This is a genomic window from Phyllobacterium trifolii (genome assembly GCF_014192095.1).
Taxonomy (GTDB): Bacteria; Pseudomonadota; Alphaproteobacteria; order Rhizobiales; family Rhizobiaceae; genus Phyllobacterium; species Phyllobacterium trifolii.
In genome coordinates this window covers 169,173-226,843 of sequence record NZ_JACHXN010000003.1, presented here as the reverse complement: position 1 = coordinate 226,843, position 57,671 = coordinate 169,173, and the positions used below count along the sequence as shown (strand labels likewise).

General features: G+C 56.0%; 49 protein-coding genes, 1 tRNA gene and 1 pseudogene (2 of these 51 cut by a window edge). 17 read left to right on the top strand and 34 right to left on the bottom strand.

Annotated features, from left to right (window positions below; translation table 11 throughout):
* From nodQ to FHS21_RS06045, 5 genes are all read right to left on the bottom strand, one after another.
* Positions 1 to 201, bottom strand: the 5' end (the start) of a protein-coding gene (gene nodQ, locus FHS21_RS06065; RefSeq protein WP_112527414.1) for a bifunctional sulfate adenylyltransferase/adenylyl-sulfate kinase NodQ. The gene continues 1,749 nt to the left of window position 1, outside the view; 201 of the gene's 1,950 nt are visible here — the first part of the coding sequence; it begins with the start codon at positions 199 to 201; its stop codon lies beyond the left edge, outside the window.
* Complete coding sequence (cysD, locus tag FHS21_RS06060) at positions 201 to 1,106, bottom strand: sulfate adenylyltransferase subunit CysD (RefSeq protein WP_112527412.1); 906 nt, start codon at positions 1,104 to 1,106, stop codon at positions 201 to 203. Before cysD ends, nodQ begins: the two co-directional genes overlap by 1 nt.
* A 467-nt stretch (positions 1,107 to 1,573) precedes the next feature.
* Positions 1,574 to 2,032: an RbsD/FucU family protein gene (locus FHS21_RS06055; protein WP_112527410.1), complete on the bottom strand. Its 459-nt coding sequence runs from the start codon at positions 2,030 to 2,032 to the stop codon at positions 1,574 to 1,576.
* 21 nt (positions 2,033 to 2,053) lie between these two features.
* A complete protein-coding gene (gene rbsK / locus FHS21_RS06050) occupies positions 2,054 to 2,983 on the bottom strand; it encodes a ribokinase (RefSeq protein ID WP_112551581.1) in 930 nt (309 codons plus the stop codon).
* Positions 2,984 to 3,070: 87 nt separating this feature from the next.
* Positions 3,071 to 3,145: transfer RNA gene (locus FHS21_RS06045), tRNA-Gln, on the bottom strand.
* A 793-nt stretch (positions 3,146 to 3,938) separates the two neighbouring features.
* On the opposite strand from FHS21_RS06045, the gene FHS21_RS06040 reads away from it, so the two are divergent.
* The gene (locus tag FHS21_RS06040; protein ID WP_246410851.1) at positions 3,939 to 4,934 is read left to right on the top strand and encodes an MraY family glycosyltransferase; all 996 of its coding nucleotides are present in this window, start codon (positions 3,939 to 3,941) and stop codon (positions 4,932 to 4,934) included.
* Here the strand turns inward: FHS21_RS06040 and FHS21_RS06035 are convergent.
* On the bottom strand, positions 4,931 to 6,799 hold the full coding sequence (locus FHS21_RS06035) for a polysaccharide biosynthesis protein (RefSeq protein ID WP_112527406.1): 1,869 nt from the start codon (positions 6,797 to 6,799) through the stop codon (positions 4,931 to 4,933). The two genes, FHS21_RS06040 and FHS21_RS06035, sit on opposite strands and share 4 nt — an antisense overlap.
* A 531-nt stretch (positions 6,800 to 7,330) precedes the next feature.
* On the opposite strand from FHS21_RS06035, the gene FHS21_RS06030 reads away from it, so the two are divergent.
* Both FHS21_RS06030 and FHS21_RS06025 read left to right on the top strand, forming a co-directional pair.
* On the top strand, positions 7,331 to 7,570 hold the full coding sequence (locus FHS21_RS06030) for a hypothetical protein (RefSeq protein ID WP_183661233.1): 240 nt from the start codon (positions 7,331 to 7,333) through the stop codon (positions 7,568 to 7,570).
* Positions 7,461 to 8,531, top strand: a complete 1,071-nt coding sequence (locus tag FHS21_RS06025) for a DUF2793 domain-containing protein (protein ID WP_112527404.1) — start codon at positions 7,461 to 7,463, stop codon at positions 8,529 to 8,531. Before FHS21_RS06030 ends, FHS21_RS06025 begins: the two co-directional genes overlap by 110 nt.
* A gap of 157 nt (positions 8,532 to 8,688) precedes the next feature.
* Here FHS21_RS06025 and uraH read toward each other — a convergent pair whose 3' ends face one another.
* The 4 genes from uraH to xdhA form a co-directional block, all read right to left on the bottom strand.
* Positions 8,689 to 9,042, bottom strand: a complete 354-nt coding sequence (gene uraH, locus FHS21_RS06020) for a hydroxyisourate hydrolase (protein WP_112527402.1) — start codon at positions 9,040 to 9,042, stop codon at positions 8,689 to 8,691.
* Between the two features lie 10 nt (positions 9,043 to 9,052).
* Complete coding sequence (gene uraD, locus FHS21_RS06015) at positions 9,053 to 9,556, bottom strand: 2-oxo-4-hydroxy-4-carboxy-5-ureidoimidazoline decarboxylase (RefSeq protein WP_112528056.1); 504 nt, start codon at positions 9,554 to 9,556, stop codon at positions 9,053 to 9,055.
* A gap of 183 nt (positions 9,557 to 9,739) precedes the next feature.
* Complete coding sequence (gene xdhB, locus FHS21_RS06010; protein ID WP_112527400.1) at positions 9,740 to 12,058, bottom strand: xanthine dehydrogenase molybdopterin binding subunit; 2,319 nt, start codon at positions 12,056 to 12,058, stop codon at positions 9,740 to 9,742.
* Positions 12,055 to 13,545, bottom strand: coding sequence for a xanthine dehydrogenase small subunit (gene xdhA / locus FHS21_RS06005; RefSeq protein ID WP_112528054.1), 1,491 nt, complete (start codon positions 13,543 to 13,545; stop codon positions 12,055 to 12,057). Before xdhA ends, xdhB begins: the two co-directional genes overlap by 4 nt.
* A 172-nt stretch (positions 13,546 to 13,717) precedes the next feature.
* On the opposite strand from xdhA, the gene FHS21_RS06000 reads away from it, so the two are divergent.
* Complete coding sequence (locus FHS21_RS06000; RefSeq protein WP_112527398.1) at positions 13,718 to 14,251, top strand: anthrone oxygenase family protein; 534 nt, start codon at positions 13,718 to 13,720, stop codon at positions 14,249 to 14,251.
* Positions 14,252 to 14,253: 2 nt separating this feature from the next.
* Here the strand turns inward: FHS21_RS06000 and FHS21_RS05995 are convergent, their stop codons facing one another.
* The 3 genes from FHS21_RS05995 to FHS21_RS05985 all read right to left on the bottom strand — a co-directional run bounded on the left by FHS21_RS05995 (position 14,254) and on the right by FHS21_RS05985 (position 16,796).
* Complete coding sequence (locus FHS21_RS05995) at positions 14,254 to 14,754, bottom strand: ureidoglycolate lyase (RefSeq protein ID WP_112527396.1); 501 nt, start codon at positions 14,752 to 14,754, stop codon at positions 14,254 to 14,256.
* A gap of 137 nt (positions 14,755 to 14,891) precedes the next feature.
* Positions 14,892 to 15,800, bottom strand: coding sequence for an allantoinase PuuE (gene puuE / locus FHS21_RS05990; protein ID WP_112527394.1), 909 nt, complete (start codon positions 15,798 to 15,800; stop codon positions 14,892 to 14,894).
* Positions 15,801 to 16,208: 408 nt separating this feature from the next.
* On the bottom strand, positions 16,209 to 16,796 hold the full coding sequence (locus tag FHS21_RS05985) for a biotin transporter BioY (protein ID WP_112527390.1): 588 nt from the start codon (positions 16,794 to 16,796) through the stop codon (positions 16,209 to 16,211).
* Between the two features lie 134 nt (positions 16,797 to 16,930).
* On the opposite strand from FHS21_RS05985, the gene FHS21_RS05980 reads away from it, so the two are divergent.
* Positions 16,931 to 17,830 (top strand): MBL fold metallo-hydrolase, encoded by a 900-nt coding sequence (locus FHS21_RS05980; protein WP_112528052.1) that lies wholly within the window; start codon positions 16,931 to 16,933, stop codon positions 17,828 to 17,830.
* A gap of 23 nt (positions 17,831 to 17,853) precedes the next feature.
* Here the strand turns inward: FHS21_RS05980 and FHS21_RS05975 are convergent, their stop codons facing one another.
* From FHS21_RS05975 to FHS21_RS30560, 6 genes and pseudogenes are all read right to left on the bottom strand, one after another.
* Positions 17,854 to 18,651: a DUF1499 domain-containing protein gene (locus FHS21_RS05975; RefSeq protein ID WP_112527388.1), complete on the bottom strand. Its 798-nt coding sequence runs from the start codon at positions 18,649 to 18,651 to the stop codon at positions 17,854 to 17,856.
* A 128-nt stretch (positions 18,652 to 18,779) separates the two neighbouring features.
* Entirely contained in the window at positions 18,780 to 21,056 is a 2,277-nt protein-coding gene (locus FHS21_RS05970) for a phosphocholine-specific phospholipase C (RefSeq protein ID WP_183661231.1), read from the bottom strand.
* A 283-nt stretch (positions 21,057 to 21,339) separates the two neighbouring features.
* On the bottom strand, positions 21,340 to 21,663 hold the full coding sequence (locus tag FHS21_RS05965; RefSeq protein ID WP_210283373.1) for a hypothetical protein: 324 nt from the start codon (positions 21,661 to 21,663) through the stop codon (positions 21,340 to 21,342).
* A gap of 78 nt (positions 21,664 to 21,741) precedes the next feature.
* Entirely contained in the window at positions 21,742 to 22,638 is an 897-nt protein-coding gene (locus FHS21_RS30570; protein WP_246410883.1) for a phospholipase domain-containing protein, read from the bottom strand.
* 144 nt (positions 22,639 to 22,782) lie between these two features.
* A pseudogene (locus FHS21_RS30565) lies at positions 22,783 to 23,697 on the bottom strand (alkaline phosphatase family protein); the annotation flags it as partial.
* Positions 23,625 to 24,734 carry an alkaline phosphatase family protein gene (locus FHS21_RS30560; RefSeq protein ID WP_281386000.1) on the bottom strand — a complete coding sequence of 370 codons (1,110 nt, stop codon included), beginning with the start codon at positions 24,732 to 24,734 and terminating at the stop codon, positions 23,625 to 23,627. The gene FHS21_RS30560 and the pseudogene FHS21_RS30565, both read right to left, overlap by 73 nt.
* Positions 24,735 to 25,078: 344 nt before the next feature.
* On the opposite strand from FHS21_RS30560, the gene FHS21_RS05950 reads away from it, so the two are divergent.
* Together FHS21_RS05950 and FHS21_RS05945 are read left to right on the top strand one after the other, a co-directional pair.
* Positions 25,079 to 25,441 (top strand): hypothetical protein, encoded by a 363-nt coding sequence (locus FHS21_RS05950; RefSeq protein ID WP_112527380.1) that lies wholly within the window; start codon positions 25,079 to 25,081, stop codon positions 25,439 to 25,441.
* A 223-nt stretch (positions 25,442 to 25,664) separates the two neighbouring features.
* Positions 25,665 to 27,059 (top strand): aminotransferase, encoded by a 1,395-nt coding sequence (locus FHS21_RS05945; RefSeq protein ID WP_112551572.1) that lies wholly within the window; start codon positions 25,665 to 25,667, stop codon positions 27,057 to 27,059.
* 57 nt (positions 27,060 to 27,116) lie between these two features.
* Here the strand turns inward: FHS21_RS05945 and FHS21_RS05940 are convergent, their stop codons facing one another.
* The 8 genes from FHS21_RS05940 to FHS21_RS05905 all read right to left on the bottom strand — a co-directional run bounded on the left by FHS21_RS05940 (position 27,117) and on the right by FHS21_RS05905 (position 40,974).
* A complete protein-coding gene (locus FHS21_RS05940; protein ID WP_112527376.1) occupies positions 27,117 to 29,726 on the bottom strand; it encodes a TIM-barrel domain-containing protein in 2,610 nt (869 codons plus the stop codon).
* A gap of 357 nt (positions 29,727 to 30,083) precedes the next feature.
* Entirely contained in the window at positions 30,084 to 30,845 is a 762-nt protein-coding gene (locus FHS21_RS05935; RefSeq protein WP_112551570.1) for a polysaccharide deacetylase family protein, read from the bottom strand.
* A 62-nt stretch (positions 30,846 to 30,907) separates the two neighbouring features.
* Positions 30,908 to 33,577, bottom strand: a complete 2,670-nt coding sequence (ppdK, locus tag FHS21_RS05930; RefSeq protein WP_183661225.1) for a pyruvate, phosphate dikinase — start codon at positions 33,575 to 33,577, stop codon at positions 30,908 to 30,910.
* A gap of 147 nt (positions 33,578 to 33,724) precedes the next feature.
* Positions 33,725 to 37,180, bottom strand: coding sequence for a chromosome segregation protein SMC (smc, locus tag FHS21_RS05925; RefSeq protein ID WP_183661223.1), 3,456 nt, complete (start codon positions 37,178 to 37,180; stop codon positions 33,725 to 33,727).
* Positions 37,181 to 37,264: 84 nt separating this feature from the next.
* On the bottom strand, positions 37,265 to 37,963 hold the full coding sequence (locus FHS21_RS05920) for a DsbA family protein (protein ID WP_112527368.1): 699 nt from the start codon (positions 37,961 to 37,963) through the stop codon (positions 37,265 to 37,267).
* A 144-nt stretch (positions 37,964 to 38,107) separates the two neighbouring features.
* The gene (locus FHS21_RS05915; RefSeq protein ID WP_112527366.1) at positions 38,108 to 38,608 is read right to left on the bottom strand and encodes a DUF721 domain-containing protein; all 501 of its coding nucleotides are present in this window, start codon (positions 38,606 to 38,608) and stop codon (positions 38,108 to 38,110) included.
* Positions 38,609 to 38,637: 29 nt separating this feature from the next.
* Positions 38,638 to 39,612, bottom strand: a complete 975-nt coding sequence (locus tag FHS21_RS05910) for an NAD-dependent epimerase/dehydratase family protein (RefSeq protein ID WP_112527364.1) — start codon at positions 39,610 to 39,612, stop codon at positions 38,638 to 38,640.
* Between the two features lie 18 nt (positions 39,613 to 39,630).
* Positions 39,631 to 40,974, bottom strand: coding sequence for an O-antigen ligase family protein (locus FHS21_RS05905; protein ID WP_112527362.1), 1,344 nt, complete (start codon positions 40,972 to 40,974; stop codon positions 39,631 to 39,633).
* An 86-nt stretch (positions 40,975 to 41,060) separates the two neighbouring features.
* Between FHS21_RS05905 and mutY the strand changes: the two genes are divergently transcribed.
* Positions 41,061 to 42,131 carry an A/G-specific adenine glycosylase gene (gene mutY, locus FHS21_RS05900; protein WP_112527359.1) on the top strand — a complete coding sequence of 357 codons (1,071 nt, stop codon included), beginning with the start codon at positions 41,061 to 41,063 and terminating at the stop codon, positions 42,129 to 42,131.
* 1 nt (position 42,132) lies between these two features.
* Positions 42,133 to 42,744 carry an HAD family hydrolase gene (locus FHS21_RS05895; RefSeq protein ID WP_112527357.1) on the top strand — a complete coding sequence of 204 codons (612 nt, stop codon included), beginning with the start codon at positions 42,133 to 42,135 and terminating at the stop codon, positions 42,742 to 42,744.
* Between the two features lie 21 nt (positions 42,745 to 42,765).
* Here the strand turns inward: FHS21_RS05895 and FHS21_RS05890 are convergent, their stop codons facing one another.
* Positions 42,766 to 43,899 carry a site-specific DNA-methyltransferase gene (locus FHS21_RS05890; RefSeq protein WP_112527355.1) on the bottom strand — a complete coding sequence of 378 codons (1,134 nt, stop codon included), beginning with the start codon at positions 43,897 to 43,899 and terminating at the stop codon, positions 42,766 to 42,768.
* A gap of 207 nt (positions 43,900 to 44,106) precedes the next feature.
* On the opposite strand from FHS21_RS05890, the gene FHS21_RS05885 reads away from it, so the two are divergent.
* Positions 44,107 to 44,793, top strand: a complete 687-nt coding sequence (locus FHS21_RS05885) for an HAD family hydrolase (protein ID WP_112527353.1) — start codon at positions 44,107 to 44,109, stop codon at positions 44,791 to 44,793.
* Positions 44,794 to 44,836: 43 nt separating this feature from the next.
* Here the strand turns inward: FHS21_RS05885 and FHS21_RS05880 are convergent, their stop codons facing one another.
* Entirely contained in the window at positions 44,837 to 45,451 is a 615-nt protein-coding gene (locus FHS21_RS05880; RefSeq protein WP_246410848.1) for a hypothetical protein, read from the bottom strand.
* Between the two features lie 145 nt (positions 45,452 to 45,596).
* On the opposite strand from FHS21_RS05880, the gene thrC reads away from it, so the two are divergent.
* From thrC to FHS21_RS05860, 4 genes are read left to right on the top strand one after another with little or no spacing between them, the layout of a single operon-like run.
* Entirely contained in the window at positions 45,597 to 47,003 is a 1,407-nt protein-coding gene (thrC, locus tag FHS21_RS05875; RefSeq protein ID WP_183661497.1) for a threonine synthase, read from the top strand.
* Positions 47,004 to 48,299 (top strand): M16 family metallopeptidase, encoded by a 1,296-nt coding sequence (locus tag FHS21_RS05870; protein ID WP_112527349.1) that lies wholly within the window; start codon positions 47,004 to 47,006, stop codon positions 48,297 to 48,299.
* A gap of 15 nt (positions 48,300 to 48,314) precedes the next feature.
* On the top strand, positions 48,315 to 48,896 hold the full coding sequence (locus FHS21_RS05865; RefSeq protein ID WP_112527347.1) for a GNAT family N-acetyltransferase: 582 nt from the start codon (positions 48,315 to 48,317) through the stop codon (positions 48,894 to 48,896).
* A gap of 40 nt (positions 48,897 to 48,936) precedes the next feature.
* The gene (locus FHS21_RS05860) at positions 48,937 to 51,816 is read left to right on the top strand and encodes an EAL domain-containing protein (protein ID WP_183661495.1); all 2,880 of its coding nucleotides are present in this window, start codon (positions 48,937 to 48,939) and stop codon (positions 51,814 to 51,816) included.
* Positions 51,817 to 51,960: 144 nt separating this feature from the next.
* On the opposite strand, the gene FHS21_RS05855 is transcribed toward FHS21_RS05860, so the two are convergent.
* The gene (locus FHS21_RS05855) at positions 51,961 to 52,563 is read right to left on the bottom strand and encodes a YqgE/AlgH family protein (RefSeq protein ID WP_112528048.1); all 603 of its coding nucleotides are present in this window, start codon (positions 52,561 to 52,563) and stop codon (positions 51,961 to 51,963) included.
* A gap of 174 nt (positions 52,564 to 52,737) precedes the next feature.
* Here FHS21_RS05855 and FHS21_RS05850 point away from each other — a divergent pair, with 174 nt between their 5' ends.
* The 3 genes from FHS21_RS05850 to FHS21_RS05840 all read left to right on the top strand — a co-directional run bounded on the left by FHS21_RS05850 (position 52,738) and on the right by FHS21_RS05840 (position 55,007).
* Positions 52,738 to 53,535 carry a protein-disulfide reductase DsbD domain-containing protein gene (locus FHS21_RS05850; protein ID WP_183661212.1) on the top strand — a complete coding sequence of 266 codons (798 nt, stop codon included), beginning with the start codon at positions 52,738 to 52,740 and terminating at the stop codon, positions 53,533 to 53,535.
* Positions 53,536 to 53,614: 79 nt separating this feature from the next.
* Positions 53,615 to 54,100 carry a peroxiredoxin gene (locus FHS21_RS05845; protein ID WP_112527341.1) on the top strand — a complete coding sequence of 162 codons (486 nt, stop codon included), beginning with the start codon at positions 53,615 to 53,617 and terminating at the stop codon, positions 54,098 to 54,100.
* Positions 54,101 to 54,704: 604 nt separating this feature from the next.
* A complete protein-coding gene (locus FHS21_RS05840; RefSeq protein ID WP_112527337.1) occupies positions 54,705 to 55,007 on the top strand; it encodes a YajG family lipoprotein in 303 nt (100 codons plus the stop codon).
* A gap of 130 nt (positions 55,008 to 55,137) precedes the next feature.
* Here the strand turns inward: FHS21_RS05840 and rnhA are convergent, their stop codons facing one another.
* The 4 genes in view from rnhA to FHS21_RS05820 are tightly spaced (at most 50 nt apart) and all read right to left on the bottom strand, a layout consistent with a single transcriptional unit that may run on beyond the window.
* On the bottom strand, positions 55,138 to 55,593 hold the full coding sequence (gene rnhA, locus FHS21_RS05835; protein ID WP_112527335.1) for a ribonuclease HI: 456 nt from the start codon (positions 55,591 to 55,593) through the stop codon (positions 55,138 to 55,140).
* A complete protein-coding gene (locus FHS21_RS05830; RefSeq protein WP_183661209.1) occupies positions 55,590 to 56,570 on the bottom strand; it encodes a homoserine kinase in 981 nt (326 codons plus the stop codon). The genes rnhA and FHS21_RS05830 overlap by 4 nt, the downstream gene beginning before the upstream one ends.
* Positions 56,571 to 56,580: 10 nt before the next feature.
* Positions 56,581 to 57,582 carry a 4-hydroxy-3-methylbut-2-enyl diphosphate reductase gene (gene ispH / locus FHS21_RS05825; protein WP_112527331.1) on the bottom strand — a complete coding sequence of 334 codons (1,002 nt, stop codon included), beginning with the start codon at positions 57,580 to 57,582 and terminating at the stop codon, positions 56,581 to 56,583.
* 50 nt (positions 57,583 to 57,632) lie between these two features.
* A protein-coding gene (locus tag FHS21_RS05820) for an SURF1 family protein (RefSeq protein ID WP_112527329.1) crosses the window boundary here: on the bottom strand, positions 57,633 to 57,671 show its 3' portion. It continues 762 nt past the right edge of the window; 39 of the gene's 801 nt are visible here — the last part of the coding sequence; its start codon lies off the right edge, out of view; it ends in the stop codon at positions 57,633 to 57,635.

Genomic DNA, 57,671 nt, shown 5'->3' with positions numbered 1-57,671 from the left:
GGTCAGTGCTGCCAGCTGATCCTCGAAGATCAGCTTGGTATCGTAAAGCAGACGTCCGATGAGCGTGGATTTGCCGTCATCGACCGAGCCGCAAGTAAGAAACCGCAGCAGCGATTTCTTCTCCTGTTCGGCCATATAGGCGTTGATTTCTTCGGCGGCTGAAGCTGCAGGCAAAATCTTGATCTGTCCTAGCTTAGACATCAGAAATAGCCCTCGCGCTTCTTCTTCTCCATGGAGCCCGCCTCGTCCTTGTCGATCATACGCCCCTGCCGCTCGGAGGTACGCGAGACGAGCATTTCGCTGACGATTTCCGGCAGGGTTGCCGCGCCGGACTCAACAGCCCCTGTCAGAGGATAGCAGCCCAGCGTGCGGAACCGCACCATTTTCTGCTGCAGCACTTCGCCGGGAAGCAGTTGCATCCGTTCGTCATCGCGCATGATCAGCATGCCGTCACGCTCGACAACCGGACGCCTTGCCGCAAAGTACAAAGGAACGATCGGAATTTCCTCCTGCATGATATATTGCCAGATATCGAGCTCGGTCCAGTTGGAGATCGGAAACACGCGGATGGATTCACCCTTGGCGACGCGGGTATTATAGATCTTCCACATTTCCGGCCGCTGGTTCTTCGGGTCCCAGGAATGCTGCGCACTGCGGAACGAGAAAATCCGTTCCTTGGCACGAGACTTTTCCTCGTCACGGCGCGCGCCACCAAAGGCCGCATCGAACCCGTATTTGTCGAGCGCCTGCCGCAGTGCCACGGTTTTCATGATGTGCGTATGCGTGTTGGAGCCATGCGTGAAGGGACCGATGCCTTGCTCGATGCCCTCCTGATTACTGTGAACGAGAAGATCGAAGCCAAGTCGCTGAGCTTCTGAATCACGAAATGCGATCATCTCCTTGAATTTCCACGTGCTATCGACGTGGAGGAATGGAAATGGCGGCTTGGCCGGATAGAAGGCCTTCATCGCCAGATGCAGCATGACGGACGAATCCTTGCCGATCGAATAAAGCATCACGGGATTGGAGAACGTCGCCGCGACCTCACGAAAAATATGGATTGCTTCGGCTTCAAGACGCTGGAGATGCGTCAGGTTCTTGGTCATGAAAATTACTATCCACTCTCGCTGCCAGCATCAGGCGCAACGAATATCAACTGAATCACGCGGCGTATCAATATCGCCATTGCTCGCGGCAACATAGTGGAAGGGCGATATTTAAGGAAAGGATGGTTTCACAAGGGACACGAAATCCGCGCCAATTTATTGCCGTGAACGACATTTTATCAGAAAGCGATTCCATCGCAGCGTAACGCCGGAGTCCAGCTTTTTTAAAACGTCCAATCCGTGGAAAATTGATCCGGGGTCGTGCCACCTTGAGCACAGTTCTCTCGCCGACGTCCTTGAGCGCCCATTTCTGCGTCATTGTTAAGCGCCTCTCTCTCTCCGTCATCCTCGGGCTTGACCCGAGGACCCACGGCAAAGGAGAGCGGACCGTTTAATCCGACGGGTTCCATCTACTGGCAGCGGCACACCGGAAGCACAGGAAACCATCATATGCCCGTCAGGGTGGATTATCGAAGGTCTTCCGGTGGGATCACGCCCTTCGTCAATATAAAACACCCATAAAACCGCCGCTCGCCGGTGGCGATGACGCAATAGGCATTCTTGGCATGTTCATAGAAATCCATCCGGTCGATCGAGACCATTGGCCAATGCTTACCTTCGGCGGCGTCGATCTCCACCTGCATTTCTACCTGCACATCAGGCATCTCGTCGGGGCTGCCGACGATTTCCATGCGCGCGGCGGCGTCATCGATGAACGTGTCGAGCGGCATGACCGAGAGAATGGCACGCGCGGCTCGCGGCGCGGTCACAGCGTCAATGCGCAACAGCCGGCCGAGCCGTGTCTGGCGCGCAATGGAATCCCCCGGAAAATTGGTATCGCATATGACCAGACGGTCGCCGTGGCCCATAGCTCTCAGAGCGTAGAGTACATCCGCATTCAGTAATGGATCCAGATTCTTGAGCATGTTTCCTCCCGATATGTCTGATTATTTCGCGCGATTTTGCAGAAACTGATTGAATTCTTCGGCCGTCGCATAGGACTTCTGTGTGCCTTCGCGGGTAATCGAGTCAGCGGCATAGAGCGCCGCTTTCCTGAGCGAGGCTTCGAGCTCCCGGCCCTCTACGTAATAGCGAGCGAAGCTGCCGATGAATGCATCACCGGCGCCTGTCGTGTCTTTCGGCTTGACTTTGAAAGGCTCGATCAATGTCGAGGTGTCCGCAGTGATCAGCCGAGCTCCGCGGGAACCGAGGGTGACGATGACCGTGCGGATACCCTTGTCAATCAAGGAACGCGCGGCGGTTTCAATCTCGGCATCTGTCCCGGTGGGCATGCCCGTCAGCAGCGCCAGTTCGGTTTCGTTGGGAACGACGAAGGTTGCCTTGGTGACCTGTTTCGGATCGAGATCAGGCGCAGCGGGTGCGGGATTGAGGATGGTTTCGATGCCATGCCGATCAGCGAAGGCGATCGTGTAATAGACCGTTTCGAGCGGCACTTCTAATTGCATGAGGATAAGGTCGCAGCGCTTCAAATCTTCTGCAGCAGCATCGATATCGGCGGGCTTCAGATCATTGTTCGCGCCCTTGATGATAAAAATCGAGTTTTCGCCGCTTTCGTCGACAAAAATCGGCGCAACGCCGCTCGATTTGCCCGTGATGGTCCCCACATGCGAGACATCGATGCCGTTGCTCTTGAGGTTGTCGATGGTGCTTTGACCGAAAACGTCGTCGCCGACTTTGGTTACCATCATCACGTCGGCGCCAAGCCTTGCAGCAGCGACCGCCTGATTAGCGCCCTTGCCGCCAAATCCCATCGAAAATGCCGGTGCTTCCAAAGTTTCTCCCGGCGCAGGCATGCGAATGATCGATGTGACGAGATCGGTCATGTTGCTACCAACGACCGCGATGCGACGTGCCATATCTGTTTCCTCTTTGGTCAATAGTCTTTTGCCAATGATCTATAGCAATGATTAGCCGGAAAGAAACAGATCTTGTCATGAAATGACTGGCTGGGGCGGGAGGGTTCGAACCTCCGAATGGCGGTACCAAAAACCGCTGCCTTACCACTTGGCTACGCCCCAAAATGCCAGCGCCAATCAGAATATTCGGCGTGACAGCGCGGCCTTATAACCTCTGGTTCCAGCTTGTGCAATGTGAATGATCGGAGAGTTTGTACGTTCTCCGCAATTGTTTCCGCGTTTTTCCATGACCAAGGCCAGGACGGGGCATTGGACCTAGAGCGGTTTGTGACCATATTGGATCAATCCTGTTTCCCGGGTGGCGAGACAATCCACGCGGAAGGTGGCGAGGTCGATGTCTTTCCATCGTCCGACGCCGCCTGACAAAGTGGTTGGCCGCCAGCCGGAAACCCGAAGGGCCGGGTGAATTTGGCCCAAATCCGTCGGGCTTCGGCGTCGTCCGATGGAAAGGCATCGGCCTCGCCAAATCCCTCGACCTTGAACCAAATTCCCTCCGGCAGGATGATTCAATATGATTACAAACCGCTCTAAGTCGGGGTTCTGTTCAGAAATGCATATCGCTAGGCTGGAGCAATATTGTGTTTTGACGGCGAAGCAGCAGCACCGTGCCAGCCGGTGCAATCAGGGGGATGGGCCTCCCTGGCTGAGGCATACGGCCAATATGCTGTCAAACTTGGAGTGAAGCGAATGTGGTTTCTACCGCTGAGCATCACCCTGGAAGTGAAAAAGAATCGGATCAGCTGGTCACTGACAATCCGATTCTCATTTTCACTAACCTAGGAATGGGAGGTGGGTTTCGGCCTGCCTCCTATCCAAGAGGAATATAGCACTTCTCAAGGAATTTCCAAGAGTGCTAAGTGACCGCTCCGAGGTCGCATAAATACGGGAATCAGCATTGGCCGCCATCATAGCTCCTTTTCTTGCCGCCGCCGTTGCAAGTGCCGCCTTGCTGACGATCATCATGCGGGCGCTTCCTGCGGATTTCCTCGGTGCGGCGGTGACAGAGCGCTCCAATCATACGCAGGCGGCGCGGCAATTGGGCGGCCTCGCCATCGTTCCAGTCATCATCGTTTCGCTGTGGATATTCGGCCCTGCGTCCGACCCTGACCCGCAGTTTCTCGGCGCAACAACCATTGCAGCCGCCGTGCTCTGGATAATCGGTTTCCTCGATGACCGCCATCATCTGCCCGAAACAATCCGGCTTGCATCGCAACTCGCAGCCTCAGCGATTGCAGTCTATGGGCTCGGGGCAGACTTCCGCCTGCTGCCGGATCTCCTGCCTTTCCTTGTGGAGCGAGGCCTTCTCGTTCTCGCCCTCGTCTATTTCATCAACCTGACCAATTTCATGGACGGGCTCGACCTGATGGTCGTCTCAGGCCTCGGCATCCCCCTCGCCCTGCTTGCCAGCTTCGCTATCTTCGGACTTGCCGCGCTCGGGACCGGCAGCCTTGCCGCTTCGATTGCAGGAGCGCTATTGGGCTTTGCCGTCTTCAACCGGCCGAAGGCGAGCATGTTTCTCGGTGATGCCGGCAGCTTGCCCATCGGCTTGCTCAGCGGGCTTGCCTTCTTTCGGCTTGGCCATGATCTGTCGATCTGGGCCGGGCTGATCCTGCCATTGTTTTTCATCGCCGATGCAACATCGACACTGTTCATGCGTCTGGCAGCAGGCGACAATATTTTCGCGGCGCATTCCAAGCACGCCTATCAGATAGCAAAGCGATCCGGCTGGTCGATCTGGGGCATTGTCATCAGCGTCGGCGTGCTCAATGTCATACTTGGAGCCTGCGCCATTGCAGCGGCACAACACGGTCTATTTCGTGCCGCAGGTATTCTCGCGGCGCTGATTGGCGTCGGTTTTGTTTTGCTCCGGTTTCGAGCCAAATTGCGCTAGGATTTGGCATACTCGAAGAGCAGCTTGCGCACAGCATCGGCGTCCTGCTTTTCGATCAGCTGCCGCAACTCTGTAATCGCTTCGGGCAAATGGTTCACCGAATTGGCGCCGCGCTTGGCGCGCAGAATTTTAGAGTGGTTCGTCGGCGACACGCCGGTCGGATCGTAGAACAGCTCTTCATGCAACTTCTCGCCATCGCGTATACCGACGGTGACGATTTCGATATCACCCTCCGGATGGAGGCTGTCCTTGATCGAAAGGCCGGCAAGAAGAATCATGTTTTCTGCAAGATCACGGATACGCACGGCTTCGCCCATTTCGAGCAGCAGAATATCCCCACCCCCGGAAAGCGCGCCGGCCTGGATGATCAGTTCCGCAGCTTCGCGTACCGACATGAAATAGCGGGTCATATCGTCATGGGTAACCGTCAACGGACCGCCATGGGCAATTTGCTCGCGAAACAACGGTACGACCGAACCGCTCGAACCGATCACATTGCCGAAGCGAACCGACGCGAATATCTGTCCGCTGCCCTGCCTGCTCGCCTCATCGCCATAATAGCGTACGATAAGCTCGGCCCATCGCTTGGTCGCGCCCATGACATTCGATGGCCGCACTGCTTTATCGGACGAAATGAGGACAAAATTTCTGACCCCTGCCTCGCGCGACAATGCCGCCAGCACCTCCGTACCGATCACATTGTTTCGTGCGCCCTCGACAACATTTTCCTCCACCAACGGCACATGTTTATAGGCGGCACAATGATAGACATTCTCGATCTTATGCGTTGCAAGGACGCTTCTGATCAACGGCGCATCGGCGATCGAACCGAGCACCGGAACGATCAGACAATCGCTGACCGCGGCGAGCTCGCGATGGAGCTGATAGATGCTGTGCTCATTGACATCGAAAATGACCAGCTTCGCCGGTGCCAGCTTGACGATGGTGCGGCAAAGCTCCGACCCGATAGATCCGCCAGCGCCAGTCACGAGAATGGCGCGATCTTCCACGGTCTTGTCGAGCAGGATAGGGTCGGCCGGCACTGGCGAGCGGCCTAGCAGGTCATCGATATCGATGTCGCGCAGATGGCTGATCAGGTATTTTCCTGCGGTCAGATCTGAAATCGCCGGGAGAATACGAACCTTGACATCGAGAGACTTCAACCTGCCGATCAGGCGACGGCGCTGAATGCCGCTCAGCGACGAGGTCGTCACGATCATCTCGTTGATGCCGAAATTGTCGATGAGAGTCTCGAGCTGCGATGTCGGGTAGACACGGATACCAAGAATATCCATGCCATGCAGGCTCTTGTCGTCATCGACAAAACCCGCGACGAAGACTTCATTTTGTGACCTCAAAGCGTTCGCCAATTGGCGGCCGGCATCGCCCGCCCCGAATATGAGACACTGCCGCGCCAGCAGCTTTTCACGCAAGGGGCTCCACAGCAGCCATTTTGCGGCAAAACGGCTGCCGCAGATGAGACCGATGCTCAGCACCCAATAGAGAAATGGTATGGCGCGCGGCACACCTTCGGCACCGGTCATCAGCGTCAGGAAGGCGAGGCAGACCCATAGAATGACGGAGATCGTCACGGCCTGGATCATGGTCCAGATTGCCTTGTCAGGAAGGTAGCGGATGACAGACCGATACAGCCCGAAACGCACGAACACCGGCAGACCGATAAGCGGCGCAGCGACCATCAACAAAGCTTGCTCGCTGTTCGGGATAAAAAATTCACCGAATCTCAGCAAATAGCTGAGCCAAATAGCGAAAGTCAGCGTAACCATGTCAAAAATGACAAGGAGTATCTGCTTGTAACGACGCGGCATCATCGAGACGCTTTGCCGAAAGATTTCCAATTTCATTAATCCTCAAGGTTCAAGGCAAAAAACGCAAGACCAGTAGCATAGGGCATCATAAATGCAATGCTCGTCTATCGATCAACCGGGACGTGCTTGGAAATCAACAGAAAACTCGATATATTGGGTGTCGGAGAGAGGGCAGGCTTTCGCCCGCCCTCCTTTCCTTACCGTATGAAATGGACCCGAAGAGACAGTGACCAGCTGCTTCGGGTCCTTTTCATTGTAAGGGTGATGCTCAGTGGTAGATACCACATATCGCTTTCACCTCCGGTTTCCTGGCGAGGCCCTCGCCTCGGTCGAAGCGGCCTATCCCCTTCGAATGCACCGACTGGCTCGATGCTGCTGCTTTCGCCTGAAAACCTGTTGAGGATCGCTTGGTTGTTGGTTGAAGGCAACGAATGCAGGGTTGCACCGATCTTCAAAAAGCACGTTGCAAGGTTGTTGCAGCGGCCACTTCCCGCTGGCGGTTTATCCACCACCTGTCAGGCGGCTTTAGAGTCTCTGGTCTTGATCGATTGCTGAAAGGACAGCCAGATGGACCAGACGACGACGAACCTCAAATTGCCCTATATAGCGCCGTCGCAGGCGCAAAAGCATGTCACCCACAACGAGGCTATCCGGGCGCTCGATGCGCTGGTGCAGCTCTCGGTGATGAGGCCGCAAACTGAAAAATGCCCCGCCGGAGCCTTCGGAAGGAGACCGTTACATCGTCGCGTCCGAGGCCGTCGTGCCATGGGCGGGCAAGACGGACCAGATCGCTGCGTGGCAGGATGACGCCTGGGCGTTCTTCCAGCCGCAGGAGGGCTGGCACGCCTGGGTGGCAGAGGAACAAACCTTCGCCGTTTTCGATCGCAATTCCTGGAGCAGGGTAGCGGGCGGAACCAACCCGGTAGATTCTGTCGGTATCAATACGGTCGCCGACGAGAACAACCGGCTGGCGTTAAAAAGCCCTGCCTCGTTGTTCGATCATGCTGGTGGCGGCCATCAGCTGAAAATAAACAAGGTGGATGACAGCCATACCGCCTCGCTGCTTTTCCAGTCCAATTATCAGGGCCGGGCCGAGATGGGCACAATGTGGGGTCGTGATTTTCATATCAAGACCAGCTCCGACGGCAATCGATGGCAGGACGCCATGGCCGTCGATAGCGCCACGGGGATTGCACGTTTTCCCTCAGGCATTGCTCATTCGGCCACCGGCAAGAAGCAATCCGGTCTGATTTTCCTCTCGCCAAGCGACAGCGGCACAGTGATCTTCCAGCCGCTGGGGGTTCGCACCCAAGCCCTGAAGACTGCCAAACTGGCTTCGATCAGTGATGATATCGTGACTTTCACCAGCAATACCGCTGGCGAATTCTTCGGCACCGCCATGCGCGGGCTGTCGATGGTTCGCATCTGGAATGTAACCAAAACACCGGCGCAACCGGCCTTTGCCAAATGGGACACGGCGGCCAATCAGCTGCAAGTGAGCAACGCCGACGACATCAAGCTATGGTCCGCGGGCGATACGATCCAGCTTGGCGATCCGGTTACCAACCTCATTGCCATTGATGTCTCGCCGCTGATGCAGAAACTTCTGGGTAGTGTATTCCGGCAGGATGGAATTATGCTCGATGCAGGCAACACCGGGGCTATCACCGTCGCCTGCAGGGATCAGTCCCCTGCATCCACATCCAACCTCGTCTATTTCAAAATCGATGAAGCTCGTAGCGTCAGCGTAATCGGGATTTACGGGTGAAGGCTGCTGTGCGTGGTTCGACAAGCTCACCATGAGGGAGATAAGTGGTTTTGCAGGGAGCCAAACACCCAAGCGTGCCGACTATCATGCGGTCAGCCAACCTCCCTCATGGTGAGCTTGTCGAACCACGCACAGCAGTAATGCAGGAAGGATTCTCTCAACTGCCCCGATAGGTCGAATACCCCCACGGCGTTACCAACAGAGGCACATGATAATTGCCATCGGCATTCGCTATCGAAAACCGGAGAGGAATATCGTCAAGGAACGGAGGCTCGTCACGGGCAATTTGCGATGCCTTGAAATAATCCTCGATGAAGAACGTCAACTCGTATTGACCAGCCATCATCTCATCCGGGGATAGCAGCAGCGCATCTGTCCTGCCATCGGCATTGGTAACCGCAGTCTTGAGCAAATGACGGCCGGTCTGATCGATCCGGTGCAGTGTCAACGCCATGCCGACGGCCGGCTTTCCCGCCGCCGTATCGAGCACATGTGTGGATAACTTTCCCATCAAAAGCTCCTCATGCAAATAAATCGTCGAGACGAAAGCGTGCGATCAAAGCGATCTGCCGCAGCCCTTCGATCACCTCTTCGCCCGAATTATGGTTCAGGCGTTGGCGGAACGCCGCCATGATTGAATGCTTGTCATGCCCCCGGACCGCAAGGATAAAAGGGAAGCCGAAACGGCTCTGATATGCGTTGTTCAGCCGATGAAACTCTTCGAACTCAGCGTCCGTCAATCTGTCGAGACCGGCGCCCTTCTGCTCGCTCGTCGACTCCGCCGTTAGATTGCCCTGCCGCGCCGCCTTGCCCGCGAGATTGGGATGTGCCCGGATGAGCCCGAGTTGCGCCACCTGCCCTGACGCGTTCACGGCATTGACCATCGCAGCGTGCAGGTCCTCGGTGCTGGCAAAAGGCCGTAACTTCGCGACAGCCTCCGGAACCCAAGGCGAGTGCTCGAATATGCCGCCTAGCGCTGCAACGAAATCCGTGGCATCGAGGGAGTTGAGTTTGTCTAATGTCATATGCTGCATCGACGTTCCAATATAACAGGATAGCAATGCTGCTGTGCGTGGTTCGACAAGCTCACCATGAGGGAAGTGGCTGATTGCACGATGCTCACCTCCGCCGCCGAACTCACTCCCTGCAACTCACTTATATCCCTCATGGTGAGCTTGTCGAACCACGCACAGCAGCATTGCAATCGATCATACGCCAATCACTCCCTTTGCATGTCGCACAGCTCGCAACACCGCCTCGGGTGTCGCCGGGGAATCCAGCTGCGGCACCCCGCTATGGATCGAAGCGATTGCATCGCGAATGGCCAGCCAGACCGAGATGCCAAGCATCAATGGCGGCTCACCGATCGCTTTGGAGCGAAACACCGTTTCTTCCCTGTTGGGCATATTGTCGAGAATGCGCACGTTGAACTCGGGCGGCACGTCGCGCGATCCGGGTATCTTGTAGGTCGATGGCCCAACAGTCCGCAGCCGTCCGGATTTATCCCACCAAAGCTCCTCGCACGTTACCCAGCCCATGCCCTGCACGAAGGCGCCCTCGATCTGGCCAAGGTCAATGGCAGGATTGAGCGGAGAGCCGACGTCCTGAAGGATATCGGCGCGCAGACAACGCGTTTCGCCCGTAAGCGTGTCGACAGCAACTTCCGCAACGGCAGCGCCATAGCTGAAGTAGAAGAAAGGCCGGCCCTTCATCGTCTTGCCGTCCCAATGAATCTTCGGCGTTGCATAGTGTCCGGCTTCCGAGAGCTGGATGCGCTTGGCCCAGGCCATTTTAGCCAGTTCACCGAAGGATACCGAGCGATTGTCGGCGTGGACACGGCCTTCGCGATAGATGATCACGTCTTCTTCGACATCGAAATGCTCGGCCGCCACCCGTGTCATGCGCGCCTTGATTGCGGTCGCGGCTTTGAACGCAGCCATGCCGTTGAGGTCCGAGCCGGTAGACGCCGCAGTGGCACTGGTGTTCGGCACCTTGCCCGTCGCGGTGGACGAAATGCGGACCATGTCGAGTTCGACCTGAAACACCTCGGCCACCACCTGCGCGACCTTCACAAACAGGCCTTGCCCCATTTCGGTGCCGCCATGATTGAGGAAGATCGACCCGTCCAGGTAAACATGGACCAGCGCACCCGCCTGATTGAGCGAGGTCAGATTGAACGAGATGCCAAATTTGATCGGCATCATCGCCAGCCCGCGCCGGATAACAGGATTGGCAGCATTGTGCGCGTCGATCTCAGCGCGGCGATAGTCCCACTCGGCGGAGCCAAGCACCGCATCCGTCACCTCGACCAGACGATTATCCTCTACCTGCTGGCCATAGGGCGTCATGTCGCCGGTCTTGTCGCCATAATAATTGACCGTCCGGACCGCATTGGGGTCAAGTTTCAACTCGCGGGCGATGGTATCGATTACGGCCTCGATGGTGATGATTCCTTGCGGGCCGCCAAAGCCGCGAAACGCGGTGTTTGACACAGTATTGGTCTTGCAGGCATGGCCGATGAAGCGCGCGTTCGGAATAAAATAGGAATTGTCCGTATGAGTCAGCGTGCGCGTGATAACCGGTCCCGTCAAATCTGGCAGATTGCCCGCCCGCGCCAGATATTCGACATCGAGACAGAGAATGCGGCCCCTATTATCGACACCGGCCTTCCAGTTGGCGATGTAATCGTGGCGCTTGCCAGTCGCTACCATGTCATCGCGGCGTTTCAGCCGCATCTTGCAGGGTTTTCCGGTCTTGGCTGCGACCAGTGCCGCAGCCCCGGCAATGATCGTCGGCTGACTTTCCTTGCCACCAAATCCGCCGCCCATGCGCCGCACCTGACATTCCACAGCGTTGGCGTGTATTCCGAGAATGCCGGCAACGTGATGTTGCACCTCGGTCGGGTGCTGGGTCGAAGAGTGCACAAGCATTTCGCCGTTCTCGCCGGGAATGGCATAGGCGATATGGGTTTCGAGGTAGAAATGGTCCTGCCCGCCGATGTGCAGCTTGCCGGAAATGACATGCGGCGCGCCTGCAAGAGCAGTTTCGACATCGCCCTCGATGACTTCCTGCGGCGGCAGAACGTAGCTTTTTCGCCGGTGCGCCTCTTCGATATCCAGCACGGGCTCGAGCGTCTCGATATCAAGCTTTACCTTTTTGGCAGCGCGATACGCCGTTTCGAAATCCCGGGCGGCAACGACCGCGATCACCCGTCCTTCGTGATCGACAATATCTTCGGCGAAAAGCGTCTCGCCGTGGAGGATTGGCCCGACTTCATTGTGGCCGGGTACATCCTTCGCTGCCCAGATACCGGCAACACCATCTATCGCCAGCGCTTCGGAGGCGTCAAAGCCGTTCAGTTTGCCGTGCGCCACTGGCGAAAGGACGAAGGCCGCATGCAATGTGCCAGGTAGCTCCGGCATATCGTCGATGTAGTTCGCCTCGCCCGCCACATGGCGCGCGGCGGAATCATGCGCGATGCCTTTTCCGACAATGCTGCGCTGGACGATCTTGGCGTCAATATTCATAGCGACATGACCTCCACCGTCTCGCCGGCAACATCGCGCCAGAATCGTTCGGCGAGGTTCGCGGCAACCTGCAAACGATACTCGGCGCTACCGCGCCAATCGCTCAGCGGTTTAAACTGCGCGGCGATCGCACTGGCGCATGCGTCGATGGCTGCTTGGTCAAATAGGCTGCCGACAAGCGCCTGCTCAGCCTTTGCGGCGCGCTGCGGCGTTGCCGCCATGCCGCCGAACGCGATGCGAGCGCCGCGAACCTGACCTTCTTCGCGGACAATGGAAAACGCCGCACAGACAGTCGAGATGTCCTGGTCGTAGCGCTTGGAAATCTTGTAGACGCGGAACTCCTGGCCTTCCGCGGGCTTCGGGATCGACACCGAAGCAATCACCTCATCGGCGCGCAGTTCGGTCTTGCGATAGTCGAGGAAGAAATCTTCGAGCGCCAGAAAACGGTGGCCGCCCGTCGAAGCAAGTTCAATCTCGGCTCCGAGTGCAATCAACGCCGGCGGGCCGTCGCCGATCGGGCTTGCGGTACCGATATTACCGCCGATGGTTCCCATGGAGCGTATCTGGGTCGAACCAAAACGGCGGATCAAGGTCGCAAAAGAGGGGTAATATTCGATGACGCTCGCGAGAATCTCTTCCCACGTTACTGCCGCGCCAAAGCTCAAATGATTTCCGGTCTCGCGAATGGCACGCAGTTCGCGCACACGGGCAAGCGAAATCACCTCGTTCCAGTCGGAATGATAGTCCGCCAGCGCGACACCAAGATCGGTGCCCCCGCCAAGCAATATCGCGTCGGGCTTCTCCTTGCGCAGTTGCAGCAGATCGTTCAACGACTGCGGCTGATGGAATGTCGAACCGGCTGCCGAAATCGTCGTGCGTGGTTCGATCTTGGCAAAGGCGGCGACATGCGGTCCCGCAATCGTCGCATTGCCAACCTTGCGCGCGGCCTCGACGATCGGCCGGTAGCCGGTACAACGGCACAGATTGCCCGCCAGTGCATCGTGGATGTCGGAATCCATGACTTCCGTCTTGCGAGCTGCACGACCGACTCCCGCAGCGCTTCCTTGCGCTGCAAGACCGGCTCCCGCAGCGCTTCTTTGCGCTGCAAGACCGGCCAGAGAAATCACGATGCCCGGCGTGCAGAAGCCGCACTGGGACGAACCGTTTTCCGCCATCGCCGCTTGTACCGGGTGCAGCTGCTCCGTCTTCAAACCCTCGACCGTCACGACGGCGCGGCCATCGATCTGGCCCATGGCAAGAATGCAGCTGTTGGCGGCCTGGTAGTGCACGGCCCCCTCATGGTGAGCGTCGTCGAACCAAGGGTCGCCGATCAGCACCGAGCAGGCCCCACAATCGCCCTCGGCGCAGCCCTCCTTGGTGCCGGTCAGCCGCGGCCCGCTGCGCAGCCAGTCCAGTACTGTCGTATCCGGCCGAACCGAGGCTTCCTGCTTTTGACCATTCAGAAAAAAACGTATCGTTTGTGACATGTTGCCAGCTTCAACCGGCTGGGCTTGGGCGTCAAGGGGGAGGACGAACGGGAGGCGGCAATGTTGTCTATCCGTCTCGGCCAGCAATTATTCTATTTGAATTTTCAGGCGGATTTCGCTTATGGTGGTTGCATAGATTTCGACCTTCCGGTCAACGCGCTCGCGAGCTTTCATGACGCACCCCAAGAACAGGTCATCATGGATATCCATTGCTTTTCTCCTGTCCGCAACGACGCTTGTGCTCACCGGAGCAATCACCGGCTTTTTTTACGCCTATTCCGTTTCCGTGATGCGGGGTCTTGATGCCATCGCTCCCCAAAGTGCAATTGTCGCCATGCAGGGAATCAATGCGACGGTTCGCAACGCCATGTTTGCTCCGGCATTCTTTGGAACGCCTGTCGCCGGGATTACCGCTGGCGCCGTCTTTCTGATGCTGGGACGCAAACGCGCCGGCCTCGCCATGTTGGCGGCCGCAGCTATATACATTGTTGGAGCATTCGTGCCGACCTTCGCGGTCAATGTCCCCATGAACAATGAACTTGCCGGAGTGAATCTCTCGACTGCCTCGCAGCCGGAGAAAATATGGACCGATTATTCCGATCCCTGGACCTGGTGGAATAGTTTGCGAACCGCGTTCAGCGCACTCAGTCTTATTCTGGTTGGATTTGCAATTTTCTTTGCCGGACGAGACGATCAAACTGCATAGACCTAGAGTTTCTCAATCCTGTAGATCACATTGTCAAAGAAATACTCTTCGAGATTATCACCTCTGCCACCACGATCAACGACGAGAAAATCCGACGTTTCGTCCAGTGAAATCAGAGGGTGATGCCAGGCATTGCGGGCGTAGTTGACGCCCTGATTGCCCTGGCACAGAAAGGCGGCAGGCATTCCCGGCTTACCGCCGTCGTCCTCAGCCACCACAACCAGAAATGGCCGATTCTGCAGCGGTATGAATGCCTGGCTGCCAAGTGGATGACGTTCCAGCATGCTGATATCGACAGGCAGCGCGAAGGACTTGCCCCGGAAGATATTGATCAGCACCCGCGCGCCCTCGCCCGTCACGTCGACATCGGCGAGATCGTGGTAGCGCTCTGTCGTGCCTCCATTGATCAGGCGCAATTCAGCGCCTTCTGTCTCGATCACATCGCCGAACCGCGCAAACGCTGGCTTGGTTAGTGGTCGGACATTGAGAATGAGAATTTCCATCGTGGAGACCTTGCGAAAAATTCAGCGTGATAGGTCAGTTGGTGTGATTTTCGAGAACCGGAGCGCAGTGGACTTTTGGGTCCATGAGCACCGGAAGCGCAGAAAAGTCGCATCAGATGGCCATCAGGGTGGTTTTGTCAAAGGTCTCGGTGATTTTCATGCCAGTGCCTTGCAATATCTATGCGGCGTGTGATCCACACATCCTCGTGGTGCTGGATGTAATCGAGAAACCGCTCCAGCGCCGCCGCCCGTCCCGGGCGCCCCACCAACCGGCAATGCAACCCCACCGACATCATCTTTGGCGCGCCGTCCTTGCCCTCGCGCAGCAGGCAATCGAACGTATCTTTCAGATAAGTGAAGAACTGATCGCCGGAGTTGAAGCCCTGCGGCGTTGCAAAGCGCATGTCATTGGCGTCGAGTGTATAGGGCACGATCAGGTGCGGTCCCTTCGGACCTTGCACCCAGTAAGGCAGTTCGTCGGCATAGCTATCGGCGGAATAGACAAACCCGCCCTCCTCCATGACAATCTTCAGCGTGTTATCGGAAGGCTTGCCCTGATAGATCCCGAGGGGCCGCGATCCGGTGATTTCCGTGTGCAAGCGCACAGCCTCGTGAATATGCTGGCGCTCGAGCTCTTCGGGGAAATCCTTATATTCAAGCCAGCGCAGGCCATGGCTGGCGATCTCCCAATCAGCTTCTTTCATGGCTGCAACCGCTTCAGGATTGCGCGCCATGGCGAGTGTCACGCCGTAGACTGTCACCGGCAGATTACGGCGCGTGAACATGCGCCACAGCCGCCAGAAACCGGCGCGTGACCCATATTCATAGATCGATTCCATGTTGAGATTGCGCTGGCCCGGCCAGGGTTGCGCCCCGACTATCTCCGACAGCAGGCACTCGGATGCCCGATCATTGTCGAGGATCGAGCTCTCTCCGCCCTCTTCGTAGTTGACAACGAATTGCACGGCGAGTTTCGCGCCACCCGGCCATTTCGGATCAGGCGGATTACGACCATAGCCAATCAGATTGCGAGGATAGTCTGCCAAGGAACGTACTTATCAGTGGGAGTGGCGCGGCTTATTATTGTCCGAGCGATCCTTGCGCGTAATAAACAACGCAAAGGCACCCATCAGGAGCCCGCCTACTGGCATAATCATAAAGAGCATAAACTGTTCCAATGTCACGGTTTTAACCCTTTCAGCGTCTGTCTTGCAATCCAATGTAGTGCAATGGCCGCTATAATACAAATACTCGCCCCCGCTGCGATCAACGCAGTCGGGGCCTTTCATTATAAATACTGGACGTTAACGGCGCCAATCCTCCAACGGCATAAAGTGCAACAGATGCCCCACTCAACCAAGTAGCAGTCAGCTTCGTTCGCTCATTTTGAACACCGATCAAAACAGGAAATTACAAAAAACATAGAATGAAAACAGCGAACTGAAGCGCCGGTATCACCGGCGCTTGAGCAGGGATCCCACAGCCGGAACGATCGCGGCGGCCAGTGCAAGCTTCAGCATATCGCCGACGATGAAAACGCCAACGCCATAGGCGAGCGCCTTTTCGGAGCCGAAGAGATAGGCCATCCACAGGAAGCCCATGCCGAGAATAGTCACCTCGGCGGCCAGCATGGCGAGGCCAAGGACAATCGGATTGCGGGTAAAGCCGTTGTCGGCAGCGCGGCCGACGATCCAGGCGGCAGCGATATAGGACAGGAGATAGCCGCCTGTCGGGCCGACCATATAGGCGAGCCCGATGCCCTTTTCCGGTGTTCCGGTGAATACCGGCATGCCGAGCGCACCCTCGAGCAGGTAAAGCGCCATCGTCGCAACGGCAAGCCGCGAACCATAAGCCGCCGATATCGCGAACACCGCAAACGTCTGCATCGTCACGTTGACAAAGACCATGTCAACCTTGGTCTTGGCGGCAAGCGTCATCAACGCAGTGCCGACGAGGGCGAGCGAAACAAACCACACGGCTTTGGCGAGCTGGCCTTCCGGCTGGAACGTCTCGGCAAGAGAACGAGTCTGGGCAGCAATCATGTTCTTATCCTCCGGAAGGTCGTGAACCCTACAAATTCACGCCTCAAGCTTTCACCATTTCATGAAAAATGTATATTGAGGATCATGCCGCACGGCAATACGTCGAAAGCCGCACAAAAGGTAAATCCCGATCAATGAACCTCGTTTTCGACAAGGTATTTGCGCCGCATTATGGCGAAGCCATCGATATTGCGCCGAATATACAGCGTATCACCGTCAACAATCCGAGCCCCTTTACCTTTCACGGCACGAACTCCTACCTGATCGGCAAAGATACCCTGGCGCTGATCGATCCAGGTCCCATCGACGAAGCGCACAAGGCGACGCTCCTGCGTGCCATAGCCGGACGCCCGGTCAGCCATATTTTCGTCAGCCACACGCACCGCGATCATTCGCCCCTGGCAAGCGTGTTGAAGGATGAACTCGGCGCGATTCTGGTGGCGGAAGGACCGCACCGCCCCTCCCGCCCGTTGCACACGGGAGAGATCAACTTTCTCGATGCGAGCGGCGACACGGAGTTCATGCCGGACATTATGGCGCCAGACGATTCCATCATCGAGGGCGATGGCTGGGCGCTTCGGAGCATCCATACTCCCGGCCACACGGCAAACCACGTCGTCTTCGCGCTCGAAGGTACGGATATCCTGTTTTCCGCAGATCACGTCATGGCCTGGGCAACGTCCATCGTCGCGCCGCCTGATGGCTCGATGTCCGACTATATGGCGTCGCTGGACCGGCTGCTCGCACGGCATGACCGCGTCTACTTTCCTGGCCACGGCGGCCCGGTTACCAATCCGAAAACCTTCATGCGTGGCCTGAAAGCGCACAGGAAAATGCGCGAGCGCGCAATTCTGGAACGGGTGCGCGCCGGAGACCGCACCATTCCTGCTATGGTCACGGTCATCTACCGCGAGACCGATCCGCGCTTGCACGGCGCGGCGGCTTTGTCGGTGCTGGCGCATCTTGAGGATATGGTCGCGCGGGGCCTCGTGCAGACCGAAGGCAGCCCGGCGATCGATGGCGTTTATTGGTAATTAATTGTCATTGTAAGCAAATATCACTGCGCCGGCTCGGTCGTTTCTTCTTCCGGCTGGGCGCTCTGCACTTCCGCATCGAGCGCCGCCATGAAGGCAATGATGCGGTCGGCATTCTCGCCGAGATCATGGATGCCGTAGCGGGAGACCGAGCGCATATCGACATAGGTTGTCTCGCCCTCGTCGGAAAGCCGGATAACCGCATCGCTGGTGAAACCGAGCAAAAAGGTTCGCGCCACCACTTCGAGCAGGATCTCCTCATCAACGCCCGGCTCGCCTTTTTGGGCAACAACCGTCCAGCCATTAGCCGCAATGACCTTGTTGATTGCGGTCAGAATACGATCAGGCGAGCCATCATAGCGGCGGCCTGTCACCTGCGGGTAGGCGCTGGATTGAAGCGCGCGGCTGTCCTCGTCATTCACGACGGGGTTCATACGCTCTGTCCTTTGCCCGGCGGCAAACAGTTCGGGCGGATCGGTGATATCGGTCGAAATGTCGTAGATCCTCGGCAGCATCAACGCCTGATAGAGCGTCGTGGCAAAGGGTGCCAGCACCACAAACGCGATCACCATACCCCAAAAGGCACTGGGAAAGCCCATATCGCCCCGGCGCCAGACACTGGTGAAACCCTTGAGACTGAGCAACAGCGCCAGCAGCGCGAGGCCAGCAACAATGGCAAGCAGCCAGAGAAACTCCGGCGTTTCGATGCGTTCGAACCGATGGCCAAGTCCCGAAAGAACAAACAGAATGAGGCCAAGAAACGCAATGCGTACCGACCATCTGGCGGAAATCGATCGGCGGCGTCGAATGTGCGGTCGCATGAGATTCCTGATTGCTGGTGACTGCGCCACAGCTAATCGCAATTTCACGCCGAGACAAGCATTTGAACTTCCGGTGGCGGTGTGTGGTTCGACAAGCGCACCACACACCTGCAGTCGTTCCGAACTTCCTACGCCACCATACCGATATATGCCCGCTTCAACGGATCGTATTCCAGGCCGATGGCCGGATCGCTCTTGCCGATCTTGCCGTTTTCCAGATGTCCGGCATAGCGGCGCAGAAAATTATTGGCGTTGACGCCATCGACAACGGCCACGTCGTACCAGCCATCCTTTGTCGCGATCTCGACCGTCGTCGTTCCACTGACTTCCTTCGCCTTGTCGATCACCTGTTCGGTACCCGAATAGGCATCGATCAGTTTCAGCTTGCCGCTCGCCGTTTGCCATTTCTCAAAGACTATCTGCAGCTTCTTGCCGTCATCCGCCGATTTCATCTCCATGATGTTCGGGAGCTGCGTTTGCTGCGTGTCCAGCGAGTTTCCGAAAAACTCGAACAGATAGCCGTTGGGGCCGTGGATGGCGTGCGCGTAGACGCCATTTGCAATCTGGGCATAGTCCGTGACTTCGATGGGCCCTCCGCCAGATTTCACGCCTTCGACGCTGTAGTACCAGGATGGCGCATCCGTCCTCGAATAGGGGGTTACATAAAATGCCGCCCCGAGAGGCCCTCTATTGCGGATCACCCATTCGACCCGCTTCTTGCCGTCACTGTGCGTGCCGAAGCGGAAATAGACCTGAAAATCATAGCCAATAGGAAGGATTTCGCAGCGTGTTTGATCCTGTTTGCTGCCGATCGGCTTGCCCGCATGAGCGTCGGCCTTTACGTCGGCAATCCCCGGTGTGAAATGAGCACCCTCAGCCGCCGCCGCCCTTGCACTTGTTCGGTTGGCCTCCGTAAGCATCATCGCTTTTTCACCGGGCGCAATGAGTTTGTCGAGTCCTTCGGTCCGCGTCCGGCGAAAATCGAATGTGCTGGTCAGATCGCCGGCAATGGCCTGGCGCCAGGAGGAGATGGTGGAAAAGGCCGGCGCCTCCGCGGCTTGCTTGCCCCGGGCAATCAGCCATTTGTCGAGAAAGCGAATGACAGACGTATGGTCGAAAGTCTCCGTATTGACCCGGCCGCCGGCACTCCAGGGCGAGATGACGAGCATTGGCACGCGGGGTCCCATCCCTATCGGATCGGCGCGCTGGATCGACGTTTCAGAGTTGACCGTGCCTTTTAGCGTTAGTGTGATACCGGGCGATGTCTTGCCATGACCGCTGTCCAGAGGCGGCGTGGGTGGCAGAACATGGTCGAAAAACCCGCCATTCTCATCGTAGTTGATCAGGAATAGCGTCTTATGCCAAACCTTCTTGTTGGCCGCGAAGGCGCGCAATATTTCATGGATATAATACTCGCCGAAATGCGGAGGATATTTCGGATGTTCGGTAAACGCCTCCGGAGCTACGATCCACGACACCTCTGGCAGTTTATTGTCGAGGATGTCCTGTTCGAACTGCGATGGTTTGCTGGCATCGGTCCGAAGGACCGAATTGACACTCTGGTTCTTCTCGTAGATCGAGGTTCCATTGGTCCGGTACCGCTTGAAATATTCAAGTGTGTTGTCGCCGTAATTTCCGGCAAAGGCATCGTCCGTCCAGGTCAAACCGTCCTGATAGAATTTCCACTCGATTCCGAGTTCCTCGAGCTTCTCAGGATAGGATTTCCAGTCAACCCAGGCGGGATCCTTGGCGCCACTGAAATAACTATTGGCGGTCCTGCCCATGCAGGTACCGGTAAACATGAAGCTCCGGTTAGGGTCGGTGGCGCCATTATGCGAGCAGAAATAGGCGTCGCACAAAGTAAAGCTTCGCGCGAGTTTGAAAAACAGGGGGATGTCCTGCTCGGTGTAGTGAGAAAGGGCCACGTATCCCTTTTTTTCCTTCCACTTATCCATCAAACCGCCGTTCCAGGCATCAAGGCCGGTGCCATAATCATGCGCCGGATCCTCGAGGAAGACGCTCCCCGCGCTATTAGCCGGGATCTTTTCCCCGTCGATGCCCGATTCATGGGCTTGCGTCTTGGGCAGGCGGTAAGGTCTTGCGCCATCCGATTGTTCCCAGACCGGTTTGCCGTTGCGTAACCGCAAGGGCCGCGGATCGCCAAAGCCGCGCACGCCGCGCAGCGTCCCGAAATAATGATCGAAGGAACGGTTTTCCTGCATCAGGATCACCACATGCTCGATGTCGGCAAGCTTACCGCCCGGGCACTCGGCAGCGCTGGTCAGCAAGTCCTCGATCGTTGTGGATTGTGCCAGCGCCTCCTGCATATAGGCAGAACAAGCCGCATAGGCTGTGGCGCTGGTGCCGGCAATGCCAAGCATCTTGATGAAATCGCGTCTATCCATAGTGGTTACCTGAAATTTTTTGAACAAAGGATGTTGGGAGTGAAAGGGGTCAAACAAGCGCCGCCTGACCCTGCGCCAACTGTTATTGGCAGACTTTTTCGACGAGCTTTGCCAGCGCCGCGTTTAACCGCTCACGATCGAAGATTGCAGCGTCGCGCTCCGATGTCATCTTGATCAGATTGTCCTCGGAAATTTTCAGTGCATCCGCCTTGTCCTTGAGTTCGCCTTCAAACCCGGTCTTGCCGTCAGGTCCGATCTTGCCGGTGCTTAGCGCATTCTGGTGTTATATCTGCAGCGCATCATAGTCTGTCTTCAAAGTCAGATAATTTTGCTTTTCAGCTTCGATGCTGCTGTTCAGATCCGCAATTTTCTTCAAACTGGCATCGCGTTCGCTGGTAAGTCCGGCAATGGTCACGTTAGCGGTACTGAGTTGCCCAGCAAGTTCCTGATTTTTCTTGGTCAGTTCGTCTTTGGCTTTGTTTGCCTGTTCAAGCTCTGCCGTCACCGCATCGAAAGTCGATTTGGCAACCTTGTCCGAATTCGAATCCGATCCATTACATGCGGAAAGCAGGATCAACGGAAATGCCAACAATAAATTCTTTTTCAAAATGAATACTCCAAAGTAAAATTTTTGAACGTTAAAAGATCAATATTTGAATATGTTACCGCATAGCCGGATTTCAGGCTAAGCGCCCGCCCAATCGTAAATCCGTTTTGTCACATCGTATGGAATGCCTATGGCAGGATCAGTCTTGCTGATCCTGCCGTTTTCAAGATGTCCGGCATAGCGGCGAAGATAGCCGGTGGTCGTTTCCGCTGACGCCACGATAGCGTTGTCGCTGTCGATAAAAGAGACATCGTACCAACCATTCTTGGCTGGCAAAGCAAGTTTGATTGCGCCGCTACTTAAATAAGTTATCTGCCCGGTATAGGCAGAGACTGCCTTTATGCTGCCATTGGCTGTCGGCCACTTGTCGAACACGAACTCGACGGTCTCGCCGCCGTCAGTCGAGCGTATATCGATCACCTCCGGAAGCCGCTGCTCCGTCCGGTTCGTGTCGCCCCGGAACTCACTCAGATAGCCATTCGGTGCATGCACGGCGAATTCATATTTGCCGCCGCGATCGCCAAGGCTATATGCGTCAACGACTTCCACTGGCTTGCCGTCCTTGCCCGCCTTCGTCAAGGCATAAAACCAGGCGCCTCGATCCTTGTCATAGGCATGATAGGAATAGACGTTGAGCGCAACGCCAATGCTGCCCCTGTTCTTGAAGGTCAGTTGCAGCCTGTCGGGTTTGCCAGCTTTTTCGACGACAGAACCAAACACATTGAAATCATAACCAAGCGGCAAGAGTTCTACCTGCGTGCGGTCCTGCTTCAGCCGTGTTTCCTTGGCCAGGTCAGCGGCGATATCGGTTTCCTTGCCCTCATACTTTGGCAGAGCCTTTATCAGCGCGGCTTGATCGGCCTTGGTCCGGTAAGCCGGAATAGACTTTGCCGCCGCAACCGCCGCATCGATCCTGGTCTTGCCCTGGCTGGCGACAGTGTCGAGCCTGCGTGTAAAATCGAAGGCGCTCGTCATGTCGCCGCAAATGGCTCTGCGCCAGGATGAGATGTTCTCGAACGTCGAGCCGGACGGTTGCTTTCCCGTGGCCGCAAGCCACGTGTCGAGGAAGCGCAATGTCGAGGTATGGTCGAAGAGTTCGGAGCAGACACGCCCGCCGACGGTCCATGGTGATATGATAAGGCAAGGCACACGGCAGCCAAGACCCATGGTCAATTGATCCCTGGGCTCGGCCGGATAGCGTGCATACTCTGCTGTGACAAGGTCCTGCGCCAGTTTCGTCGCATGTTCTGCATTGAAGCCGTTCGCTGAAATCTCGATGCCATCGGAGACCTTGCCAACGTCGTGTACCGAAGGCAGCGGCGGCAAAGGCGGCGGCACATGATCGAAGAAACCGTCATTTTCATCGTAATTGATGATGAAGACGGTCTTCTTCCACACTTCCGGATTGGCCGCGAGAGCTTTCAATATCTGGTTAACGTAATATTCGCCGAAATGCGGCGAGATACCGCTTGGATGTTCACAGAAGGCTTGGGGCGCGGCGATCCAGGAAACGGCGGGCAGCGTACCCTCAGCGATATCCTTTTCCAGTTGTGAGGGGACGTCGGCATCAGTGCGCAATATCGTGTTGACGATCAGCGCATGCTTGGCGATTTCACTGCCGGCAACTTTATATTGCTTGAAATCCTCCAGCAGATTGTCGCCGAAATTGCCAAGAAATAAGTCTTCTCCCAGGCCATCCTGATAGCATTTCCAGCTTACACCCAGGTTCTGCAACGTCTCCGGATAGGTTTTCCAGTCGGGCACGGTTTTGCCGCCGCTGAAAAACAAATTGTTGGTCCAGCCATTTGCCGTGCCCGAATAAAAATGGGCGCGATTGGAGTCCGTCCCCGTATGGGAAGAACAATGATATTCGTCGCAAATGGTGAAGGCGTCCACAAGCTTGTGGTAGAATGAAAGGTCCTTGGCTACATCGAGATGCGCCATCGCCTCCTCGCCTTTTGTCAGCATCCATTGATCATTCCAGCCGCGATTGATGGCATCACGCTGATCGTCATAGGTATGCGGCAGCCCGAATGATTTATATTCGCCGGCTGAATCGGTACCGCGTTGTACCTGGAACGGTTTGATGTGACCCTCGCCTTTAGCGAGGCAACAAGCTTCGGATACTGGGCCTTGATGTCCTCGGGAATATACTTGGTAATGTCGGCAGGCAGCAGGGAAAGGAGGAGTGCGGGGTTCTGCGGCACCATGCCAACGGCCGGTGACGCCGCGAACTGCTTCGACAGTCCCTGCAACCAATAGAAAAGTTCCACCAGGTTTGGCAGGCCCTTGCCAAGCGAAGGCAAGATCGCAACTGCACTCGGCCAGGAGGCCTTCAATTCATCGATCTTGATAAGAGAGGCAACAAGACCCACAAGGATTGCAACAACCTGTTGCGCCGGCATCCCTTCCATCATCCCTTTGATCATATCGGGCTTGAGGAAACCGCCCTCTGGCAGGGCCTTTCCGATCAGATCCAGCACCTCCTTGTTGTCGAATAGGGACATAACTCCGTTCTTCACTATATCGGCAAACGTCGAATCGATATCCTCAGGCTTCAAAACCACGAGGCCGTCTTTTAGTTTCTCCAGTAACTCCGGAATGGTCTTGCCGGCCATCTCCGGCGGCAGGAGGCTGTCCCAGTCGCTGCGCAGCACACGCAGGATAAAATTATCGGGCATGGTATCGATCAACGGTGTCACCGTCGGCGCCGCCGTCGGGAACATCGTATCAATCTGCTCCTTGAGGAGCCGCTTGAGCTGTGCCGGCTCGAATGGTGCGACGAAAGCTTCGATCATATCCCAGCTAACGTTGTTGAACGAATAGCTGAATGACGAAAGGAGCGGTGCTCTTGGCTGGTTGAACACCGATACACCACTCTTGAGCCGCAAGGGCCGCGGATCGCCGAAGCCGCGCACGCCGCGCAAAGTCCCGTAATAATGATCGAAGGAGCGGTTCTCCTGCATCAGGAGAATGACGTGTTCAACGTCCTTGAGCGAGCCGCTTTGACAATGCGCTGCAGTGGTCAGCAATTCATTGATGCTGGTGGATTGCGCCAGTGCCTCACGCATATAGGATGAGCAGGCGGCATACGCAGTAGCGCTGGTGCCGGCAAGACCCAGCATCTTGATAAAATCGCGACGTTCCATTGAAATCTTGTCCTTAACTTAAACAATTGATTTTATTAATTAATTTAGATAAAAATCATTTCCGCCGTACTGTCGGCATATCAGATGTCGCATTCCCATATCGGGATTGCATGAAACTTCGATGACATTTTCGGGTCGTCCACCTGCATTTAAGCCGTTTACACTTTATGAGTGGATTGGGTGTCACAGTACTGACATGATCACCGTCCTGATTTGGACAATCGTTTCGGGAAAACAGAGGGCGGAATGCAAACCGCATTTCAAGCATGAAGATAACGAGGCCGGACAATATGCCTGAGGCTGGCAAAGCGGTTTCGCTTGAGGTTGTGGAAATCGAGCTTGCGCTCGGTGCCCAGGATATTGTCGCGGACGGTTTTGAGGGCGCGTTGCGCAAAGCCGCAGATCTCGTCGGCGGCGAAGTGATCTTCAATATCAGAGCACCGGAAAACAGCGATCAGCAGCGGATCGCCGCCATCTCCGTGTCGGACGGTACGACCGATCAGACCGTGTTCGTGATGCTCGGCAACGACGGAACAAGTTTGACCGTGACCACGGATCAGCCCGAGACCGCACCGCAGAGCAAACTCGGGATGGAATTTGCCGCTCTCCTCAAACGTTTTCGGACTTAGAGCGGCGCTCGCCTATTCCGGCAAGGTTTTTGCGCAACAATACGCGAAAATGGCACAAGACCTGGCGATTCTTATGCATGAATAGTCGATTCCGGAATGCTTTTTTGCACCCTGAGTTGAAATTTTGGTTAGCAAGGTTGCAAAGAGCGTTCTTGGCGCAGCACTTTGCACTTTCAACCGAGTCTGGCTAAGGTCGCAAATCTTTCAAAACCGGAGTTACCCAATGGCGAATGGCCATCCCCTTACCAATGTCCAGCAGCGCGATATCAACGCGGTTTTGCACCCCTATACTCCCCTCCACAAGCTTGCAGAAACCGGGCCTCTGGTCATGGGGCATGGCAAAGGCGTCTATCTCTACGATACACAAGGCAAGGCATATATCGAGGGCATGTCGGGCCTGTGGTGTGCGGGTCTCGGCTTCGGCGACGAAGAGATGATCGAGGCTGCCAATGAGCAGATGCGCACCCTGCCCTACTACCATCTTTTCGGTGGCAAGGGTATGGAGCCTGCTATTGAACTTGCTGAAAAGCTTAAGGAAATCGCGCCTGTACCAATCTCGAAGGTGTTCTATACATCGTCCGGTTCCGAGGCAAACGACACACAGGTCAAGCTTGCATGGTACTATAACAATTCCCTTGGCCGGCCGGAAAAGAAGAAGATCATCTCCCGCGTCAAGGCCTATCATGGCGTCACGGTCATGGCCGCATCTTTGACCGGGCTGCCCGGGAACCACAAGGGTTGGGACTTACCCGTGGACCGCGTGCTGCATACGGATTGCCCGCATCATTACCGTTTCAGCCTCGAGGGCGAAAGCGAGGCCGAGTTTGTGGCTCGTCTTGCCAAGTCCTTGAAAGATATGATTGAACGCGAAGGACCGGAAACGATTGCCGCCTTTATCGCCGAACCGGTCATGGGCGCTGGCGGCGTCATCGTTCCGCCGTCCGGCTATTTCGCCGCCATCGAACCGATCTTGCGCGAGCATGATATTCTCATCATCGCCGACGAAGTCATCAACGGTTTCGGCCGTACCGGCAACTGGTGGGGGAGCCAGAGCGTCGGCATGACGCCGACAACGATTTCAGCCGCCAAACAGCTGACAGCGGCCTATGCGCCGCTCGGTGCGGTGCTCGTCCCCGAGGACGTCTACCAGGCCTATGTCGACCACAGCGCCCAGCTCGGCAGTTTCGGCCATGGCTTCACCTATGGCGGTCATCCGGTCGGGTGCGCGCTCGGCGTGAAGGCAATCGAAATTTACCAGCGCCGGAATATTGTCGAGTATGTTCGCGGCTTGACCCCTACCTTTGAAGCCCGCCTTGCCAAAATCAAAGATCATCCTCTCGTGGGCGAGGTTCGTTCCTGCGGACTTGTTGGCGCGGTAGAGATGGTTGCTAACAAGGCCACGAAACGCTCCTTCGATCCGGCGCACGGCGTTGGTTCAAATCTTGCGAAGTTCCTGGAAGGACATGGCGCCATACTTCGCGCGCTTGGCGACACGATCGCCTTCTGCCCGCCGATGATCATCACCGAGGATGAACTGGGCGAACTCTTCAATCGCTTCGAATTGGCGTTGGCCGACACCGAGGCTTACGTGTCGAAGAACGGGCTGCGGATGGTGTAATATTCCATTGGCCAAGACATGAAAGGGGCAGCCAGATACTGCCCCTTCATGATTTTATCACTGGGTGGTCAGCTTAACGCTTTGCTTTTCCTGGGCTCTTATCCGGACGTAGGTCACGTCTATATTACCATGGTCTGCATCTTTGCCAGAATACCAGCCTTCGCCGGCGGTGTTTAGATCGGTGAGGTTCGGAACCTGCTTGAGTTTCGCGCCATTCGACTCGACACTCGTGGCAAAAGGGCCATGAATTTTTACAGTATAATATTCGAGCTCCGGCTTAAAACCACCCTCTGGCGCAGCCGTTTCGAATAGAACCGTTTTGCCAGTCCGTTGCACGGACAAGTTCTGCAGGAAATATACACCCTTTTCGTAATCATAGGTTTTGCCGTCATCATCATAATACTCGAACGACGTACGCTTGGTGTCCGGGAACACTTCCACATCCAGTTCTTTGAGCAGCTTTTCTCCCACATATTGCACGTCTTCGTGCATCATCGGAATAATCGCACCCTGGCGAATGAAGAGCGGGAAATTGCTCTCCCATTTTCCCGTGCCGAAATTCATCGTTCGGCCGCCTGTCTGTGGGTTTCCCGCGTTCCACTCGATCCAATTGCCGGCAGGCAGATATATTTCCTTGTTTTTCTGATCTTTCTCCACCACCGGAGATGCCAGTAGCCAATCGCCGAACAACCAGCTGTCGACATTGTTGCTGACAATCTCGTCTTCAGGCCAGTCGAACAGCAATGGACGGACAATGCCGACGCCGGTCTTTTTGCGCTGATGTTCATAGCTGTAAATATAGGGTATCAACCTATAACGCAGCTTGATGGCTTCCACCGCTGCCATTTTATCTACGGTTTGATCGTCCGGCTTATAAAACCAAGGTTGACGCTCGACCCCATTTTCGCCGTGAAGCCGGAAGATCGGCGTGAAAATCGCAAATTGTACCCAGCGCGCATAATCCTCATTGCCGGTGCCACCATCTTTGGTCCCCTTTCCGTTATGAAAACCACCCGCATCCATGGTCCATTGCGTGGCTCCGGCATTGATAGCGCTCAACATCCTGTGCCGCTGGATTTTCATGCTGTCAAATCCATTATCTATATCACCGGACCAGAGCGTGTAGGCGTAACGCTGTGCCCCCAGATAGAAATTGCGGTTGATCGACCAGACGCGCTGGTTCGAGGCGGCGCGCTGCCCTTCATAGACCGTGCGCTGCATATCCGTGCCCTCGGTCTCGTTGCCGTCGTCGGTAGCATCGCTGGAATCTGCCTCGTCGTTCCACCAGCCTTGAATGCCCGTATCGAATGCACCTTTGACCTTTTCCCAATACCATTTGCGAACTTCAGGTCTGGAAAAATCCACGTGCCGCATCCCGGCAGGGGTGAAAAAATCCTGCTTTACCTCTGTATTCGGCATCCAGTAACCTTTGCTTTCGGCAACCCTGCCTTCCGCCGAATAGAAAGGAATGCGCGGCTTCAGGATAGTGGTCAGTTTGATGCCGTTTTCTTCCGCAAACATCCGCAAATTCTGGTCTGCACTCTTGGGAGCGTCAGCTTTCATGCCCGGAAACCGTTCTGTGTTCCACTGGAACTGGGAGTCAGGAATTTTTATCTCGCTACTGGTCGTGCCACCCCAGAACATCCAGTCGAGGTCAAAGGTGAAGGCGTCGATCGGAATACTATATTCACGATATTGTTTGATAATGCTGCGAAACTTCTCCTCGGTCATACCTTGCAGTTGGCCATCCTTTCTTAGAGGGCCCCACTTGTTGTCCGTACCTGCGCCCCACTGGCTGTTGGTAAGGCCCATCGACCATTTTGGAAAAAGCGGCGTGCGTCCGCTGATTTTTGCCACGGCACCGAATAGTTCCGCCGGGCGACCGACCAGCAAATAGGCATCGACATCCTTCTTCGACGTATCGAGAAACTGGATGAGATTTTCGTGGCGCAGTTCAATTTTTCTGGTGCTCGAACCCATCGTATCGACCAGAACGCCATAACCGGCCGTGCTCCAGACAAAGGGCGCGCCGGCATGACCCTGAGAGCCAGTGTTCAGGCCCTCTGCGTAGTTGCGGTAAATTGCTCGGGAATCTTCATACCTGCCACTCCCCCCGATGCCATAAAGCCTGTCCGCTTCCCCGTGCCTTACAATCAATTGACCCTTCTTCAGATCATTGGTGCTGATCGACATGACTTGTTCATTTGCCGCATTCTTGATCGTAAGCAGCGATGTCGCCGCGTCCCAGGATGCGCTGAACTGATCCGCGTTCAACCGCATGGTCTTGTCATCGGAGCCAGCTTCGAGCTTGAAGGTTGCATCCATCTTGAAGTTGTGATCAATCACCTGTGTCGGTGCTGACGCCTTTCCTTCGGGAAGAAAATGCACGCGCAAAGCGTTTGCCGCAGCGGCCCGCACCTCAAGCACATCCTTTTGTAGTTGCACGTCAAAGCCACCCGGCCTTGGTGTGATGGTACCATCTTTTATCAATATGACGTCGACCGGCGGTTTGGGCTCGACAGTCGTTCCGACCTCCCCGCTGGGCTCTTCCTTGTGCTCGGGCAAGCCGGCAAACGTGCTGGTATCCGATGCCGGTTTCGTATCGTTGCAACCGGCGAGACCCGGCAACAGCAGCAAGCTCAGAATAGAAATTTGAATGCGGTTCAAGATAATTCCTCCTCAAATCAAGGTGAGGCAAAACCAGACATTTCGACGGAAAATCAATGAGATGCGCAGCTATGTCCGAACGTGCGGCACCGTTGCGCGGTTGGCCGTGTCGGCACAATTGCGCATCAAATATTTGATCCAGCTCTGGTGTGGTTCTGTCTTTTTAAAAATGGTTCGCTAAAAAATGAACTGCGCGGATGTATCCGCAAAAATCATATGAATTTCTATATCTTCATGCGGATGAACCCCTCCCAAGGTGTCGCTCAATGAGCGTTCCGCAACGAACACAATACAGACGAGCCTGTCAATTATCCCAAAGTCTAGATATTTCGATAGTCGTATAAATATCAACGATGGTTAGACACCTGGTCGCAGAGGCTGTTCGCTCTCCTGAACGTCCTCTAGGCGCACAAAATGGTAGCCCTTTTGCTTGAGCGCGAGAATGCCTTTAACGACTCCCTCTCCTGCTACTCGTGTCGGCTGGTTGACATGGGCGATGATCACGTCGCCATCCTTGGCAGCTGCGATGCGCTTTTCAACCTGACCAGCCAGTAACGAGGCACCCATGTCGGCGTTCAGGGAATAACCGGCCACCCGATACCCCATCTGATGGGCGAGTGTTATCGCATCGTCGCTGTAGCGAGCCGTTGCGTCGCGATACCAGGCCGGCTTCGCCAGTGTTGCTGCAATCAGCGCATTCGCACCGCCTTCTATCTCCGTGCGGATAGCAGGCAGAGATCCTGCCGTCTTCAGGCCGAACATCTTGGGCTGGTTGTCTATGGCTGGGATATGATTAAGCCCATGATTTTCCAGTTCAAACAGGTCTGGATGCGCTTTCATGATCGCTACTGCAGGGGCATTGTGCTTGAGCCATCGGCCGGTAACAAAAATTGTCGCTGGAATATGGTTTTCAACCAACGCATTGAGAATGCGCTGATCCGTCTGGCCGGCACAGGCATCCAGCGTCAAGGCGACTTGCGGCGTTGCATCGCCGCCTTTGGTGATGAAAAGCTTGGGCTCTACAAAGTGGGGATGTTCCTTGGCTGCTGCCGTGACGACGGAAGTGCAAAGAACAAATGCAGTGATGATTGTCGACGTTGAGCGCACAATTTTCGCCATAGATTGAGGAATTTCGCGCGGACAAGGCGCGCGAAACCAAGCATATTTATGGCAGACGTGGTTCAGGCATTCTTCGCCTTTGCCGACGCCTGCGCTGCCGCAAGCCGGGCTATCGGAACGCGGAACGGCGAGCAGGAAACATAATCGAGCCCAACCTCCTCGCAGAAGTGGATGGACGCTGGATCGCCGCCATGTTCGCCGCATATGCCGAGCTTGATTCCGGGCCGCGCGGCCCTGCCCTTGTCGGCGCCGATCCGTACCAGTTCGCCAACGCCGTCAATGTCGATCGTCACGAACGGATCCTGTTCGATGATACCCTTCACCTGATAGCTCATCAGGAAGGATGAGGCGTCATCGCGCGAGATGCCGAATGTCGTCTGGGTCAAATCGTTGGTTCCGAACGAGAAAAACTCGGCAACTTCGGCAATCGAGTGGGCACGGATGGCGGCACGCGGCAGCTCGATCATTGTTCCGACCAGGTAATTGATCTTGATGTCAGCCTCTTTCATCACATCGACCGCAATCGCATCGATGCGCGCCTTGACGAAATCGAGTTCGGCGCGCAGTCCGACCAGTGGCACCATGATTTCCGGTTCGACAGGGGCCCCTGTCGATTTCGCCGCTTCCACAGCAGCTTCGAAAATTGCCCGCGCCTGCATTTCCGCGATTTCCGGATAGGAGATAGCAAGACGGCAGCCGCGATGGCCAAGCATCGGGTTGGTTTCATGCAGGCTATCAGTTCGTTCGCGCAGCTTGTCGGCGTCAACATTCATGGCAGCAGCGACTTCGGCGATTTCTTCCTCGGTTTTCGGCAGGAATTCATGCAGGGGCGGGTCCAGCAGGCGAATTGTGACTGGCAGACCATGCATTATTTCAAACAATTCCACGAAATCGGACCGCTGCATCGGCAGCAATTTGTCGAGCGCAGCACGACGGCCTTTCTCGTTGTCGGCCAGGATCATTTCACGCATGGCGACGATGCGCTCGCCTTCGAAAAACATATGCTCGGTGCGGCACAGTCCAATACCTTCAGCGCCAAATGAGCGAGCCGTACGGGCATCGACAGGTGTTTCCGCGTTTGCACGCACTTTCATGCGCCGCGTCTTGTCAGCCCATTCCATGATCCTGCCGAAATCCCCGGAAAGCTCCGGCTGCCGCATGGGCACCGCGCCCTTCAGCACCTGGCCGGTGCCGCCATCGATGGTGATGATATCGCCCTTCTTCAAAACGACGCCAATCGCCAGCAGGGTCTCGTTACGATAATCGACACGGAGCGAGCCAGCACCCGACACGCAGGGCTTACCCATGCCGCGTGCGACCACTGCCGCGTGGCTCGTCATGCCGCCACGCGTGGTCAAGATCGCCTCGGCGGCATGCATTCCGTGGATGTCTTCCGGACTGGTCTCGATACGAACCAGAATCGCTTTGCGCCCCTCTGCCTTCAGCTGCTCGGCGTCTTCCGACGAGAAGACGATTTCACCCGTGGCAGCGCCCGGAGATGCCGGAAGGCCTGTTCCGATTATGTTGCGCTCTGCACCTGGATCGATAGTCGGGTGCAGCAATTGGTCAAGCGAAGCGGGATCAATGCGCAGAACTGCTTCCTCGCGCGAGATCAGGCCTTCTTCTGCCATTTCCACTGCAATCTTCAATGCTGCCTTGGCGGTCCGCTTGCCGGATCGCGTCTGCAGCATCCACAGTTTGCCGTTCTCGATGGTAAATTCGAGATCCTGCATGTCGGTGTAGTGCTTCTCGAGCCGTTCCGACACTGCGCAGAATTCGGCAAAGGCCGCAGGCATTATCTTCTCTAGCGAGGGCTTGTCGGAGCCCGCAGCAATACGTGCGTCTTCGGTGATGTTCTGGGGTGTGCGAATACCGGCAACGACGTCTTCGCCTTGCGCGTTGACCAGGAACTCGCCGTAGAGTTTCTTTTCACCGGTGGATGGATTGCGGGTGAAGGCAACCCCGGTCGCCGAGCGATCACCCATATTGCCGAACACCATCGCCTGGACACTAACAGCTGTGCCCCAGCTCTCCGGAATGTTGTGAAGCCGCCGGTAGGTAATCGCGCGGGCATTCATCCAGCTGGAAAATACAGCGCTGATTGCGCCCCACAGCTGTTTTTCCGGATCCTGCGGGAAAGGCTCATCAAGCTCTTCCTCAATCTTCGCCTTGTACAACGCAATGACATTCTTCCAGTCGTCGGCTGTCAGGGCCGTATCGACCTCATGGCCGAGATTGGCCTTGGTGTCTTCAAGAATCTCCTCGAAAACCGAATGATCGAGGCCCATGACGACGTCGGAATACATCTGGATGAAGCGGCGATAACTGTCATAGGCAAACCTCGCATCGCCGGTCTCGCGAGCAATCGCCTCCACTGTCTCGTCGTTGAGGCCAAGGTTGAGCACCGTATCCATCATACCTGGCATCGACGCACGCGCTCCTGAGCGCACGGAGACCAGCAGCGGCTTTTCCACATCGCCAAAGTTGCGGCCCGTTATTGTGGCAATGTGGGAGAGGGACTTTTTTATATCCGTTTCGAGCGTGTCCGGATATTTCCGGCCATTGTCATAGTACCAGCTGCAAACATCTGTCGTGATGGTGAATCCAGGCGGAACCGGCAAACCAAGCGCGCACATTTCGGCAAGATTTGCGCCTTTTCCACCTAACAGATTGCGATCGCCCGCGGATCCTTCCGCCTTGCCGTCACCGAATGTATAGACCCATTTCACCATTGCAGCCTCCCTTGCCGCTGAAACACAGGAGAGGTCTACGCGATCAATTCGTCAAGCACCATTAAAAAATGCTGCATCGCAGCATTCAAATCGATTAGCAGAGTAAATCCGCATTAAGCTTTGAAATCCTTTGTCATTTACGATCGATCAGCTCGCCTCGCGCAGCTGCTCTGCCGTCTGGAGATCGACGGAGACCAGCTGGCTCACGCCCTGTTCGGCCATGGTGACGCCGAATAGACGATTCATCCGTGCCATGGTGATGGGATTGTGGGTGATGACTACAAACCGTGTATCGGTGGAAGCAGCCATTTCGTCCATCAGATTGCAGAAACGCTCGACATTATGATCATCGAGCGGCGCATCCACTTCGTCGAGGACGCAGATTGGTGCGGGATTTGTGAGGAACACCGCGAATATCAAAGCCATTGCAGTCAACGCCTGTTCACCGCCCGACAGGAGCGTCATCGTCTGCGGCTTCTTGCCGGGCGGACGGGCAAGGATTTCAAGGCCCGCTTCCAGCGGATCGTCGGACTCGATCAATTGCAGCTCTGCCGTGCCGCCACCAAAGAGGTGCGTGAACAAGCGTTGAAACTGGACGTTGACCACTTCGAATGCGGCCAAAAGCCGTTCGCGTCCCTCCCGGTTCAAACTCTGGATAGCCTGGCGCAGTTTCTTCACGGCCTCGATGATATCCTCGCGCTCGCTGACGATCGTCTCAAGTCGCGCGGAAAGTTCGTCTTGTTCTTCCTCCGCCCGCAGGTTGACCGCGCCGAGACGTTCGCGCTCGATCTTGAGACGCTCCAGATTGCGCTCCGTTGCATCTACATCCGGCAGTGGATCATCGGGGCCGAGTCCGGTCAGCTTCATCACCTCATGCGGTGCGCAATTCAGCGCCTCGACGATGCGGGTTTCGGCATCCTTGCGGCGTTCTTGGGCGGCAGCGAGCCGTTCCTCGGCGCGTGCCCTGCCCTCGCGCGCTGTGGCCAGAGCTTGAATGGCGTCGGTTGCAAGCTGGTCCAGTTCCCGTTGTCTGTTTTCCGCGATGGCAAGCTTATCGGCGGCATCCCTACGCAATGCCTCTGCTTCGGACAATTGCGAAAGCAATATCCGATTGCGCTCGGCAAGCTCGTCGGGCGCGTCAGCAAGATTCTCCGCCTCGCGTTCCGTTTCCAGACGGCGTTCGGAAAGCGACGTGATCTGGCGGTCGGCATTATCGGCGCGGTTGACCCAGCTCTTGCGTTCGTGACCAATCGCTTCGAGGCGACGCATACGATTTTCGGCTTCACGGCGCAGACCATCATGAATCGCGCGGGCCTCCGCCAGTGCGGCTCGATCAAGCGTCACTTCGCTAGTCAAATTGGCGAGCCGGATGTTGACTTCATCTAGGTCGGCAGCACTCGACAGGCGGGTTTCCGCCTCCAGGAATTGCTCCTGGGTTTCCTCCAGGTTTTCGGCAAGGCGAGCCCTGCCCTCTTCAAGCGCGGCGCGACGGCTGGACAATTGCCCCGCGGCGCGTTCGGCAGCGGCCAAGGCTTCGCGCGCATCGGTGACCGAGCGTTGCATGCCACGCCATTGATCGCGTGCAGTTCGCTCCACTTCGACGGATTGCCGAACGACTGCTTCGGCCGCAACTATTCCGGCTTCCGCAGCACGCAGGATTTTTGTTGCCTCGACCACTTCAAGATCGAGTTCCGCCAAACGGTTCTTCTGGGCAAGGCGTTGTGCAGTCGGCGTTGGTGCATCGGCGCTCGCCGTATAGCCATCCCAGCGCCACAACGCGCCGTCACGGCTGACCAGCCGCTGACCCGGCTTCAGCGCGGATTGTAGCCGCGCCCCGTCTGCCTCGGAGACAATGCCGATCTGGGCAAGACAGCGCGCCAGTTGGCGCGGAGCCCGGACAAATTCCGCCAAGGATTGAAGACCTGTCGGCAATGCCGGGTCCCCCGAACCGTCTACCTCACCCCAGAAGACCGGAGCGCTTTTGTCCGTGGGTGCGTCAAGATCCTCACCCAAGGCAGCGCCAAGGGCTATTTCATAACCCTTCTCGACTTTCAGCGCCTCCACGACCGCGGGAAAAAGGTCTGACCCGCCAAGGTTAATCATCTTGGCGAGCGTATTCGCTTCCGTCTCTATACGGCCCAGATTGCTGCGCGCTTCCTGCAGCGGTTGGCGAAGTTCCGCCTCCCGCCGGCGCGCGGTTTCCACTGCCGCTTCGGCGGTAAGCGCAGATTCTTCGGCCTGCTCGAGTGCGGCTTCAGCGGTTTCCACCAGGCCCTGTTTTTCAACAGGATCGGCCAACGCGCCGATTTGGGCTGCGACTGCAGACAAGTCGCGCTCCACATCGCTCATCTGACGCATGAGGCGCTCGCGCCGCTCGGCACTCTCGCGCAAGTTCCGCTCGACCTGCGCACGTTCGGCCGACGCTTCGGCGCGCTCGGCAGTAACCTTTGCCAGTGCTGTTTCGCTTTCTTTCAGCTTGGCGTCGGCGCGCTCGAATTCTGCACGCGTTTCGATCTCGCGTTCACCAGCATTCGCATTTTCTTCGTTGAGCGACTGCTCCTCCGTGTCGAGACGTGCCAGCACATCGGCGTTATCGCGCACCATCTGCTCTTCGCGAGCAATATCGGCAGTGAATTGAACGAGGCGCTTTTCCAATTCGTTCTGGCGCGCCCGCATGCGCTCGGCTTCCTCATTGAGCTGCGACCTAGCGATGGTCAGACGCTGCAATATCGCCGCCGCCTGGGCTTCCGCTTCGCGCAAATCGGGCAATTTATGTGCACCGATCGCCTGTTCCTTGGCGGCGTTCATCTGCTTTTGTGCCTGATCGCCAACGCCAACTGTCGCCACCGAGAGCGCCGATTGCGCCTCGCCTTCCTGCGCCTTGGCAACGGACCATTTCAGATGAAGAAGAATGGCTTCCGACCGGCGTATATCGGCGGACAGGCTTTTAAAGCGATTTGCCTGACGCGATTGCCGCTTGAGGCTTTCGATCTGCGTTTCAAGCTCACCGACGACATCCTCGAGCCGCTCAAGGTTCTGTTCCGCTGCCCGTAGACGCAGTTCAGCCTCATGGCGACGGGTATGCAGGCCGGAGATCCCTGCGGCCTCTTCCAGCAAGGCCCGGCGTGCCTGGGGTTTCGCCTGGATAAGCTCACCGATACGGCCCTGCCCGACCATCGAAGGCGAACGTGCGCCTGTCGATTGATCGGCAAAAAGCAATTGTACATCCTTGGCGCGCGCATCCTTGCCGTTGATGCGATAAACCGAGCCGGCCTCGCGCTCGATGCGCCTCGAAACCTGAAGCTCGTCGGCATTGTTGAATGCGGACGGCGCACTGCGGTCCTGATTGTCGAGGAAGAGCGTCACTTCCGCCGTATTGCGTGATGGCCGTGTCCCCGATCCGGAAAAGATTACATCGTCCATGCCGGAGGCGCGCATGTTCTTGTACGAACTTTCGCCCATCACCCAGCGCAGCGCTTCAACAAGATTGGACTTGCCGCAGCCATTGGGGCCGACGACGCCCGTCAAGCCGCTTTCAATGACGAATTCTGCGGGTTCTACGAATGATTTGAAGCCGAGGAGGCGGAGCTTGGTAAAGCGCATCAGATGCCCTTTCCGACAAACACCGCACGTGCAAAAGATTGAATGGCGGACACGGCAAAGTGCCCGCCGAAAACCTGGTGGCGGTTACTTAAGCAGTCCGTCAATAATCGCTGACATTTCGTCAACCGAAAGGGCTCCCGAGTATCTGGCGCCATTGATGAAGAATGTTGGAGTAGCATTCACTCCAAATTCATTGGCTCCGCGCTCACGCACAGCATTCACATCATCCAGAAGTTTTTGGTTCGTCAAGCAAGCCTTGAAGGACTCCTGTGTAAAACCGGCCAATTTGGAGATTTGCAGCAAAGGTTCTTCTGCATTTGCCGCTCCTGCCCACTGTTCCTGCTGTTTGAACAGAACTTCAACCAGCGGGTAGTAGCGCTCTTCAGGAGCACAACGTGCCAGCATAAAGGCAGCCGCGGCGCGCGGATCAAATGGGAATTCGCGCAGAATAAGCTTGGCCTTGCCCGTATCGATGTATTTTTCCTTGATCGTGGGCAGGGTCGTTGTTGCGAAATGCGCGCAGTGCGGGCACGTCATCGATGCATATTCGACGATCGTTACGGGCGCTTCGGCCTTGCCCATCACGATATCTTTCAAAGTGCCGGGCGCAAGCAGCTTCGCCTCATCGACTGTCCCTGCTGCAGGCGGAACCTTTACATCGGATGCATTTGGGACAGGAGTAGCGTCTTGTGCCCAAGCCTCCGTGCCAGCGGCCATAGCGATGGCGGCCGTGGAAACAGCGGCGAGCGTCAGAATTTTTCTGCGTGTCAGCAATTCAGTCATAAGATCACCTGTCTCCGGTGTTGGTTATGCAATTACAAGTCTTTGACTCGTTAGTGGTTCATGCCAGTTTCTTTAAGGCACAGTATGCGTTCTGTCTTTGAATTTTTCGTGATGCGACATCAATGAATTCATACTATTTAAAAATTATCTTTTCATCTTGTCGGCATGAATACTCTGCCCTAGCCGTTGCAGCGCCTCGCGTAGACCATCATCCTCGATCGGTTCGACGGAGCGGCTGATCTTGTCGGCTGTTGCCGCGTCTACAGGCGGCAGGGCCCGGCGTTTTGTAACCGGCTGTTCCACAGGCTTCTGTTCGATCTTGATCCTGCCGACAGCTGCAAAGCCCAGAAATGCATTGACACGGCTGATGATTTCGCCCGTTTCGTGTTGAATTCGCATGGCCGTAAAACCTTGACAAGCGACGACCAGCGTTGCCGGCTGGAACGGGTCATTCTCATGTGCCCGGCGCGGCCAAAGAAGTTTGAGCGGTCTTGATTGCGCGCCCAGGGCTGGCCCGACGACCTCTTCCCAAGCCTGAACAAGTTCGATCGTTATCCCCGCGCGCTTGCGCAACACCGGATCGAGAATTCCTGCAGCTGGGTCGGCAAGCGGGCGAAAGCCCTTTTTACTGCGATCATCGCTCATTGGCCTATCGCACCTGTTTCAGAGGAGTTTCAGCGGCCATTATAGCCGCGAAACCATTCAACGAACAAAGGAATACCTTGTTCCAGCGTGGTAGCGGGCGAAAAGCCAAGGTCTCGTGATGCAAGGTCGATGTCCGCATATGTACATTTAACATCGGCGGGGGGCATCGGCTCAAATTGTTTTATCGCCTCTCGACCACAGGCATTTTCGATGATCTCGATAAAACGCATCAAGGCGACCGGCTTATTGTTGCCGAGATTGTAGACTGGTGCCGTTCCTTCGGGATGGGCGAGAATGCGATTTACGGCCCCATAAACACCGCTGACAATGTCATCAATGAACGTGAAATCGCGCTGCATGTGGCCGTGATTGTAAACCTTTATCGGCTTGCCCTGTAAAATCGCATCCGTAAAAAGCCAAGGGGCCATGTCAGGGCGACCATAGGGGCCATAGACTGTGAAAAAGCGCAGGCCTGTCGAAGCAATCTTGTGCACGTGCCTATAAGAGTGGGCAAGAAGCTCAGCCGAGCGCTTGGTCGCGGCGTAGACCGAAACAGGATGATCGACGGGATCGTTTTCGGAGAACGGTACTTTGGTATTGGCGCCGTAGACCGATGAGGAACTCGCGTAAACCACAGGAGGCCGCTTCGGCATTTTCAGCGCCTGCTCGAATATCGTCACCTGACCATGTACGTTGGCATCGACATAGGCTGCCGGGTTTTCGACCGAGTAGCGTACGCCCGCCTGTGCTGCGAGGTGAACGATGATGTCGGCGTCCACATCATCGCCAATCGCAATGGAAAGCCCTTGGGGATCGGCTATGTTACCACGAGCAAAACGGACATTGGAAAGACCATCCAACGCGGAGAGCCGGGCTTCCTTGAGCGCTACGGGATAATAGTCGTTGAGATTGTCAATCGCGATAACATCAAAGCCTTCGCTGGCGAGCCGTCGCGCAACGTGAAATCCGATAAAACCAGCTGCTCCGGTAACGATGGCCTTCATAAATTTCCCAACATCATTCTAGGCACTCTTCGCAATGGCGAGCTTTTGGTCCAAATCACTCAAAGCAAGCTTGTCAGCTTCGGATTGGGCGGCCAACTGCGGTATCGACAGATAGGACGAGGATCCAGATATCCAACAGGTCATCAGCGTCAGATAAATGAAAACCGCGTCCGTCGCATCATGACCGAACATGATACCCAGCATGCCCGTAACCACATAACTGCTGACCAGCAATAGGGAAATAGCGATTGCAAGATCCCGGCCCGGCCCGGGCTCCTTCTTATGCGCGGCGATTACCGGAGCAGCAAGAAGCCCTAGCACCGCCAGCACACCCAATATACCTCCATCAACAGCGGCGTTCAAAAAGCCATTATGAACGTGGGTGAAAGACATTTTCTTGTCAGGAGGCAAATTCAGGATCTCGTTGACCCGGGACATGCGATTTTGCGGACCATAGCCGATCAATGGCGATGCCAGAAAAGCCCGCTTGGCGGCCGACCACAGCATCAGTCGCGCATTGAGCGAATTGATACTGTCTGGCTGACGATCCAGCTGCACGATATCGCTTTCGAGCGCGTGATAGCGCTCCGTCACTTTCATTGCCGCAATGGCGATAATCGCAACGATTATGACAGCTCCAACGACCTTCACGACGTTGGTGATCGTCGGCAGGGTTTGTCCTCGCAAGTACCAATACAAGATGGCAAAGTTTATCGGCATGACCAGCCAGGCCGAACGCGTGCCGGAGAGAAATGCACACACAAGACCACATGCAAAACCAGCGATTGCAATAAATCGCTCGGTCTTGCTGTCTGAATGTGCATTGAGCAGTGAAATGCTGCCAAACAACACTGTAAACAATCCGAACACCGCGGCGTTGCCAGCGCCCCCTTCAGCGCGAGGAGACAGAAAGGCGATCTGGACGATGCTGAATATGAGCGAGCCGATCATGCCGATCCCGGCACCGGTGATCAAAAAGGGGACAAGACGACCCGGAAGGCTGGCTCGAAGTCGCGGCAGAACAGCCCATATCGCAAGGAAGGGAACCATCTTGAAGATGAAAGTAACCCCCTTCGACGCATCGGGATGCACAACCACTGAAAGTATGGTCACGAGAACGTAGAAGGTCAGACACCAGGCGACGATCTTGTCGGTTCTGCTCATCTCGAACCGGAAGCGTTTTGCTGCGAGTGAAACGATTGCCCATAAAAAGGCACAGACCAAGGTCACGGAAGTTCCGCTTGCCAGCAAGCCAGGAAACAGCGCAAACACAAACGTAAAGAGACGATTGTTGCGATCGATTCCGATAAAATGGCCCCTTGTGGGGAGCATTACCGCTTTGGCTAATTGATCTGGAAGCATTTAAGGTTCCGAATGACTATGAAATTCATGCTTGCAACCGTTTTTGTAAGAACCGTCAAGGCTTCGTGTAGCGCAGTTTGGAATTGATGCAACCTATAACCACCCGCCTGCTACTATGGTATGATTCCCATCATCGAACTCTACCATGGCGCATTTCGCCGCGCGAGCGTCTCGCCGGCATCACTGCCGATCCCTATCGGATCTGGCTTTCCGAAATCATGCTGCAACAAACGACGGTCGAAGCCGTCAAATCCTACTTCCGCGTTTTCATAGAAAAATGGCCGACAGTCGTGGATTTGGCCGCCGCGAGCCAGGATGACGTTTTGCGCGCGTGGGCTGGCCTTGGCTATTATTCGCGCGCGCGAAACCTGAAGAAATGTGCCGATATCATCTGTGCAGAATATAGCGGGCATTTCCCGTCCGATCTCGCCATTTTGAAGTCGCTGCCCGGTATCGGCGATTATACAGCGGCCGCGATCGCCTCGATTGCATTCGATCTGCCCATGGCCGTTGTCGACGGCAATGTGGAGCGCGTCATCACGCGGCTGTATGCTCTCGCTACGCCTCTGCCGTTCGCCAAGCCGGAGATTCGCACGTATATGCAGGCGCTTACACCTGATGAGAGATCGGGGGATTTCGCGCAGGCAATGATGGATCTCGGAGCGACGATTTGCACGCCCAGGCGACCTGCGTGCGTCATTTGCCCGCTCAACGACAATTGCCAGGCGTTGAAAACCACCGATCCGGAATTCTTTCCCGTGAAAGCGCCCAAGAAAGAGAAGCCTGTTCGCGTTGGGGCTGCCTTCATCGCTGTTTCGAATGGTGAGGTATATTTGCGTGGCCGTGCAGAGACGGGACTGCTTGGCGGAATGGCGGAAGTTCCGACGACATCATGGACGGCACGTCTGGATGGGGGAACAGAATTGGATGCAGCCCCCTTTCCCGCAAACTGGATCGCCACCGGCAACATCACCCATGTTTTTACGCATTTCGAATTGCGTCTTAAAATCTACAAAGCCCATGACGTAGAAAAAGACATTGCGGCTGGCGGGTGGTGGGTCAAGGTTGATAAATTGGGAGGCGAAGCCTTGCCTACGGTTATGAAAAAGGCCATTGCTGCCGCCATTCCAGATGCGTTCGCAAGGAGAAAAAATTAGAATGACTCAGGTCAAGCATATCGTTTTCGACATTGGCATGGTTCTTATTCACTATGATCCAGATGCCGCCTTCCTGGATGTCATTCCCGATGCAAATGAGCGCAAATGGTTCTTCGACAACGTCTGCACACACGAGTGGAATATCGAGCAGGATCGGGGGCGGAAATGGCCGGAGGCTGAGGCTCTCCTAGTCGCCAATTTTCCCGACCGCGAGCACCATATCCGCGCGTTCCGGCAGAACTGGCACATGATGGTTCCGCATTCGATCGATGGCAGCGTCGAGATCATGCGCAAGCTGATCGCCGATGGTCACGATGTGACGATGCTTACCAATTTCGCCTCGGACACTTTGCGCGAGGCCTGGGAGCGATACCCGTTCCTGACCGAAAGCCGCGGCGTTACGATTTCTGGCGATGTCGGCCTGATCAAGCCCGACAAGGCAATCTACGATCACCACGTCACTACCTTTGACCTTGAAGCATCTGCGACGCTTTTCATCGATGACAGCGCCAAGAATGTTGCCGGTGCCAAGGCCGCAGGTTGGCAATCGGTGCAATTCATCGATCCTGAAACACTCAAGGCCGATCTGAAGAATCTCGGCATCGACGTCTGAGTTTCAGCCAGAAACGCCGACTTACCCGCCAGCGGCAACCATGCCCGACCGCACTTGCTTGCGCAGTTCGTCGATTGGTTTGAGCACGCCTTCGTCTTCGAAGTGCCAGAAGGTCCAGCCGTTGCAGGCATCGAGCCCCTGCGCTTTCGCGCCCATGCGGTGGATTGATCCTGCGTCACCGCCTGTCGTCACAGTACCATCGGCACGTACGATAGCAGCGTGGCGCTTGCGGATATCGCTCAGGACCGCACCCGGCTTCAACATGCCGGACTCAATGATGCTGCCGAATGCGACACGCGGTTCGGCGCGCTTGCTGGTCATAACGGTGAGGTCGGCGCCGGCTAGTGGGTCCACCGCAGCGATGCGAGCCGTCGCAGCATCGATATATTTCTGTTCCCGTTCGATGCCGACAAAATGCCGTCCGAGCCGTTTGGCGACGGCACCGGTTGTTCCCGATCCAAAGAACGGATCGAGAATGACATCCCCTGGTTTCGATGAAGCCATGAGAATCCGGGCCAGCAAGGCCTCCGGTTTTTGGGTTGGGTGTATCTTGTCGCCATTCTCATCTTTAAGACGCTCCGAGCCGGTGCAAATCGGGAAAAGCCAATCCGAGCGCATCTGAAGATCGTCGTTGGCTGCCTTCATGGCTTCGTAATTGAACGTGTAGCCCTTTGATTTCTGATCGCGTGACGCCCATATCATGGTTTCGTGGGCGTTCTGGAACCGGCGGCCGCGAAAATTCGGCATCGGATTGTTCTTGCGCCAGATGATGTCGTTGAGCATCCAGAATCCGAGGTCCTGCATTGTCGCGCCGACACGGAAAATATTGTGATAGGAGCCGATGACCCAGATCGTGCCGTTCGGCTTCAGCACGCGGCGGCATGCGAGAAGCCAGGCGCGCGTAAACGCGTCATACGCTTGGAAGCTTTCGAATTGGTCCCAGTGATCGTTGACCGCGTCCACCTTTGATTGATCCGGGCGATGCAGATCCCCCTCAAGCTGAAGGTTATAGGGTGGGTCGGCGAAGATGATATCGATCGAATGATCGGGCAAACGGTTGAGAGCGGCGACGCAGTCGCCTTTGAGAATGGTGTCGATCCAGGAGGTTTGCGGCGCTGCCTGGGGCAGATCATTCACGAGACGTACTACGGACATTTGATACTCGATTACTGGAGACGCTTTACACAACAGTATGGTTACCGCACACGGTAAATATCGCGTTAAGCGCAAGAGATCGGAGGAATGAAAATGTGACTCTGGTCTTTGACCCGATGGCCATAAACGTGTAGTCGATGCCCGACATCCCCCAAAAAGACCGGAGCCGCTGCTGTTGCGGCGCTATTTTACGAACAGGTATGACTAATGGAACCTCAGCTTATTATTTTCGACTGCGATGGCGTGCTCGTCGATTCAGAAATTCTTGCCGCCGAAGTCGAATCCCAGTTGCTGACACAATCCGGCTACCCCATTGAACCGGAAGACATCGCCGAACGTTTTGCCGGGCTGACCTGGACGGATATTCTGCTTCAGGTGGAAAAGGAATCCGGCATTCCGATTTCGGCCTCGCTGATCGAAGAATCGTCGCGGCAGATGGACCATAAGCTGCGCAACGAACTCAATGTCATCGAAGGCGCCGAACAGGTTATTGCAGCATTGAAATACCCCAAGTGTGTCGCATCGAATTCGATCAGTTCGTCATTGAAGATGATGCTCGAACAAAGCACGCTCTATGATCTCTTTGCCCCGCACATCTTCTCAGCCCGAGAGGTCGGTACACAGAAGCCGAAGCCGGATCCAAACGTGTTTTTGTTCGCTGCGAAGCAGTTCAACGTAGATCCGGCGCGCTGTATCGTTATCGAAGATTCGAGCCATGGCGTTCACGCTGCACGGACTGCGGGCATGCGGGTAATTGGTTTTACGGGCGGCGCTCACACGTATCCGGGGCATGCCGACAAGCTGACCGATGCGGGCGCGGAAACGGTTATCAGCCGTCATCGCGATCTGCCGGCAGTTATCGAAGCAATGACGGTGTGGTCCGAAGCAGTCTGACTGGGGTCAGGATCTAGAGGGGGCTGGCATGGCGCCAGCCTTCTCACTGTGTTTTCGGCTTTGATTTTGAAGCCGCGCTTGCAGGCCCTTCGTCGAAACCTATGAACACCTGAATGTTCTGTGCCGTTGGCTTTGGGAAACTCACATTTGGATCGTTGAAAACGAACTGTGTCGCAGCGCTGCCATCCGAAGTGGAAATCGCCTGTTTGTGCAGCGTCGAGTACAGCACATTTGTTCCCTGAATGACGGCGACGCGGATAGGCACTGTAATTGTGCCGGGGGTGAATTTCGGACCGGGTACGACCTTGCCGGAAACGGCCACATTCATGGTCATGGTACCGTCGCTTGACTGGCACGACCGTGTTTGGTTCGAGATCGAAGCTTGATAGATCAGGTTCTCAGGCGTCTTGTCTGATTTTCCATAGTTCGTCAGGACCGAGGTCCCTTCGCGGATCGTCACGGTGGGGCAGAACGCTGTCAACTCTGACGCTGTTATGCGTTTTTGCGCTTCCGCGGTGGCCTGCGCTTTCTCACTATTCGGGTCGTCTTTGTTGCTGCCGCTGGTAGAGCATCCTGCAAGACCCAAAGCAAAGATCATTGCACAAACCGGGGCGCAAAGTTGATAGAAGGGCAGAGATTTTTGTGCTTCTGACTTCATGAACAGAACTTTCCTTGAAGAACGAACCTTGACGAACGAGCGTGTTCTATACCAACGGTAAGGAAATAATGCGACGGGGCATTGCAGCCTTTTTTTGACAAGGGCAGTGACAGCACTATTGGGCAAAACACATGAGGCGACCGAGATGAAATATGTGAGTACCCGGGGAGAAGCGCCGGTTTTGGGCTTTTCCGATGCGCTTTTGTCCGGTCTTGCCCGCGACGGCGGGCTCTATCTTCCGAAGCAATTTCCACAGTTTTCCGCAAGCGAGATCCGCTCGCTGCGCGGCAAAACCTATGCCGAAGCTGCCATTCAGGTTCTGACGCCTTTTATCACCGGCGACATAGACCAGGCTGATTTCGAGAAAATGGTGCATGAAGCCTATGGTACGTTCCGCCACGACGCGGTCTGCCCATTGGTACAGACCCGGCATAACGAGTTTGTTCTCGAGCTTTTCCATGGTCCAACCCTCGCCTTCAAGGATGTGGCGATGCAGCTGTTGGCGCGACTGATGGATTATATCCTGACCAAGCGTAACGAGCGCGCCACCATCGTCGGTGCAACTTCCGGCGATACGGGCGGTGCAGCCATTGAGGCATTTGCCAATCGGGATCGCACGGATATCTTCATCCTCTTTCCGCACAACCGCGTTTCGCCTGTACAGCAGCGGCAGATGACGACATCGGCGGCATCGAATGTCCACGCGCTGGCCGTCGAAGGGAATTTCGATGATTGTCAGTCTCTGGTCAAAGGGATGTTCAACGATTTGGCCTTCCGCGATTCCCTTTCTCTGTCGGGGGTCAATTCGATCAACTGGGCGCGGATCATGCCACAGATCGTCTATTATTTCACGGCTGCCGTTTCGCTCGGAAGCCCCGAGCGCCCGGTGTCCTTCACCGTTCCGACCGGCAATTTCGGCGATATCTTTGCGGGCTACGTTGCAAAGCGCATGGGCCTTCCGATTGACCAACTTGTCATCGCGACCAACGATAACGATATTTTGACCCGCACGATCGAAACGGGAATTTATGAAACCCGGGGCGTACTGCACACGACATCGCCTTCCATGGACATACAGGTTTCCTCCAATTTCGAGCGCCTGCTCTTTGAAGCGCACGGTAGGGACGCCGGCGCAGTGCGCCGATTGATGGACGGGTTGAAACAGTCAGGCAGCTTCACGATTTCCGACACTGTGCTTGCCGCAATCCGCGCTGAATTCGCGGCGGGGCGCTCTAGCCGGGCGGAAACGGCCGAGGCAATTGCAAATGTCCTGAAGCAGTCTGGCTATCTTCTTGATCCGCACTCGGCCATCGGACTGAAGGTCGCGCGGGAGAAGGCCGGGCGGGAAACGCCAAGCGTTGTACTTGCCACTGCTCATCCGGCGAAATTTCCCGATGCCGTCGAGGCGGCAAGCGGCATTCATCCTGACCTTCCGCTCTGGCTGGGCGACCTCATGCAACGAAAAGAACAGTACACGGTACTTCCCAACGACCTTAAAAGTGTGGAAGAGTATGTGAGCCGACATTCAAGAGCGGCGGGTAAGGAGCATTGAATGGGCGTTGAAATCAGTCGCCTCTCCAACGGTTTGACGATTGCGACAGAGACAATGCCGCATGTGGAGAGTGTAGCGCTTGGCATCTGGGTCAAGGCAGGGTCGAGGAATGAGGGCAGCCATCAACACGGTATCGCTCATCTTCTTGAACACATGGCTTTCAAGGGAACTGAAAATCGTTCCGCCTGGAAAATTGCAGCCGACATTGAAGACGTAGGCGGCGAGATCAATGCGGCCACCAGTGTTGAAACAACGTCGTACTATGCGCGCGTCTTGCGCGATGACATGCCTCTGGCAATCGACATCCTCAGCGATATCATGACTGGTTCGAAATTCGACGCTGACGAGCTCGAGCGCGAAAAAAATGTTGTCATGCAGGAAATCGGGGCAGCTCACGACACGCCTGACGACGTTGTCTTTGACCGCTTCACGGAAGCAGCGTTCCAAGACCAGACGATCGGCCGGACAATTCTTGGAACTCCGGAAACCGTACAATCCTTTTCTTCCGCCGACCTACGCCGCTATATGGACGAACAATATAGCGCCGAGCGCATGGTTGTCGTCGCCGCTGGCGGTGTGAAGCACGATGAATTCGTACGCGAAGTCGAGAAGCGTCTCGGTTCCTTTCGTGCCAAATCAACAGCACCGGAGCCCGATCTGTCGCATTATGTTGGCGGCGATTTCCGCGAACAACGCGACTTGATGGACGCACAGGTGGTCATCGGCTTCGAGGGACGCGCCTACCACGTTCGCGATTTCTACGCTTCGCAATTGCTCGCCATGATCCTTGGCGGTGGGATGTCTTCCCGTCTTTTCCAGGAAGTGCGCGAGAAACGCGGATTGTGTTATTCGGTCTATGCATTCCACTGGGGTTTTTCCGATACCGGCATTTTTGGAATTCACGCCGCAACCGGGCGCAACCACCTCAAGAAGCTCGTTCCAGTTATCATCAATGAACTGCATGAAGCGGCTCGTAACATCAGTCAGGAAGAGTTGAACCGTGCACGGGCGCAATATCGTGCCAGTCTGCTGATGTCACACGAAAGTGCCGCGAGCAGGGCCGGACAGATTGCACGGCAGATGCTGCTCTACGGGCACGCAGTCTCGACCGAAGAACTGGTCGAGCGGTTGTCGAAGATCACGACAGAGCGCCTGACGGACCTCGCAGGCCGCCTCTTTCTCGATACGACGCCAACCATTGCCGCTGTCGGTCCGGTTGGTTCGCTGATGAAATTCGCCGATGTCCGTCAGGGGCTTACTTCTGCAACAGCAAGTCCCCGAAAAATCGCGGTCTGACGGCAAGGCAAGGCCATGATCGCCCTGCCCTTCCTGAAAAGCGCCGCGCCGCCCCTGCAGGGCGAGCGGCTCTATTTGCGTCCGCCGCAACTTTCCGATTACCGTGCGTGGTCCACACTTCGCGCGCAGAGCCGCGAGTTCCTCTCGCCGTGGGAACCTCTCTGGGCGGCCGACGATCTGGAGCGTGGAGCCTTTCGCCACAGAATTCGTCACTATGACGAAGAGGCGGCAGCAGGCACAGCCCATCCCTTCTTTCTTTTCCGCAACAAGGATTCGCGCCTGCTTGGAGGCATTACGCTCGGCAATATCCGCCGCGGCGTTGGTCAGAATGGCATGATCGGTTACTGGATCGGTGAGCCGTTTGCCGGACAGGGTTTAATGCACGAAGCTCTGGGACTGCTTATTCCCTATGCTTTTACCAAGGTGAGGTTGCACCGGCTGGAAGCGGCCTGTATTCCAAGCAATGAAAGATCGATCCGCCTTCTCGAAAAAGCCGGATTTCAGAGGGAAGGACTGCTACGCTCATACTTAAAGATAAATGGTATGTGGCAAGATCATCTGCTCTTCTCGATGATTGAAGGCGATGTACGGCGCTAGGGAAATAAAGGTTATATCAGTGAAATTATTGACGGGACGAATGCTGAAAGGCTTATCGCGGGTTTTTGCGCTCGTCATTTTGTTGATATCGATGCAGTCGGCCGCGAACGCGTTCGAGACAATCAAGATCACCAAGGAAAGCACGGCGCTCGACCTGTCAAAAGCCGTTGAAGTGTACCGGAACCAAGGCGAGACTTTCCAGATTTCCACCGCACCGGGTACCGACGGTATCGTTCGCCGTATCGAGGTGCAGGCCAACGACAAGCGGTCTACCGGCGACTGGGCAGCCTTTTCCCTTGCCAACCCGACCGACGAGCAGATCGACCGGCTGATCGTAGCGCCGCACTTCCGCCTTGTCGGATCAGGTTTCATTTGGCCCGATCTCGGTTCGACCCGCATCGCGTCCATTACGCCGAGCGAGGGATTCGCGCTGGACCGGCAAGCCAGCGAGGATGCCGATATTTTCCTGATTACGCTCAATCCCGGAGCCGTGATCACGCTTGTTGCCGAACTAGCATCACCCAACTTGCCTCAGGTTTACGTTTGGGAGCCAAATGCGTACAAGGACACGGTCAATTCCTATACGCTCTATCGTGGTATTCTGCTCGGAATCGCTGGCTTGCTCGCGTTGTTCCTGACCATTCTGTTTGTCGTCAAGGGAACGTCGCTTTTTCCTGCAACAGCCGCGCTCGCATGGGCGGTACTGGCCTACATCTGCGTTGATTTCGGCTTCTGGAACAAGCTGATAGAGATCACGCCAGGCAATGAACAGATGTGGCGAGCGGGCACCGAGGTGGCGCTTGCGGCGACGCTGGTGATCTTCCTCTTCACCTACCTCAATCTCAACCGATGGCATGACAATTTCAGCTATGGCGCGCTGACATGGATTCTCGGCCTCGGCATCGTCTCCGGCGTTGCCATATTCGACCCACCGATCGCGGCCGGTATTGCCCGCTTCTCCTTCGCCCTGACCATCATCTCCGGCATCGTGCTGATCGGCTTCTTCTCCTTCCGAAGTTATGATCGTGCGATCATGTTGATACCGACGTGGATCCTCCTGCTCGTCTGGTTGATGGGCAGCTGGCTCACGGTATCGGGAATTCTGGCCAATGATATCATTCAGCCGGCGCTTGCCGGCGGCCTCGTTCTCATCGTTCTCCTCATCGGCTTCACCGTCATGCAGCACGCATTTTCCGGCGGCGCTCTGCAACAAGGCCTGTTCTCCGATGTGGAGCGGCAAGCGCTCGCCATTATCGGTTCCGGGGATATCGTCTGGGATTGGGACGTGCCGCGTGATCGCGTCGTTACCACGCCGGACCTCACCAATTTCCTTGGAGCCTCGGCAAGTTCTTTGCACGGCGCAGTGCGCAACTGGTTGCCGACTCTGCACGCCGATGACCGCGATCGCTTCCGCACGACCCTGGACGTTATTCTCGAAAACAGGCGTGGCCGCATTTCACAAACATTCCGCCTGCGCGCCAATGACGGCCACTATTACTGGTACTCGCTGAAGGCTCGCCCCGTCATCGGGTCCGATGGTGAAATTGTCCGGTGTGTCGGCACACTGATCGATGTCACCGAGCAGAAAAAGGCGGAAGAACGCCTGCTGCACGATGCTGTGCACGATAATCTGACAGGCCTGCCGAACCGCGAACTCTTCCTGGACCGCCTGGGCTCCGTCATCACCATGGCGCAGACGGAGAGCCGTATCCGCCCGACCGTGTTCATCATCGACATTGACCGGTTCAAGCAGGTCAATGACGGCCTTGGCATGTCGGCGGGCGATACATTTCTTCTGACCATTTCACGTCGTCTTCACCGCCTGTTGCGGCCGCAGGATACGCTTAGCCGCCTGGCTGCCGATCAGTTTGGCCTCATTCTTGTTTCCGAGAGCGAGCCCGCCAAAATCGCCGCATTCGCCGAAGCGGTGAAACAGGCAATCCGGGCGCCGATTGCCTTTTCCAAACGCGAGATCGTGCTGACTGCATCGCTTGGCCTGATTACCTGGACCAGCGGCAGCGCCGCCTCACCGGAAGACTTGGTAAAGGATGCCGAGCTGGCCATGTTCCAGGCCAAGCGGTTCGGCGGCGATCGCATCGAGCCGTTCCGGCCGGCCTTCCGTGCTGTGGGCAGTGACCGGCTTCAGCTGGAATCTGATCTGCGTCGCGCGCTCGAGCGACGCGAAATTCATATGGCCTATCAGCCAATCATGCGCCTTGAAGACAACAGCATTGCCGGGTTCGAAGCCCTGATGCGCTGGGATCACCCGCGCCGTGGCTCCATTCCGCCGTCGGAGTTCATTCCGATTGCCGAAAGTTCGGGCCTTATCGTGCAGCTCGGCCTCTTCGCCATGCAGAAGGCGGCGGAAGACCTCGTCAACTGGCAGCGCAATCTGGGCGCCTCGCCTCTCTTTGTTTCCGTCAATATTTCCAGCAGCCAGCTGATCCGGCAGGACCTGATCGATGACGTACGGTCGGTGCTCCTGCAAACCCAGATCGAGCCGGCGAGCCTGAAACTGGAACTCACGGAATCCCTGATGATGGAGAATCCGGAGCGCTCCAACTATGTGCTCTCCAGCATCAAAGCGATGGGCGTCGGTGTATCGCTCGATGATTTCGGCACGGGGTACTCTTCGCTGTCCTACCTGACCTCCTTCCCGTTCGACATGATCAAGATCGACCGGTCCTTCCTGAAGGCGGATCAACCGCAGAAGGTGACACTGCTTCGTTCCATGATCAGCATGGCGCATGATCTTGGATTGTCGGTTGTGACGGAAGGCATCGAGAACGAGAGCGATGCGCTGCAGCTCCGCCAGATGGGCTGCGAGTATGCGCAGAGTTTCATGTTCAGCCCGCCGCTTACACTGGACGTCGCGACGAAGCTATTGCGTGAGCAGTTCCAGCAATCTAAAGCGTCGTAGTAAAAGACCTCTTGAGAATTCAGCCTGATGAGTCAACTGGTGCGATTTCCGAGAACCGGCGCGCAGTGGACATTTGCGTCCATGAGCACCGGAAGTCGAGAAAATCACATCAGGTGGCCGTCAGGGTGAATTGGCAAGGGGTCTTCAGGCGTGACCGGCGACAGTAGCCAGCCGCGAAGGATCAACGCCCATATAGGCAAGAATTCGATCGTACTTGCTCTCGATATCCGTGTCGAAAAGCAGCTCCTGCGACGCCTTGCAGGTGAGCCAGCCATTATTGGCGATCTCGGTCTCGAGTTGGCCCGAAGCCCAACCGGAATAACCCAGCGTCATCAAGGCTTTGCGCGGTCCGCGGCCACCAGAGATGGCACGCAGTATATCCACAGTTCCCGTCAGGCAAATTTCTTCTGCGACCGGCATGGTTGAATCGGTGAGATAGTCATCGGAATGCAGGACGAAGCCTCGCCGCATTTCGACCGGTCCCCCATTGCGCACCAGAAAATCGCGCGTCCGTTCAGGCATCATGATTGCCTGTTGCTCATCGAGAACACCCAGTTGAACAAGGATATCCGAAAATTCCATGTCCTGGATACGGTTGATGATCAGGCCCATAGCGCCTTTTTCAGAGTGCGCACAAACATAGATGACCGAGCGCGCAAACCGGCTGTCGTCCATTCCCGGCATAGCGAGAAGGAACTGTCCATTCAGAAATCCGGTCTCTTTGTTGGCGTCTCTGAAAATCTCCATGAGAATAAAGGTACCAAGGATTCTGTAAATGACAACGGCTTTGGGTAACGAATTGTAAATGATACTTAAATCCCTCAGCCGCGCACGCATTGCAGGATTACTTCTCACACAGAAATGATGCGCAAAAACAGTCACATCCTTGATAGTGCCCAAAAGGCCTGTAAAGGTCCCAAAATGAAAACAGAATTGCTCTTTCTTGCCGCCGTGATTGCGTTTGCCGCTCCGGCGCATGCAAACTCCGAATGGACGAAGACGCCCGGCGGCAATGTCAGGCTCGTCATCGACAATCCCGTCCAGCCATCGCCCGAGATCCGCGGAGCCATAGAGATTAATCTCGATCCGGGCTGGAAAACCTATTGGCGAGAACCCGGTGATGCGGGTGTGCCGCCAGAACTCGATCTCACCGAAAGCACCAACATTAAAAGCTATGCGCTTTCGTTTCCAACACCGCATCGCTTCGATGAGGGCAATACGCACTGGGCGGGATACAAGAAACCGATCGCCTTGCCAGTGACGCTCACGCTGGCCGATCCTGCCAAGCCCGCTCATTTGAAGGGCCATGCATTTCTTGGAATTTGCGAGACGATCTGCATCCCTGTCAAAGCGGAGTTTGATTTTGCCGTCGACAACACCAAACCGACCGACCCGCTGACCAAAACGCTCATAGATTCGGCCTTTGAACAGCTGCCGGGCGTAGCGTCGGCGACATTCGGGGCGCGTAGCGCGGTACGCAAGGATGATCGTGTTAGGGTAACGGTCGACCTTCCTTCCGATGATCCAAACACCGACATTTTCGTCGCGGGCGATGGAATCGTTACGTTCGGCATGTCGAAACTGAAGGACCGGCAGGCGAATAGTGCCGTTTTTTCCGTGCGGATCATTTCCGGAAAGGACAAAAAAACGCCGCCTCTCAACTACACGCTGGTTCAGGGAGACAAGGCGGTCTCCGGAACGATCGGCGTGCAGGAATAGCAATCAAAATTCTCGACTTTTCCAAGTGCGCACCCTATCTGCGGAAAGTCACATATCATCATCTCACAGGGAGCTATTCATGACGATCAAGGTAGGCGAGCGTTTGCCGGACGCTGTATTCAAGACGAAGTCGGATGAGGGTGTCAGTGAAGTCCGCTCCGATGCGCTATTCAAGGGCAAGAGAATTGTTCTCTTTGCTGTTCCTGGCGCATTTACGCCGACCTGCAGCATGAACCATCTGCCAGGTTATCTTGAAAACAGGGATGCCATTCTGGCAAAGGGCATCGACGCAATTGTCGTGGTAGCCGTCAATGATCCGCATGTCATGGGCGCCTGGGCCAAGGCAACGAATGGCGAGGGAAAGATTCAGTACCTCTCGGACGGCAATGCCACGTTCACCAAGGCAGTCGGTCTTGATGTCGATCTTGGTGCCGGTAATATGGGCATACGCTCCAAGCGGTATTCAATGCTGATTGAAGACGGCGTGGTGAAGCAACTCAATATCGAAGAGTCTCCTGGTCAGGCTGTCACCTCGAGCGCAGCTACCATTCTCAATCAGCTCTAGAACAAGAGCATATCGGAGTGGGGATAAGTCTGGGTGTAAATCCAAGCCTCCCTCCCTGCTGCTATGCAACCTCCCTCTTCAAAAGGGGGTAAGAGACACTCTGCTGTCGGTACTAGATTTTGGCAAAAGGCACTGTGCGTGGTTCGACAAGCTCACCATGAGGGAGATTGAGGATTGCATGGATAGTCACCAACCCTAATGCGCCTTGCGGTAGTTCTTCGCTTTGCAAATTGTGGCTCCCTGCCATCAACCCACTTCCCTCATGGTGAGCTTGTCGAACCACGCACAGCAGCATTGCCATCCGGCAATCAGCACCCTCAGACAGAAATGGCGGGTAACGGGCCCACTGTCCGTGGGAAGTTCTGTCCAAGGACGCCTCCAAGGTGAGCTCCATCAATCCTTTCGCCGAAGTCGCCGGCCGCTGAACATCGGCTGTGATGAAGACAAAGGCTGATAATACCATCGATGCGCGTCAGTTGGTTAAAAGCTTAATCTAAGTCGGGCGCAATCCTTAAGCCTTGAGCGTTTACTCTGACCATTCGGGCGCTTGCCCGTCGCCGGGGGATGACAAACCGGCCTGATGAGAAAACGCTTTCAGGGGAAAATGACCAAATTGAAGAAACTAGCAGCACCATTCATCGCCATCAGCTTGCTCGCCGGTTGCGCCACGCCGCCCGGCCGCATCCAGCCGCTTGCCTATGCCAGCAATTGCCCACCCAACGCGGCGCAACAACTTGCCGCCTTTTCATCGGTTCAGCAATCTGCCGCGACCAATGACGCGCTTGGCGTTTTCCTGATCGGTTTGCCGGTAGCCAGTATGAGTGGAGGCGACCATGAGGCGGAAATCGCCCATCTGAAAGCTTGCACCATGGGGCGCGGCGTCAAGGGCATCATGACCGGCCAGTAACGTTGTGGGGGATTGGTTCGCGCCGATCCCTCTATTTCATGCCGGGAAGGCTCTATCGCCAGGCCCCGCGAAATACCGGCCGCAACGCATCGCCATCCTTGCGCCTCGCGCACCTATTCACGTGATATGCTTAAACTTGCGGCATTCGCTTCTGTTTGAATGGTGCCATGCCGGCGCGCGCGAGTTCGTCGGCACGCTCGTTCTCCGGATGACCCGCATGCCCTTTGACCCAATGCCAGACCACCTTGTGACGCTTGCGCGCTTCATCCAGCGCATGCCAGAGTTCGGCATTCTTCACCGGCTTCTTCGCGGCAGTTTTCCAGCCGTTACGCTTCCAGCCGTCGATCCAGCCAGAAATACCATCGCGAACATAGACCGAATCCGTATAGAGATCGACCTGGCAGGGCTCCTTCAGGGCATTCAAAGCCGAGATCGCCGCCATCAACTCCATACGGTTGTTGGTCGTGTCGGCTTCACCGCCAGAGAGTTCCTTTTCATTGCCGTTCCAGCGTAGAACCGCGCCCCAGCCTCCCGGGCCGGGATTGCCGGAGCAAGCGCCATCGGTAAAAGCCTGAATCTCCTTCACACTTTTGACCCTTCCAGGATAAGCCCGTATTCTTCTGCCGACCTGATCTGGCGGTGAAAGCGCATCCGGCGGATGTATTCCATCGGGTCTTTTTTGACGACGAGGCTGCCTTCCGGCGTGTTGAGCCAATCGTACAATCTTGTGAGCATGAAACGCAGCGCCGAACCGCGTGCAAGGACAGGTAGGCTTACCGCTTCGTCCGCCGAGAGCGGGCGAACAGAATTGTAGCCTCGGAGCAAGGCTGTGCCCTTGTTTAGATTGAAAGAATGATCCTTTTCAAAGCACCAGGCGTTCAGGCAAACGGCCACATCGTAGGCAAGCAGATCGGTACAGGCGAAATAGAAATCGATCAGTCCCGACAATTTGTTTCCCAAAAAGAAGACGTTGTCTGGAAAAAGGTCTGCATGGATGACACCCGAGGGCAAGTGCGACGGCCAGTTGGACTCGAAGAAGGCCAGATCGGTCTCTGTCTCGTCTGCAAGGCCTGGTTCAACCCGATCGGCACCGGTCTTGGAATTATTCCACAGGGGCCGCCAACCTTCCACCGAGAGCGCATTGGGGCGGCGCATGGGGAAATCCTCGCCTGCGACATGCATCCTCGCCATTGCCTCGCCCAAGGCAAAGCAATGCTGCACGGTCGGGCGGCGCATCCACATGCCTTCGAGAAAGGTTACGATCGCAGCAGGCCGACCAGCCAGCTCACCGATGCTTGATCCGGACTTCTGGTTCACTGGCAAAGGACAGCGTATCCCCTTGCCCGCCAGGTGGCGCATCAAACCGAGAAAGAACGGCAGATCGTTGCTGTTCACACGTTTCTCGTACAACGTCAGAATGTACGATCCAGTGCTGGTATGCAGCAGATAGTTGGAGTTTTCGACGCCCTCGGCAATGCCCTTATACGAAAGCAGCTCGCCGATGTCGTAGTCTTTGAGGAAGTGCGCCAAGTCGATTTCATTGATGTCGGTATAGACGGCCATATGCTAGCTCTTATCGGCTGCCGTTGACGAATGCCATATCGGCGCTCGTCAGTTCCACATCGCGCAGGTCCCGCATCACATGGAAATTTTCGGTCTCGATGGTTGTTTCCGCGAGTTCGATCGACACGATATACCGCTCCGAAAAGGACTGAATGATTTCGTCAACGATGATCTCCGGAGCTGAAGCTCCGGCGGATAATCCGACCACCGAAATGTTGCCGACCCTGCTCCAGTCGATGTCGCCGGCTCGTTGAACCAGCAGGGATTGTACGGCCCCCGACCGTTCGGCGACCTCAACCAGTCGCTTTGAATTGGAAGAGTTCGGAGCTCCCACGACGAGAAAAAGATCGCAGCCTGGAGCCGCGGCTTTCACAGCGTCCTGGCGGTTCGTAGTGGCGTAGCAGATCGATTCTGCAGCTGGTGCCGTCAGCGCGGGGAAGCGGCGCTGCAAGGTCGCGATGATCCCGGCAGTATCGTCAACGGAAAGTGTTGTCTGCGTCACGAAGCCGAGATTGTCGGGATCCTCGGGGACATAGGTCTCAGCATCGGCGATGGTTTCGATCAGCGTCACCGCACCTTCAGGCAATTGACCCATCGTACCGATGACTTCCGGATGGCCCGAGTGACCGACGAGAATGACATGGCGGCCGAGCCGCTGGTGGCGCATCGCCTGCTTATGAACCTTGGACACCAGCGGGCATGTTGCATCCAGATAGAAAAGGTTCTTGCTTTCCGCATCGGAGGGAACCGACTTCGGAACCCCGTGCGCGGAAAAGACCACAGGCTGATTGCGATGCTCCGGAGGAATTTCGTCGAGCTCTTCGACAAAAACCGCTCCGCGGGCCTGCAAGCCTTCGACGACGTAACGGTTATGCACGATCTCATGGCGGACGTAGACAGGTGCGCCATATTTCTTCAACGCCAAAACGACGATCTGGATGGCGCGATCCACACCGGCGCAAAAACCGCGCGGCCCGCACAGGCGGATTGTCAGTGGTTTCTTGTCAGCCATCGTGTCGTGTCTCATGGAAGCGTTACAGTGCTGTTGGAATTGGGCGGCAATCAACGCGAAGTCAAGTCCGAAGCTTCAGATTGGCTGGG

Excerpts from the sequence above, each read along its gene's own strand:
- FHS21_RS05975 (WP_112527388.1), bottom strand. The coding sequence starts at position 18,651 with ATGCGACCGCACATTCGACGCCGCCGATCGATTTCCGCCAGATGGTCG.
- FHS21_RS05945 (WP_112551572.1), top strand. The coding sequence starts at position 25,665 with ATGGCGAATGGCCATCCCCTTACCAATGTCCAGCAGCGCGATATCAAC.
- FHS21_RS05855 (WP_112528048.1), bottom strand. The coding sequence starts at position 52,563 with ATGGAGATTTTCAGAGACGCCAACAAAGAGACCGGATTTCTGAATGGA.
- FHS21_RS05860 (WP_183661495.1), top strand. The coding sequence starts at position 48,937 with ATGCTGAAAGGCTTATCGCGGGTTTTTGCGCTCGTCATTTTGTTGATA.
- cysD (WP_112527412.1), bottom strand. The coding sequence starts at position 1,106 with ATGACCAAGAACCTGACGCATCTCCAGCGTCTTGAAGCCGAAGCAATC.
- FHS21_RS05890 (WP_112527355.1), bottom strand. The coding sequence starts at position 43,899 with ATGTCCGTAGTACGTCTCGTGAATGATCTGCCCCAGGCAGCGCCGCAA.
- uraH (WP_112527402.1), bottom strand. The coding sequence starts at position 9,042 with ATGGGAAAGTTATCCACACATGTGCTCGATACGGCGGCGGGAAAGCCG.
- FHS21_RS06000 (WP_112527398.1), top strand. The coding sequence starts at position 13,718 with ATGACGCACCCCAAGAACAGGTCATCATGGATATCCATTGCTTTTCTC.
- FHS21_RS06055 (WP_112527410.1), bottom strand. The coding sequence starts at position 2,032 with ATGCTCAAGAATCTGGATCCATTACTGAATGCGGATGTACTCTACGCT.
- FHS21_RS06035 (WP_112527406.1), bottom strand. The coding sequence starts at position 6,799 with ATGAAATTGGAAATCTTTCGGCAAAGCGTCTCGATGATGCCGCGTCGT.
- FHS21_RS05865 (WP_112527347.1), top strand. The coding sequence starts at position 48,315 with ATGATCGCCCTGCCCTTCCTGAAAAGCGCCGCGCCGCCCCTGCAGGGC.
- FHS21_RS05880 (WP_246410848.1), bottom strand. The coding sequence starts at position 45,451 with ATGAAGTCAGAAGCACAAAAATCTCTGCCCTTCTATCAACTTTGCGCC.
- FHS21_RS05995 (WP_112527396.1), bottom strand. The coding sequence starts at position 14,754 with ATGGAAATTCTCATTCTCAATGTCCGACCACTAACCAAGCCAGCGTTT.
- FHS21_RS05980 (WP_112528052.1), top strand. The coding sequence starts at position 16,931 with ATGAACCTCGTTTTCGACAAGGTATTTGCGCCGCATTATGGCGAAGCC.
- FHS21_RS05850 (WP_183661212.1), top strand. The coding sequence starts at position 52,738 with ATGAAAACAGAATTGCTCTTTCTTGCCGCCGTGATTGCGTTTGCCGCT.
- FHS21_RS05845 (WP_112527341.1), top strand. The coding sequence starts at position 53,615 with ATGACGATCAAGGTAGGCGAGCGTTTGCCGGACGCTGTATTCAAGACG.
- FHS21_RS05830 (WP_183661209.1), bottom strand. The coding sequence starts at position 56,570 with ATGGCCGTCTATACCGACATCAATGAAATCGACTTGGCGCACTTCCTC.
- FHS21_RS05840 (WP_112527337.1), top strand. The coding sequence starts at position 54,705 with ATGACCAAATTGAAGAAACTAGCAGCACCATTCATCGCCATCAGCTTG.
- FHS21_RS05920 (WP_112527368.1), bottom strand. The coding sequence starts at position 37,963 with ATGACTGAATTGCTGACACGCAGAAAAATTCTGACGCTCGCCGCTGTT.
- ispH (WP_112527331.1), bottom strand. The coding sequence starts at position 57,582 with ATGGCTGACAAGAAACCACTGACAATCCGCCTGTGCGGGCCGCGCGGT.
- FHS21_RS05895 (WP_112527357.1), top strand. The coding sequence starts at position 42,133 with ATGACTCAGGTCAAGCATATCGTTTTCGACATTGGCATGGTTCTTATT.
- FHS21_RS05970 (WP_183661231.1), bottom strand. The coding sequence starts at position 21,056 with ATGGATAGACGCGATTTCATCAAGATGCTTGGCATTGCCGGCACCAGC.
- xdhA (WP_112528054.1), bottom strand. The coding sequence starts at position 13,545 with ATGTCACAAACGATACGTTTTTTTCTGAATGGTCAAAAGCAGGAAGCC.
- xdhB (WP_112527400.1), bottom strand. The coding sequence starts at position 12,058 with ATGAATATTGACGCCAAGATCGTCCAGCGCAGCATTGTCGGAAAAGGC.
- FHS21_RS06030 (WP_183661233.1), top strand. The coding sequence starts at position 7,331 with ATGGACCAGACGACGACGAACCTCAAATTGCCCTATATAGCGCCGTCG.
- FHS21_RS05915 (WP_112527366.1), bottom strand. The coding sequence starts at position 38,608 with ATGAGCGATGATCGCAGTAAAAAGGGCTTTCGCCCGCTTGCCGACCCA.
- thrC (WP_183661497.1), top strand. The coding sequence starts at position 45,597 with ATGAAATATGTGAGTACCCGGGGAGAAGCGCCGGTTTTGGGCTTTTCC.
- FHS21_RS05935 (WP_112551570.1), bottom strand. The coding sequence starts at position 30,845 with ATGGCGAAAATTGTGCGCTCAACGTCGACAATCATCACTGCATTTGTT.
- FHS21_RS05870 (WP_112527349.1), top strand. The coding sequence starts at position 47,004 with ATGGGCGTTGAAATCAGTCGCCTCTCCAACGGTTTGACGATTGCGACA.
- FHS21_RS30560 (WP_281386000.1), bottom strand. The coding sequence starts at position 24,734 with ATGCGTGAGGCACTGGCGCAATCCACCAGCATCAATGAATTGCTGACC.
- FHS21_RS30570 (WP_246410883.1), bottom strand. The coding sequence starts at position 22,638 with ATGACGAGCGCCTTCGATTTTACACGCAGGCTCGACACTGTCGCCAGC.
- mutY (WP_112527359.1), top strand. The coding sequence starts at position 41,061 with ATGCAACCTATAACCACCCGCCTGCTACTATGGTATGATTCCCATCAT.
- rbsK (WP_112551581.1), bottom strand. The coding sequence starts at position 2,983 with ATGGCACGTCGCATCGCGGTCGTTGGTAGCAACATGACCGATCTCGTC.
- FHS21_RS05950 (WP_112527380.1), top strand. The coding sequence starts at position 25,079 with ATGAAGATAACGAGGCCGGACAATATGCCTGAGGCTGGCAAAGCGGTT.
- uraD (WP_112528056.1), bottom strand. The coding sequence starts at position 9,556 with ATGACATTAGACAAACTCAACTCCCTCGATGCCACGGATTTCGTTGCA.
- FHS21_RS05905 (WP_112527362.1), bottom strand. The coding sequence starts at position 40,974 with ATGCTTCCAGATCAATTAGCCAAAGCGGTAATGCTCCCCACAAGGGGC.
- FHS21_RS05910 (WP_112527364.1), bottom strand. The coding sequence starts at position 39,612 with ATGAAGGCCATCGTTACCGGAGCAGCTGGTTTTATCGGATTTCACGTT.
- FHS21_RS05985 (WP_112527390.1), bottom strand. The coding sequence starts at position 16,796 with ATGATTGCTGCCCAGACTCGTTCTCTTGCCGAGACGTTCCAGCCGGAA.
- ppdK (WP_183661225.1), bottom strand. The coding sequence starts at position 33,577 with ATGGTGAAATGGGTCTATACATTCGGTGACGGCAAGGCGGAAGGATCC.
- smc (WP_183661223.1), bottom strand. The coding sequence starts at position 37,180 with ATGCGCTTTACCAAGCTCCGCCTCCTCGGCTTCAAATCATTCGTAGAA.
- FHS21_RS05885 (WP_112527353.1), top strand. The coding sequence starts at position 44,107 with ATGGAACCTCAGCTTATTATTTTCGACTGCGATGGCGTGCTCGTCGAT.